The following is a 57,671-nucleotide window of genomic DNA, read 5'->3' on the forward strand; positions in this document are numbered from 1 at the left end:
AGCTCCTAATAATAATAGAACAATTCTAAATTAAAAGCTCATTCAATTAAGGCTTAAAAAATAAAATTCCCCTGAATAACATTTCTAAAGTAATGCTGGAATTAAAATCGCCTTAAAGAGTGCAGAACGCATAATTTACAATTATTTTCCCAGATGTAATTTAATTCAATAAAAATTAATTGAAATATTTGTAACCTTTTGCTTATCTCCAACGTATAATAGTATAGAAACTCTTTTTTGAGGAAAAAATAGATGAGACAATTAAAAATCACTAAGCAGGTAACCAATAGGGAAACTGCTTCATTAGACAAGTATTTGCAGGAAATTGGTAAGGTTGAATTGATTACTGCGGATGAAGAAGTAGAATTAGCACAAAGGATCCGTGCCGGTGACAGAGCCGCGTTGGAAAAATTAATCAAGGCTAACCTTCGTTTCGTAGTATCGGTGTCTAAACAATACCAAAATCAGGGTCTTTCTTTACCGGATTTGATCAATGAAGGTAACCTGGGACTTATGAAAGCGGCAAAAAGGTACGATGAGACTAGAGGTTTCAAATTTATCTCTTACGCAGTTTGGTGGATTCGTCAGTCGATCTTACAGGCTTTGGCAGAACAGTCGAGAATTGTAAGATTACCATTGAACAAAATCGGGTCTATCAATAAGATCAACAAAGCTTACGCTCACCTTGAACAGGAAAATGAAAGACCGCCTTCACCGGAGGAATTGGCAGAAGTTCTTGATATGAGTGAGGAAGATATTAAGGAATCAATGAAAAATTCCGGAAGGCATTTGTCTATGGATGCACCTTTGGTAGAAGGAGAAGATTCCAATCTTTACGATGTATTACGTTCAGGAGAATCACCGAGTCCGGATAAAGATCTGATGCTTGAATCGCTACAGATTGAGATCGAAAGAGCATTAAATACACTTACACCGAGAGAAGCAGACCTGGTAAGGCTGTATTTCGGACTGAACGGCAAACATCCGATGACCCTTGAAGAAATCGGTGAAACTTTTGATCTTACGAGAGAAAGGGTTCGCCAGATCAAAGAAAAAGCGATCAAGAGATTGAAACACAACACCAGAAGTAAGATTTTAAAATCTTATCTGGGTAAATAATTTTTAAGTTAAATACATGGCGGAGCTTGATTTTCAGGCTCCGTTTTTTATTCATAATTTTAAAGGTTTAATTCCATTAAATAACCATGATAAAAAAACTGATAAACGCAGCTTTTATATTTTTAATTGTTTCTTGCTCAGACGGAAAAACTGATGGAACTCAAATGGTAGAAAAAGCAGCAGAAAATATAGAATCCGACTTTCCCATCAAGAGATTAAGAAATACTCAGGATATCCTGGACGGTATTTATACTGAGTATATTAAAAATAATAAGGATATGCAGAGCTTGGATTCTAAAATAGCGGATATTCAAAATGATAAACATCAGATCATGAAAATTTACAATGATGTAATCGTTAATTCTGAAAATTATTACGAAATCGCAGAATACAGAGCTAAATCGATTCGGGATTCTGGTACTAAAAAAGAAATACTGAGTCTTCTAAAAAATAGTGAAGAAAGTTATTTTCTTAAAACAAAAAGACTTAATGAATTGAAAAGAAAAATCAATCAGAATTATTTCGAAATCTATACTTGGTATGATGTCTTTAAAATCAGAAAAACTTTAGGAGAAATAGAAAAATATCAAAATGCACATCCTTTAGAAACGGACAGTCTTGAAAACTTTATCAGAAAGCAAAATGACATTATCAATAAACTGAAAACTTTAAAATAATTAAAATATAGTAACGGAGCTTGATTTCAGGTTCCGATTTTTATTGTAAAAAAATTAAATAATACTCTCTTTTAATATTAAAGCTTTTTATAATTTAACTACATAACTGCCATTCGATTAATAAATTAATTCATTCACTTAATCACCGACTTCACATTCCCGCACGACAACATTGATTTCCCGTAATACGGATTGATAATCTTTGATTCATCACTCAGCCAGCTTCCTTCAGCCATCGGACAATATTGGACGTATACCGGATTTTGTGATACTTTAAATTCTTTTGCCAGTGCTATCATTTGATCAGATAATTGATAAAAAGATTTTCTCTGAACTGAAATATTTTTGGAAGCTGCAATAGTTTTAGCGTCTTCTCTAAGCGTATTTAATTCTTTTTCAGAAATTATTTTATTATTGACTTCTGAAGAGGATTTAATAAACTGGGATGCCACTTTTGATGCTTTTTCAGCGTCATCGGAAGCCAGGGCTGTTTTAATGGTAATATAGTTTTGATACAACACGGAAACCTGTGCATTCTTTTTAGATTGTGCTGAAGCCGAAATTATGGAAAATACAGTTAATACAACTGCAATGACATATTTTTTCATTCCTTAAATGATAAATTATTAATGAACAAATATAAAAATATATAGGGTATTGTTGTTATAAAATTTTGTAAGGTTGTTACACAATTCAGAAAAAAAGAACCTCTTACCAGAAGTTCTTTTATATTCATTATTTGATTCTAAATTCAAGTTTTACATTGAAAAACCTTCCGGTAAGGCGTACCGGAACCGGATACATAAAATTGGTATTGGCATCCGTAATCCATTGGTTGGCCACCGTATTTCTGATATTAAAGGCATTAAATACCTGAACACCTAAAGTAAGTTCTTCAAAATTCTCCCAGAATCCATAAGTATTTTTCTTTTCTTTAGGATCAATAAATGCATAAGAAAGTCCAAGATCTACCCTTTTGTAAGATGGCAATGTCTTCTGATACTGATAGGGATCAGTAAGTATCGGTGCTCCCGTAGGAAGGCCCATTGCGTAGACAAGAGTTAAGTTAACACGCATAGCAGGAAATCTCGGCATATAATCCTGATAAAACATCGCAAACCTGAATCGCTGGTCTGTCGGTCTGGGAATATCCCCTTTCCCGTCGATATTTTCATATACTCTTGCATAGCTTGCAGACAGCCATGAATCTACACCCGGAACAAATTCCCCAAAAAGCCTGGTATCAATTCCGTAGGAATATCCTGAAGCATTATTTTTTCCTGTATACCGTATTCTTACATTGTCCATATAATAAGGAATCAGGTCATTCATTTTTTTATAGTACAGTTCTGTTGTCAATTTGAACGGCCTGTCATACATATAAAATTCATAGTCGTTGGCTAAAATAGCCTGTATGGATCGCTGAGATTTTATAGAAGAATTGAAGTTGCCTTCAAGGTCTTTAATTTCCTTATAGAAAGGCGCCTGATAATAAATTCCTCCCGAAAGTCTGAACAACATATCCGTATCCCAATCCGGCTTAATGGCAAACTGAGCTCTTGGAGAAAATATGGTTTCATTATTAAAACTCCAGTGGGCAACTCTAGCTCCGGCATTTACAAATACTTTATTGCTGCCCCAGAAAAATTTCTGGGAATATTGTGCATACGCAGACATCCTTGTAGGCTGGATATGGTTTCTGCCTGCAATATTGTACATCAGATTTAAGTCGCCTGCATTTCTGGGATCGATAAATGCTTCGTGCGGAAGACTGTATCCTGCAGAATCTACAAGCCGCCATTCATTGGTAAAATCTTTAAGATTTTCTTTTTCATATTTGAATCCTACTTCAACATCCGTATTCACGTTTGGTGAGAAGCGCGTCCTGAACTGTGCACCGTATGTTTTTACAAAAAGGTCATTCCGTGCATGCTCAATCTGCCCCCCTGCATCGTATGACGTTACCGGATCTCCGGTTACCGGATCAAAAGTCTGCAGAACGTACGCCGAAGCAATACTGTAATATTCTCTTTCACGGTTTTGATAAGCAAATGCATCAAGGGTAAATCGCCATTTGTCCGTGGGCTTGAAATTCAATGATGCGGTTCCCATCATATTTTTATACTTATCATCTTCACGACCTCCATAAGCAACATTCAGCTTGAGAGGCTGCTGCAGGCTTCCGAAATCCACTTCCCTTTCTTTAGGAATCATTTCATAATCATTATTAGAGTAGAATCCTATGAAAGACAGTGTTAACTTCGGACTGAAATGATAATTCAGATACGTCTGAAAATCCATATACTTCGGATTGAAGTCCGTATCCTCCTTTAATGTGTTAAGAACAAGATTGGTATTCCTGTACCGGCCTGAGAACAAAGCCGTTAATTTCCTATTTCCTTCCTTATCCTTTCCTGCGGCAAAACCTGTGGTAAGTCTTCCGCCGATTAAGCTTCCTTCACCAGAAACCTCGAATTTTTCAGGTTCACGGTAATAAATATTTAGTGCCGAAGACATCTTGTCCCCATATCTGGGTTCAAAGCCGCCGGCAGAGAAGTTTACCGTAGAAACCATATCCGGATTGATAATACTAAGCCCCTCCTGCTGAGAATTTCTGATCAGGAAAGGTCTGTAAATTTCAATATCATTGATGTAGATAAGGTTTTCATCGTAGTTTCCGCCACGAACCATATACTGTGAAGAAAGCTCCGTATTGGAGTTTACGGAAGGTAATGTTTTGATAATTCCCTCAATACCTCCGGAAATACTCGCAACATTCTGAGCATCTTTGGCCGATATTTTCACCGTAGTAAGGTCATTGGTTTTTCCTGTCACTTTTTTCTGAAACACCACTTCTTCAATATTAGCGGTTTTCATCGTATCCTTCTTTTTTCTTACCTGAGAGAATACTAATGCAGGAACCATAAGGCTCAATGGTAAAACTAGTTTTTTCAAAAGAAATGTTTTAAAATTTCAAACGTGAATATATAAATTTTATTTTAACTTATTTACACTTTGTTAACATTTATTAAGATCGCTTTAAATGTTATTTCAGTAAGGTAAAAATGCCAATTAAAGTATTGCTTCTCTTACCCGCGTTAATTTTTGTAACAGATCTTCCAAAAGGTCAAGTCTCAGCATGTTCGCGCCATCAGACAGAGCGGTTTCCGGTGTAGGATGTGTTTCAATGAAAATTCCGTCTGCACCTACCGCAATTCCGGCTTTTGCCACTGTTTCGATAAGATCCGGCCGGCCTCCTGTAACACCTGAGCTTTGATTAGGCTGCTGCAAGGAATGCGTAACATCAAGAATCACCGGGGCGTAATTTCTCATCGTCGGAATTCCCCTGTAATCTACAATAAGATCGGTATATCCGAAAGAATTTCCTCTTTCAATAATCGCCACTTTCTGATTGTCGGAATCTGTTATTTTTTGAACTGCAAACTTCATGGATTCCGGGGAAAGAAACTGTCCTTTCTTCAGGGTCACACATTTCCCGGTTTGTGCCGCAGCAACCAGCAGATCAGTCTGACGAACCAAGAATGCAGGAATCTGCAGTACATCTACATATTGTGCAGCCAAAGCAGCATGTTCATTTTCGTGAATATCCGTTGTTGTCGGAATATTAAAAGTCTCCCCTACTTTTTTAAGAATTTCCAGCGATTTTTCTTCACCAATTGTCGTGAAAGAATCTACCCTGCTTCGGTTGGCTTTTTTAAAACTTCCTTTAAAAATGTACGGAATATTGTATTTATTCGTAAGTTCCACAACTTTTTCGGCAATCTTAAGCGCCATATCTTCGCCTTCAATAATACAAGGACCTGCGACGAGAAAAAAGTTTTTTGAATCTTTGTGATGAATATTATCTAAGTATTGAATCATTTTCTTTAAATTAAAAGTTCAGTAAAAATACTGAGAAAGTTTCAGAATCAGAAATAATTTATATCAAATACTGAACTTCTTCCTGTTTATAAAAAATGCCTGAATCTTTTTCGATTAAAAACCTTTCTTCCTTTTCTATAGTCTGAAATTATTCGTGAATAAATTAATGCTTTAAAGCTAAATAGTTTAATTTTCTATACAGAAAAAGAGATTATTACAAGTGCTGTATTGTTTATAATTTTTGAATCGAGACGTCACTATGGTCGGATTTTTGAATAGTAAACTGTAATTTTTATCAAATCACTAAAATATATAAAATTATGTCAACAGAAAATCTTACTCACCAGGACGCTATTAAAAAAATCAAGGATTTATCCGAAAGTGCAAAAATCTGTATGTTTTGTACGGAGCTGGAGACGCTCCCTATCAATTCAAGGCCAATGACTCTTCAGGAAACGGATGACGAAGGAAATCTATGGTTTATCAGTGGTGATACAAGCAACAAAAATTTTGAAATCAAAGATGATAAAAGAGTTCAGTTGTTCTTTATGAATAACGGTGACTATCAGTATCTTTCGGTTTTTGGGAATGCTACTATTTACAAAGACCGTTCAACCATTGAAGATAAGTGGTCACCAATGGCAAAAGCATGGTTTGAGGAAGGAAAAGATGATCCTAATGTTTCCATTATCCGTGTAGAACCTACAGAATCTTATTACTGGGATACTAAAGTAGGCAAACTCGTAAGTCTTGTTAATTTTGTAACCGCTGCTGTTACCGGAAATACAACGGATAACTCAGATGGTGTTGAAGGAAAGGCTCAGGTTTAAATAACCTTCATAAAAGTTAATAAATAAACCCGTTGTGCATTTGGAAGAATTTGATAGTAGCTTCTTCAGTTCGAGTTTTTTTTCGCAACAAAGTGGAGAAAAAATGTATCGAGAATGGATTTATCTTCAAAATTAAAACTTTTCGATACGATTTTTTTCAAAAATCTACTCAAAGTGACGAAATGAATCAAAATACAAAACGGATTAAATACAATAAAGGCTGCATTAAAATGATGCAGCCCTTTTTTAATTAGAATTGAGGAAACTAAGGTGTTTCATTATGCGGCATATCCACCGGTTTGGATTCCGGAGAACCTTTTTCCCGGAGCCATATAGAGAGAATCACCAGTGAGGCCACGGCGAGAAATTCGCTTTGCCAGTTCTGGAAAGATTCAAACCAAAAACGGGATTCGGTGATATATTCTGTTGCAGTAGTCGTAGGTTTTTCTTTTGAGATCTGCTCTTCATTATAATCTTTCAGGCTTCCGTAAAAATGAAGTGAAAAACTGATGATAAACAAGAGAGCAAAACCCAGGGATAAAGAATGTTTATAAATCTTCAGCCAGATTCCGCCTTTTTTAACGGGCCATGGAGCATTAGCGTGAGGAACAGGCTCTTTGTCTACATCTTCCTCTCCTTCCAGTGATTTTGATTCACTTGAGCCTTTCTGACGAAGTGAAACCGTTAAAACAACATACAGCATCATCTGTAAAAATTCACTTTCCCAGTTTTCAAAAGTAGCCTGGATAAAATGTCCGCTGTGAACATATTGTCCGATACTTAATGCAGCCTCTCCGTTTTCAGCCAATTCTTTATTTTCTGTTTTCCAGCCCGTAAAAAATTGTGCAGCAAGACAGGAAATCATAAAGATAATCAAAACAATACTCAAACTGTTTCGATATAAAAACCCTTTTTTAGACATAACCTTATTGTTAATTTTCTGAATCTGTATCTACTCTCGGAAGATCTTTCACCGTAGGTCCGGTAAGAAGTTTTCCGTTGACGTTAAACCTTGAACCGTGACACGGACAGTCCCAGCTGAGTTCCGCGCTGTTCCACCGTACTTCACATTTGGCATGAGGACAGGTGCTTTTTACCAAATGTACTTTTCCGTTAGTTTCTTTATATAAAGCATAGGATTCACCTTCATATTTCACAACTTTTGCTTCACCCTCTTTTACTTCTGCCAACGAATTAATCTTTTCTGCAAAAAGTTTGTCTTTAATAAAGTCATAAGCGACCACTGCATTTTCTTTGACAAAATCGGCAAAGCCTGCAATAGGTTTTATTCTGGACGGGCTGAAAGCATTTTCGTATTTACTGCTTCCCGTAACAATAAGATCTGATAAAATCTGTGAAGAAATGGTTCCGAATATCATCCCGTTTCCTCTGAATCCGGTTGCCGTAAAAATCTTTCCGCTGCTTCCCGGAAGTTTTCCTATATACGGAAATCCGTCTACCGGTTCATAGTACTGGCTGGACCAGCTGTAATAAGCTGTTTCCACATCAAAATATTTCCTTACATAATTTTCCAGGCGCGAAAAACATTCGCCCGTATCTTCTTCGTGGCCGGTTTTGTGGTCTTCACCTCCTGCGATAAGCAGCGTCTGTCCGTCAATTTCCTGGGTTCTGTAATAATGGTAAGGATCGATAAGATCATATCCCAGATCATCAGGATAATTGCCGCTTTTCAGGCTGAAGGCAATAGCATAGCTTCTGTAAGGTGCATTGGTAATGTGAAGGACACTGAGTCCGGGTGGAATGTGGGTAGCATACACCACATTTTTAGCTTTGATTTCTCCTTTGGATGTTTCTAAGGCAACATAATTTTCCTGTTCATCGTGGCTTTCACAACGGCAGTCTTCCTGAATAATCCCGCCTAAACTGATGAATGCTTCACAAAGTCCTTTAATATATTTTATCGGATGAAACTGTGCTTGGTCAGGAATAGTCACCGCTTTTTTAAATGGTATCGGAAAAGGAATTTCATCTACATAATTCATGGTATGGCCTACTTTTTCGGCACCTTCCACAATATCGGCAAGCTCTTTCTCCTGTTTTTCGTCTAAAGCGAAGAGATAAGCGATCTTTCTCTGGAAATCGCAGTCTATTTGATATTGCTGTATATTGTTTTCTATAATTCGAATGGCTTCCTGACCTGTATCTGCCAGCAATTGTGCATTCTCCTGTCCGAAATCACTGATGGCCTGATTAAAGGTAGTATCAAAAAAATCATTAAGGTGTGCGGTTGTTCCGCCGGTTGTTCCGAAACCGATATTGGCAGCTTCCAGAAGAATGCATCTCTTTCCGGCCTGCTGCAGCTTTAAGGCAGTAGAAATGCCGGTGATTCCTCCACCAACTACTGCGACATCGTAGAGTTGCTGAAGGTCGGCATCCGAGGAAAATTTCCTGATTTCTTCCTGCCATATACTTTTTCTTGCCCCGTCTCTGTACATGATTTAGAATTTTGGTTAAACTTACTTGATCTGCAGTGTATCTTTTTCAGATGTACTGCCATTGTTTTTGTTGGTGCCGGAATTGTTTCCGTCATATTTATTTTTAGGTTCGTCTTCGTCAAAATCACATTTGCATGATGACAGTGCGAAAAGACTTATAATCCCCAGCAATAAAGCAGTAGTTTTCATAATTATTAGGTTTTGATTATCCGTTAACGACAATACCACCGTTTGGATGAAGTACCTGTCCCGTAATCTGCGCGCCGTCTTCACTTGCAAGAAACAAGTAGCTTGTAGCCACTTCTTCCGGTGTTGCATTTCTTTCGAAAGGCGGCTTGTTCGGATCGTCTTCTTCTTCCCCGAAAGTTTCTTTGGTTAATGGCGTGGCTACCGGTCCCGGAGCTACAGCATTGACGCGAATGCCTTTCGGTTTCGACTGTAAAGCCAAAGAGCGTGTAAACGAAACAATCGCTCCTTTTGTAGCCGAGTAATCCAGGAGTTCTTCATGTCCCTGATAGGCTACCGCGGATGTTGTATTGATGACAGAACTTCCCTGTTTTAAATGAGGAAAGACAAGTTTTGTCAAGAGGATCATTCCTATAATATTGGAATTGAACGTGGTTCTGATATTCTCTTCCTCAAGATCAACAATATTGTCCGATGGAATCTGGGTTCCCGCATTATTGACAAGAATATCAATTCCTCCAAATTCGGAAACTATTTTTTGGGTGGTCTCTTCACAGAATTTATAATCATTAACATCTCCCTTATAAATAGAAGCTTTTCTCCCCAGGTTTTTAATTTCTGATTTTACTTGTTCTGCATCTTCATCATCAGAATAATAAATAATGGCAATATCTGCTCCTTCTTTTGCAAAAAGTAATGCTACTGCCTTACCGATTCCGCTGTCTGCTCCTGTGATGAGTGCTGTTTTATTTTCTAATTTTAAATTTGCCATAATAATCTATTTTTCATTGACCGGTTTTTGCATTTCTCCCATTCTGTGTGCGGCCATGCTGTCTGTTGCAATATTGGACATGGCTACGGTGAGTTTATTTTTTAATCCCGAAACAACTTTGTCATCACCATTCATTAAGGCATTAAAACCATCAATAGCTACTTCTTCCGGTGATGCAAGATTGTCTTTATCTTCCAGGATCTTACTTTCATTCATATCTGCTTTATTGAAGAAATCGGTATCCGTAGGCCCGGGTAATAAGGCTGTTACTGTAATTCCGGTATCTTTCAATTCTTCCCTGATGGCTTCCGACCAGGATAAAATAAATGCTTTGGTCCCATGATACACCGAATGCCACGGACCCGGAGCCTTACTTGCAATAGAAGCCAGATTCAGGATCTTTCCGGAACCTTTCGGTAAGCGGTCTTTCAAAAACATTTTGGTCAAAATAAGGACAGAAACGATATTCAGATTAACAATATCTACTTCACGGTGCAGATCCGTATCCTGAAATTTTCCATAAACGCCCTGCCCTGCATCGTTCACAAGGATTGAAGGACTGATACCGTTTAATTTTAATTCAGAATATAAAGAATAGGCGTCTTCTTCAATAAAAAGATTTTTAGCGATGGTAATTACATTAATGCCGAAACTTTTAAATTCATCGGCTCTTGTTTTCAGCTCATCATGATTGCGGGCAACCATCACAAGATCATATCCATTGCTTGCAAACTGTTTTGCAAGCTCATAGCCGATCCCGCTGGTTGCTCCCGTAACCAGCGCATATTCATTTTTTCTGTTCATAGACCTTACTTTAGAATTAATAACTGATTGATCTCACTTTTAAAACATCCTAAAATAAATTCAGTATAATACAACTGGGCATTTAAGGCCTGTGTCTTAGGATGAAGTTCGAGCTTTTTCGTTAAAATAATCTCTCCTTTGTAAGAAAATGAAAAGAAGGCAAAAATTTTGTATGAAGAATTGCGTATAGGGGTACAATATCCTGTTGTTGCAATCGACCAGTCGGATTCGAAAAGTTTTGCAACATTGAGGGCCATTGTTTCAGCTATATTTTCTGAAACACAGTCGCATTCTTCTGCTTCATGCGCATCAACTCCCAATAACCTTACTTTTTCCTGCAAGGTGTATGAAGTAAGGCCGCCTTTGTAAAACATTGAAGCGTTGGGCATCTGTGAGAAAGCAAGCTGTAAACATCCTGAGGTAACGCTTTCTGCAACTGAAATCGTTTCATCAGTGGTCATTAATGACTGGCTGATATACTCCAGAAGATTTTTTTGAAATTCCATAATTCTAATATTTAGTGTGTTAGTGTGTATTTTTTTTTAAGACGTGAAGTCTTACGGGGATCAAGGACCTCTTTTACATCCGTCTGCTTTTATCAAAGATTTCGTATCCTTTTGAAACCTCTTCAAGTGAAAGCTGATGGGGATAATATCATCCAGTTTTACTCTGCCGCTTTGCACATGATCCATCAATTCATCAATAATTGCATGAACGTTGCACTGGCCGGCCTTGATAGTAATACTTTATCAAAAATCTGTCCAAGTTTGAAATTATCATAATTTACCGGATAAACATCTAAAATTGGACGATACCTCCCCTTCTTACTGCCTTCCTAATTATTTTCTGGCATTTCTTTCTATTTCAAGATCCCAGACTCTGTGATTTGCAATTGCTGTAATAAATTTATCTGCAGGATTTTCATCTTCAGCGATAACGATAGCAGGATCGATATGATCTTTCATGCTTATATTACTGTTCATATATAATGGTTCGGTCCCTTCGCCAAAATAAATGGCTTTACAGTGTTTGTATGCTTCGTTGATATAATTCAGAGCAGGCTGCTTGTTTTCGGGAGTCAGTAATTCTTTGGTGGAATTTTCTCCTGCCGCAATGTAAAGAGCATCAAAGGAAACGCTGGAATTGCTTGTTAAAGAATGTTTCGGAATAAGTGATGAGCCGTCACTTACCTTTACGGGAGCCATACTTGTTCCGATGATCTCTACCACTGCATTTTCTGCTTCCAGCTGAGTTTTTAAATCATTAATTGCTGCTGCATCTGCCCCGTCTCCCATAATAAAGCCGATCTTTCTGCCCATAATGGTATCTTTAACGGTATTCTGCATGCTTAATGCTTCTGAAATTTTGGTTTCAGGTTCTCTTTCTTCGCTTTGTAACGTTGAAGGATCTGCGTCTGCAGGAATACTTTGATTCGGGAAGTTGAGTTCTTTTACTTCAACCCCTACTTTAGCCGCAACTTTTGAAGCAAGATCTTTATCAACAAAGGCAAGCTGGCTTACCATTCTCTCTCTGATTGCAGGGATGGTCACTTTTGAAAGCTCAAAAATCAGTGCATTCTGCAAGTGCATTTTTTCCGGCATCGACTGGCTATTGTAGAATAATTTGGCTTGTGAATAATGATCTACAAAGCTTTTGCTTCTTTCTCTTACTTTAGCTCCGGAAACTCTTGCTTCCTGGGAAACAAAACCTCCTTCTTTCATCATTGCCTGGAAAGGACATCCTCCGCCGATTGAATTCGGTTCATAGCTTACTTTTCCTTTTGCGATCTGTTGTCTCATATAACCATCTCTCTGGTTATTATGAACAACATTTACGGATCTGTTGATCGGGATTTCATGGAAATTAGGACCACCTAATCTGATAAGTTGTGTATCGGTATAAGAAAACAGTCTTCCCTGAAGGAGCGGATCATTAGTGAAATCAATTCCGGGAACCACATGTCCGGGATGGAAAGCAATCTGTTCCGTTTCAGCAAAAAAGTTTTCCGGATTTTTATTTAATGTTAATGTTCCGATAAGCTGAACCGGAACTTCTTCTTCGGGTACAATCTTAGTAGGATCAAGAAGGTCGAAATCATATTTGAATTCATCTTCTTCAGGAATCAGCTGTACTCCGAAATCCCATTCCGGGAACATCCCGTTTTCAATAGATTCCCAAAGGTCTCTTTTGTGGAAATCAGGATCAACTCCCGAGATTCTCTGAGCTTCATCCCACGCTACGGAATGTACTCCTAATTTCGGTTTAAAATGGAATTTCACAAAGTGTGCTTTTCCTTCATCATTAATTAATTTAAAGGTATGAACTCCAAATCCTTCCATTCTTGAAAAACTTCTCGGGATTGCCCGGTCACTCATCAGCCACATGATCATGTGCATGCTTTCGGGCATTAAAGAGATAAAATCCCAGAAGGTATCGTGTGCAGACTGCGCCTGCGGTATTTCGTTGTGAGGTTCCGGTTTTACGGCATGTACAAGATCCGGGAATTTAATAGCATCCTGAATGAAGAATACAGGCATATTATTGGCGACAAGATCATAATTTCCTTCATCAGTATAGAATTTTACGGCAAATCCTCTTACATCCCTTGCAAGATCAGTACTCCCCCTGCTTCCGGCAACCGTTGAAAATCTTACGAAAACAGGAGTTTCTTTTCCGACTTCGGATAAGAAATTGGCTCTTGTGAATTCTGCGAGGCTTTTGGTAAGTTTAAATACGCCGTGTGCTCCTGATCCACGTGCATGAACTACTCTTTCAGGAATTCTTTCATGATCAAAATGGGTAATTTTTTCTCTTAAAATAAAATCTTCAAGCAAAGTAGGACCTCTGTCTCCCGCTTTCAGGGAATCCTGATTGTTATTGATTTTCAGCCCCTGATTGGTCGTCAGCTTTTCATTTTCATTGGATGTCATGTGAGCTTCCAGCTGGTTCAGTTTTTCGTTGTTCGGTTTGTTGTCTTTCATAATTCTTTATATTTGGTGTGGTATTTTTTAGTTTAAATAAACTATTCAGAAATAATAGAATTTTATCATTAGCTATTTTTAGATTTAAGAAAAGCCATACAGAAAGCTCCATATGGCTGATATTATTGTATGATTAATCTTCCTGTTCCGCATCAAAATTGATGAAGGTTTCAGCGATTTCCGTCAGTTCATAATCGGTATCTTCTTCTTCCTGTAATGTTTTTTCAAGCAGGTCTGCCGCTTTATCATGCCCCATGGTAATAGCCAGCTGTGCCAGTCCGCCATAGGTTGCGATCTCATAGTGTTCAACTTTTTGTGCAGCGATAATTAAGGCAGCGTCCCGTGTCATGGAACCTTCTTCCGTGGATTTGATGATTTCTTCACCTTCTTCGATGATTCCTTTTATAGCCTTACATTCTTTTTTCTCAGGCGTTTCATTAATCAGTTTGAAAACTTTTTCAAGTCTGCTTACGTGTTTCCGGGTAAGCAGCTGGTGATCTTCAAAAGCTTCTTTCAGCTCGTCGGTGGTAGCTGCTTCCTGCATTGTTCCCAACGCTTCAATGATCGCGTTTTCTGCATAATACACATCTTTCAGTGCAGAAACGAAGAATTTGTGTAATGGAGAGTTTTGCATCTCATTTTGATCTACGGTAGCATTGTCTACCGAAGCTGTTTTTTTTGATGAACCTGTTGATCCAGTGGTGGTGGATGATGTCCCAGTACCGGTAGTACTGTTATCTTTATTATCTAATGTTTTTGTTGCCATAATGTGAATGTGGTGTTTGATTTTAAAAGATTACCCCTTTAAAAAATTAATAAAGAGGTAATCATGGAAAAAGAATTATGAATTATTACGTCTGCCTCCAAATCCGGATCTGCCCGAACCTGAAGATCTTCCGCCGCCGTGAGAGGCCTGTCCGCCCATGCGAGCGATTCTTGTACGTTCTGCCTTACTCATGGAAGCAAAACCTCTTCTTGATGATCCGTTACCAGAACCTGAATTGGAACCTCGACCTGAACCGCCATTATTTCCTGATCTTGAGCCGCCTCTGCCGCTACCTGATCCTGATCTGCCTGAACCGGAATTTGAGCCGGATCCCGATCCTGAAGATCTTCCACCTCCGTTCCTGCTTCCTCTTGGCCTGCCCGGATTATCATGTCTGTGATCATAGTTATCACTGTTTGAGTTTGATGAACCTGAAGATCTGCCTCTTCCTCCTGATCTTGATCCTCCGGAACCTCCTGAATTTCTTCCTCTTCCCGATGATCCTGATCCTGATCCAGAACCACGTCCTGATCCTCCACGAGAACCGCCTCTACCGCCTCCGGAAGTAAATCTTCCCTGGCTGTCTCTCTGCTGGTTTCCGTTTCCTGATCTTCCTCTGCCTCTTCCTCTATTATCGTCGTCATCGTCATCGTAGTCTTCATCGTCATAATCTTCATCATCGTAATCTTCATCATCATAGTCTTCATCGTCGTAATCTTCGTCTTCATCATCATCTTCGTCAAAGTAATCTTCATACTCTGAGAAATCATCATCATATTCTTCGTCCTGTGACGCATCGTTATAACCATGGTCATAACCTAACTGATAAATTTCTTCGAGATTGCTTGATGAACCGGAGTTTCCTCTACGATTTCTTGAATTTCTAGTGTTCATAACTGAATTTTTTATATTAATATTATAGTGATGGTATTGCCGGCCGTGACTAGTATTAGACAGCAATGAGTTTTTGGTTAATTTACATGAACATAAAAGCTAAAGAGCTTAAGATGTACCCAGTACGAGGCTTTAAGAATATGGATGAATTAATTAACTCAAATGTACGTTAGAATATATCACCATTTTATGACCCAAATCATGTTGAAAGATATTAATATAAAATTTTTCGGTCTTTTATGGTAAGTTTTCCCTGTTTTTCCATTTTTTTCAGGGTTCTGATTACGGTTTCCACCCTAAGCCCGGTAAGATTGGCAATCTGTTGTCTGGTGAGTTCTACAGGGAAACATTGCCCGCAATCTCCGTCGTGATAGCTTTTAAGGTAATTGAGTAATCCTTCCAGGCGGATAATGGGGTTTTGTGAAGACATGTTTTGCAACATAATGGCCTTGAAATATAATCTTTGCGATAAGCAGGCATTCATTTCAAGGGATACATCGGGATTGTTTTTAAGAAGATTAAGAAAGTTGCTTTTGGAAAGTCTTATGAGCTCTGCATCAGCGATGCAAACAGCATTCATTACATAGAAATTTTCAACAAAAATCATGGCATCCCCGAAGCTTTGCTTTTCACCGACAATATTATGGATGAATTCCTTTCCTTCTTCGTTACAGCTGTTTAGTTTTACCTTTCCTTTAACAACCTGATAGTAATAAGCCGCATGGTCACCTTCTCTGTATATCATCTCATTATGCCTGTACAATTTATTTTCGGCACCGTATGAGAAGAGGAGCTCAGGCTCGATATTCATGCAGCTGACTGTTTTCATTTTTTAAAGTTTTTAAGATCGTATTAAATTAAAAAAAATTAGATTTAATACAAAATTTTCCGGTCTTTAATCTTTACAATTTTATCTCTTTCCATGATTTTAATGGTTCTGATAGCTGTTTCTACACAAAGACCTGTAAGACTTGCCATCTGTTGTCTTGTAAGTGGGATCATGAAAGAGTATGGTGATTGATTTTCCTGAAAACTTTTCAGATAATCCATTAATACCGTAAGTTTTGCTGTTGGGTTCTGGGATGATAGATTCTGTGCCATAATCAGCTTGAAATAAAGCTTCTGAGAAAGTGTTTTATTCATTTCAAATGAAATCTCAGGATACAATTTAATCAAATCAAGAAAAACTGTTTTAGGCAGCCTTTTGACAGAACATTTTGTAATGGCAACAGCATTGACAGGATATACTTTGTCAATAAAAAGTAATGATTCTCCTATACTTTGACCTTCTTCCAAAAGAGTCTGTATGATCTCTTTACCATCGTCGCTGTAATTATTCAGTTTTGCCTGGCCTGTTATGATCTGATAATAATATTTTGGCACATCTCCTTCGTTAAAAATAATTTCTCCAGGCTGGTAATGCCTGATAATTGCGCCTACCGAATGCAGAACTTCTTCTTTAATAACCATGTTAGCTGTTTTTAAATGTTAAATAGTAAGCATTCCTAGTAAATAGTATTGGTTAGTTCATATTAATATGAATGCAAATTTTGAACCTTATTGCATTTTGTTTAATCAATTTAATTTATTAATGTTTATGTTTTAATTTTTAATATCTATTTTCAATATAAAAATTATTAATTGTCAACATCATTAACTATTTGACATTATTAAATTCAATAATGATTTTTTGATATGTACCTACAAAAAAGCCGTTTACTAATAAACGGTTAATTTTTTATCAGAATAGGTATATTTTTTATCAGCTGTTTAAATAACAGTTGGTAGAATGGCTAGTAGTGATTATTGTTAAAGTAATTTGCAATCTTCAGGATTCTGTCCGGAATCCGTTTGCAGTGATAAGCCGAATATGCTCTGGAATTTGTAAATTTCATAATATTATATTTTGGTGTGTCTTTCAAAGTTAAATATATTCTATTAGAAAAAACATGATTATGATCATAAAAAAAGACCGATAGCTAGCTATGGTCAATTTCAATATTTTAGTAATCTATTTGCTGTCCGGAACAAAATTCTTTCTTGCAAGTTCCTTTCGTACACGGCTCAGACTTTCGGGAGTAATTCCCAAGTAAGAAGCAATCATCCATTGTGGAACTCTCATCAGCAGGTCCGGATACATTTTTATAAATTTCATATAGCGTTCTTCAGCGGTTTCTCCTAATAAAGAATTGATTCTGTCCTGAAGGCTTTTTATATGTTTCTGGAGAAGAATATCGCTTTTTTCAAGACTGTTGGGGAACTCACCAATCAGCTTATTGATAAAATCAGGATGGAGGAGCAAAACTTCCGAATCTTCTACCGCTTCTATATAATAAATGGATTTTTCATTGAAATAAAGACTGCTACGGTCTGAAATAAGCCAGCTTTCCGGAGCAAACTGAATAATATGTTCTTTGCCGTTTTTATCAATAGAATACATTTTGAGCAATCCTTTTTCAACAAAATAAATGTATCTGCATATTTCGCCGTACTGCAAAAGAAACTGGTTTTTAGGTATTTTCTTTACTTCATAATGCAGACTACACAGATTCACTTTTTCTAAAGGAACGTCCAGAACTTTGGATAAATAATTATTGATATTCTTCATTATACGATTTGGTCTGCCGATATATGTTGATGCGAAGCATTGCTGATCACTGTTCCGTTTTCAATCACCAGTAACTGGGGACTTTCATGTCTTATACCAAGATCCGAAGCTATTTTATTGGATAAGTCCCTGTGGGCAAGCAGATCCAAAAAATACAAGTCCGGTTTTTGGTCTGAGTTTTCAATTTCTTTTTCAAAATTCCTTAAAACCGTTTTACTGATAAAACAGCTTGTGGAATGTTTGAAGATGGCAATCTTCCTGGTGAAGGAATGTTCGATTGCTTTTTTAAGATTCTCTTCAGATTCTATATATTTCCAGAGCTGATTCTTTTCAGAACCTTCTTCTTTTCCACCGAATATTTTGTCAAAAAAACTCATACCTTAAATTGTTTTAGATGATGATGAAGATGTTTATATTCCAGAAATCCCCAATCTTTTTCTTTCATTAAACCGAAAAGAACATGGCGTCCCGGGAGATTATTATTCTTGTAACATGTGCTGTATTCTTCAAGCGTTTGCAGAAGGTTTTCTTTTTCTTCTTCAAAATCACATTCAAAATTAATAATAAGTTTTTGAAAAGTAGGCATATTTCTGGGAATTCCGTTATTAAAAACCTGAATCTCCCACTTGGTGATCTTTCCAACCATTGCAAACAAACGGTTAATTTCCGGAAGTTTTATTTTCCCGAGCGGAACCTGAAGCACATGATTACAGTGTCTCATCATCTGGCAGACATTCATTTTGCCCCACAGCGCACGGGAATTTTTGTCCAGAAGATGAATTCTGTTTATGATTTCTTCAAAACATTCAGGGTTATGAAGGCTTTTTTTTACCACCCTTTTTCTTTCTTAAGATTTTCGATATGAGCAAAATGATGGTTGCAATGCCAGGCGTACAAGGCAAGGCAATGTCTTAAATCATAGTTTTTGTTATGTTCCGGATGATGAAAGGTTCTTTCAAACTGCTTGTTGGTCATACTTTTCAACAATGTTGTCCACCTTTGATGGGTCCCTCTGATGATTCTCATGGCAGGTTTTACAGGCATATTCAGGCTGTCCTGAAGTTCTGCCCATTTCGCTTCGTCATAAGGTTTTATTGTAGGATTTTCTTCTGTAAGCGCCAGTTTGAATCGGATGAAACTGTTGATATGGCTGTCTGCAATATGGTTTACCAGCTGTCGTACGGTCCAGCCTCCTGGTCTGTATTGGGTGTCAAGCTGATCATCGGAGAAGTCTTCAATCAGGTTTTTAAGTTTTCCGGGAAAATCTTTGATGACTTTTATATATTCGTCGAGTGTAATATCACAAATATTTTCAGGTACTTCAAAGGTACCTATCGGGAACTTTTTTTGTTCAATATCGTTCATTTTTTTATTGAGATTTAAATCGTTTTAATCACCGATTGTCCTGAAGTCCCGGAATGTAGAGAATTTCATAAATGTCTATTTGTCCGATAAATCTGATTTGGATGACTATTTGCTGTTTGTTTTTGTAAATTTATCAAAAATTCGAGAATTCTAAATATGAAAAAAGCGTTAATAATCGTAGATGTGCAGAATGATTTTTGTGAAGGCGGCGCACTGGCGGTTCCGGGAGCCAATGAGGTAATTCCGTACATCAATGCCCTGATGGAAGAAAATGAATACGATCAGATTGTTTTGACACAGGACTGGCATCCTGCTAATCATAAAAGTTTTGCCAGCAATAATGGCAGAAAAGTAGGAGAAAGTATTATTTTAAACGGTGTTCCGCAGTTCATGTGGCCGGACCACTGTATTCAGGGAACTTTTGGTGCAGAATTTCACAAAGACCTTAACAGAGATAAAGTTACCCACATTATCCAGAAAGGAAAAAATGTTGAGATTGACAGCTACAGCGGTTTTCAGGATAATAATCATTTCATGAAAACCGGACTTGATGATTTTTTGAAATATCATGATATTCAGCTTCTGGAGATTGTTGGCCTTGCTATGGATTACTGTGTAAAATATACATGTACTGATGCTGTAGACAACGGATATGTTACTTGTCTCCATTTTAACGGAACAAGAGCTGTGAATGTAAAGCCGGATAACGGCAGAGATGCAATCTATGATATGATTCAGAAGGGAGTAACTGTTCTCGGATAATTGAGCTCGTATTTAATCCCTGATTTAAACATAAAAAAACCGAAACAATGTTGTTTCGGTTTTTCTATTTATTTTGCCTGTTTGGCCTGAAGTTCAGCTTCTTTAGCTTTCATTTCATTAGCTTTAGCTGTATTTTTTGTTGTGTTGTAGACATCTTTCATAGTCTGAACAGCTGTAAGGTCATTCGGCATTGCCTGCAACCATTTTTCTCCGTATGGTAATGCTTTGCTGAATCTGTCCTTTCTTGCTTCAATAAGCTTTGTTGCTTCGTCTGGTTTTGTTTTTCTTAATGCATTGATTTCATTCACTGCTTTTTCATCATCACCAATTACGGCGTAAACAAGATTCTGGTAAGCATTTCCAAAGTCCGGCTTCAGTTCAATAGCTTTTTGTAATGAAGTAATAGCCTCATTTACCGTCGCTGGGTTTTTAGACTGAAGAACTCCTAAGTTATACCAGTTGGTAGCATCATTAGGATTTTTAGCCAATTGATCCTTAAGATTCTGCATAAACTGATCTGTCTTTCCGGATGCATACAATGCAGTTCCCTGATATTCTTTTAATTTAGCATTATTGGGAAACTTTGCCAAACCTTTCTCAATGATAGTCAGTGCTTCATCATTTTTCTTGGTATTCAGTAAAATCGTTGCTAAAGTTTCATAAAGATCAGATTCTACACTAGGCGATTGTTGAGTTTTGAAGTCAGAATAATCTTTGGAAGCTGTTTTCTTCAGTATTTCCCATGTTTTCTGATCATAACTTGACACCTGTCCTGTTTTATTATCTTTTGCAGTATAGGTTGTTTCAACGCCGGTATAGCCAGAGTTGATAAGATCGGTATATATTTTTGAAGCCTGCGGATAATCATTTGCCAAAGCATAATTAAGTCCTGCGTAATACATATATACTTTATTGTCCTGTCCATTCGATTTAAGTAAGTTGTAAACTTCCATAAACTTAGGAGCCGCTACAGCATAGTTTTTAGCATTATATGCATCCATTGCTGTTTTGTTAGCCTCTTGTAGCTGAGCGTTCACATCTCCTTTTTGTGCGAAAACAAAAGCTGATGCTACGATAGCCATCCCTAAAATTAGCTTTTTCATAATCACTATTTTATATTAATTATACAATTTTATTCTTCCGAATCAGAATTCTCACTGTCTTCTGCATTATGATCTGTCTGCGGAGCTTCTGTATCGTTTTCGTGGTTATCAGCTACTGTTCCTTCTATTTCTTCATTCTCTTCAGAATCTTCTACTTCTTTATCCATTGCTACTTTTGCAATAGCAGCAATTTCATCATTTTTCTTAAGGTTGATCAATCGTACACCCTGGGTATTTCTTCCCATTACTCTCATTTCATCCATTCCCATTCTAATGGCAACTCCGGATTTATTAATGATCATTAATCCGTCTTCATCCGTTACATTCTGGATGGCAATCAGATTTCCTGTTTTTTCAGTAATATTTAAAGTGATAACTCCTTTTCCCCCTCTATTGGTAATTCTGTAATCTTCTACGGCAGTTCTTTTTCCGTATCCTTTTTCAGATACTACCAGAACGGTTTCTTTTTCTACATCATTTACCACAATCATTCCGATTACTTCATCATCATCATCCATTGCAATTCCACGTACCCCGATAGATCCTCTTCCTACTTCTCTTACTTTTTCTTCCGGGAAACGGATACATTTACCATTTTTAGTAGCAATCATAATCTGTGATGTACCATTGGTAAGATAAGCCCCTAATAGCTGGTCATTATCACGGATTTCGATAGCATTAACCCCGTTTACTCTTGGTCTTGAATACGCTTCCAGTGATGTTTTCTTGATGGTCCCGTTTTTAGTAACCATTACTACACTCATTTGGTTTACATATTCAGAATCTTTAAGGTTATTGGTTCTGATGTAAGCTTTAATCTTATCATCCGGTTCGATGTTAATCAAATTCTGAACCGCTCTTCCTTTTGCCGTTTTGGAACCTTCAGGAATTTCGAATACTCTTAACCAGTAACATCTTCCTTTTTCTGTGAAGAACAGCATATACTGGTGATTGGTTGCAGATACGATATACTCAAGGAAATCAGAATCTCTTGTTGTTGCCGCTTTGTTTCCTACACCTCCCCTGCTTTGAATTTTGTATTCTGAAAGCGAAGTTCTCTTGATATATCCGGCATGCGAAATGGTAAGTACTACAGATTCATTAGGAATAATATCTTCGATAGACATTTCACCTCCCGAATAATCAATTTCGGTTCTTCTTTCGTCACCATATTTTTCCTTAACTTCAATTAATTCATCTTTGATGATCTGGAATCTTCTTGGTTCATTAGCCAGAATGTCCTCAAGATCAGCAATTTCTTTCATAATCGTATCGTACTCATCACGGATCTTATCAAGCTCCATTCCTGTAAGACGGGCAAGACGTAAATCAAGAATTGCCTGCGCCTGGATCTCAGAAAGCTCAAAGGCCTCTATTAATCCTTCTTTTGCAGCCTGCGGATTAGCAGAGTGACGAATGATAGAGATGGCTCTGTCTAGTGAATCCTGTGTTCCGATCACTTTCATGAAACCTTCCAAAATATGAGCTCTTTCTTTTGCTTTTCTAAGCTCAAATTGGGTTCTTCTTACGATTACTTCATGACGGTGCTCCACAAAATGGTGGATGATGTCTTTCAGATTCAGCTGCTCCGGTCTCCCATGTACCAGCGCAATATTATTAACACTGAAAGAAGTCTGAAGTGAAGTATATTTATATAATAAGTTTAAGACAACATTCGGAATTGCATCATTTTTTAATTCATAAACAATACGAAGTCCTCTTCTGTCTGATTCATCTCTGATTTCGTAGATTCCCGGGATTTTTTCTTCCTTCACCAGTTCTGCCGTTCTGGCAATCATTTCGGCTTTATTTACCTGATAAGGAACTTCATTTACAATGATTGCATTTCTGTTTCCTATCTCTTCAAAAGCAACTTTAGCACGAAGGACTACTCTTCCTCTCCCGGTGTGGAATGCATCCCTTACGCCGTCGTATCCGTAAATGATACCTCCTGTAGGGAAATCCGGAGCAATAATATGCTGCATCAGTTCATCAATAGTGATCTCCCTGTTATCGATGTAAGCACATATAGCATCCACCGATTCCGATAAATTGTGTGGTGCCATATTGGTGGCCATCCCTACCGCAATACCGGAAGTTCCGTTTACTAAAAGATTGGGGATTTTAGAAGGTAAAACCGTTGGCTCCTGCAAGCTGTCGTCAAAGTTATTCTGAAAATCAACCGTTTCTTTGTCTAAGTCTGAAAGTACTTCATCAGAAATCTTTTTTAATCTTGCTTCGGTATAACGCATTGCTGCCGGCGGATCACCATCCATTGAACCGAAGTTACCCTGCCCGTCTACCTGAGGATAACGAAGGCTCCAGTCCTGAGCCATCCTTACCATTGCATCGTATACAGAAGAATCTCCGTGAGGGTGATATTTACCTAAAACGTCTCCAACAATTCTAGCAGATTTTAAATATTTTCTATTAGAAAAAACCCCTAATCCATACATACCGTAAAGTACTCTTCTATGAACGGGTTTCAAGCCGTCTCTCACGTCAGGTAACGCCCTTGAAACGATAACAGACATCGAATAATCGATATAAGACGACTTCATTTCATCAACAATATTGATGGGAATCAGTCTTTCTCCTTCTTTTTGCATAAACAAATTTTATTATAATGACAGTCAGACCCTTAGCTGTATGTCTGAAAATTATTTTTTTTGAATTTTTATTAACGGGCTAATTTACGAAAAATTTGCCGATTTTTGCCGTAGAATTTTACTCAAAATATTAAAAAAATCATAAAATATGAGCGTATTAAGCATAACTTTCCACTGTACGAAAAACAATCTGGAAGAATGGGAAAATTATATCGATGAAACATTGATTCTGATGGCAGAAAATTTACTGGATGTCAATAAATATATCCTGTCTGAGGTGCATAGTGATTATATTGATGAAGGGAAAAATTATAATCTCTTGCTGGTTTTTGATAATGATGATCTAAGGGAAGACTTTGTACAAAGCGAACTTAAGAATATTGCAGAACGTGTAGAAGCCAGGTTCGGAACGGAAGTAATGATTTTTAATACTTTTTTGAATCCAAGAAAGACAAGATTTTAAATATAAATAAAAGCCCGGAAAATTTCCGGGCTTGTTTTTTTATCGTCTGTGCGGTGGTTCTGGCGGCCTTGGCGGAGCCGGTGGTCTTGGAAGACATGAAGAAAGCGCGGCAAACAGCGCCAGCGCCAATAACATTTTGGATAAATTTTTCATAAAAACAGTTTTTGTGATTGATATATAGGTATCAAGCGGAATGCCAAATTATAAAGCAACTGAAACACAACTAAACGACAAAGCACCGGATAATCCGATGCTTTTTATTTTTTTTCATTTTCACCTGTGACGTCCATGTCCTCTGTGATGCCCGTGGCCAGGACCATGTCCTCTTTTCTCGTAGATATACACTTTCTTTGCATGTCCCGGGGGCATCCCTCTTCTACCATGATGTTCATGAACAATACATGAAGTCATCATCATCATCACTGTTGTCACTCCAACAATTTTAATCAATCCTTTCATTTTTTCACTTTTCAAATTCAGGTTAAGGCAACAATGTTAATGCCAAAAAAAAATGATTTTATGTTAAAAAATGATAAAAACCTTTGTTAAACAGTCTTTACAGGCAATATTACCTGAAAACAAAAAATAGAATTAATGATATTTTCGCTTATATTTTCTTTTAATTCTTGAATAGTGTGTTTGTTTGCTATGCTCATCCTCGGAGATTACACTAATATTCCCATCAACTTCAAGAACAGATAGTTTTACATTCTCAATGCCGTCTACTCCATGTTCCCTCACCGCTTCATCTAGTTCGCTTCTGCTAATTTTCACCCTATTTAAAGCTTGTTCATCCACTTTACCATCTTTTACAAGAATTACCGGATCATCTTCCAGGAAACTCTCGAATTTCCTGTTGGAAAACATAAAACGCTTAACAATAAAATTCGCAATAAAAAGAACAAGTGCAGCTATAAGTCCTCCCTGTAGCGAGGTGTTTTCCCCCACCATTGCGTTTTGTACTGCGTTGGAAATAAGCAGCAGCAGGACAACATCGCCGGCATTAAGCTGTGAAAGCTGATTTTTACCAAAAAGACGGATTGCGATTACCATGAAAAGATAAACACAAAGTGAGCGTAGAACGACATCTAAAATGGGATTCACTACAATTTAATTATACAATAAATGTAACAATTTTTGCGTATAATTTGAAAAAATGAATAAAAGTAAAGATTAGAATGGTCTATAGAAAATAAAAAAACCGCTTAAAGCGGCTGTAAGTATTAAGGACATTGTGAAATTTGAGCTTCACTGCAGACAAGCTTATTTAATCTTTCGCAGTACACACAATATTGTTTTGGCTGCCCTCCGTACACGGATTTAAGTTCCGTCTTTGTTAGTTTCTTTAAATTTTTCATATCGTTTTAATTTTGTTGGTTCAATATAGAACGAAATTTATTCTAGATTATTACAGATTTTCATTTTATTTTTTCATGATTTTCATTTAGTAAATAAAATTTTTAAATCATTTTTGAAAGTGCATTCTTTTAAATTTTTCAAAATCGGAATAATCATAATCCGGACATGCTCCGGCTTTAGAAGTAATAAATGCACCGAGTGCCACTGCATTTCTGATAATTTCTTCCGGATCTTCATTGGTAATTCTTTTTGAAATGAATCCTGAAAGAAAAGCGTCGCCGCTTCCAACGGTATCTGCAACCGTAATCGGTACAGCCGGAAGTGTGTAGCTTTTATCATGCACAAAATAGCTCGCTCCTCTACTTCCTTTGGTTAAAACGATTTCATCAACAGCAAAACTTCGTTGAATAGCTTTCACCGCTTCTTCGTCCGTCTGAAATTCTTCCCCTATCAGCTCAATGATCTGCTCCAGCTCGGATTGGTTTATCTTAACAATATCCGCTTTATGTAAAAGTGTTTTTATTAATTCTTTATCAATAAACGGAGGTCTGAAATTAACATCAAAAATCCTGAGCTTTGCTTTGTCGAGAAGTTTTAATAACGTATTTCTTGTTTCATCGTTTCTTGAAGAAAGACTTCCGAAGACAAAAGCTTCAGCATTGAACAGCCAATTATCATACTCAGGAAAATATTCGATATGATCCCAGGCTACGTTATTGGTGATTTCATAGGTTGCTTCATTATGCTCATCAATTTTTGCGATGACGGTACTGGTAGGATAATTTTGATCAACCTGTATCAGTTCAGTAGAAATCCCCCAGCTAATGATTTGCTGTCTTAATTTTTCACCCAGATTGTCGTTTCCGGTTCTGCTGATCACCTTTACATCAATACCCATTTTATGCACATTATATGCTACATTAAAGGGCGCTCCGCCTGCTCTGGAACCTTCAGGAAATAGATCCCATAAAACTTCGCCGAAACATACTATATAAGATTGTTTATCTGTCATTAAATCAATAAATTTTTATTATTCTACAGAATTTCGTTCTACAAATTCTGCCTGCAATGTCGCTCTTTTACCGTGTTGTATATAGCTGTTGATCTGGCTGTCCAGAAGCTTTACGGATTCGCGGGCCATTTCTTCCAAAGGCTGGCGAACAAAACTTACTTCGGTTGGAAAAAGGTAATAAGCTTCCGTCTCATCAAACGCAACCAATGAAACACTTTCGGGAACTTTAATATTATTATCGATAAGATAGCGTAATCCTGCGATTCCGAGCTTGTTGCTTGAAAAGTAAATAGCCGTTTTTTTAGAAAGATCAAGATTATTTTGAAGCTGCAGATGAACTTCTTCGGTGATATTATGAATTCCCGTTAAAATCCGTTTGATGGTAACATCAGAATTTTCGGCTCTTGTTTCAAAACCGTGTTGCCGGTCGAGCAAATGTGGCAGTTCTGTGTCATAGCCTACATAAATAAGCTCATCAAAATCTTTCATGAGTAAATAGTCACAAATCTGTTCCGAGATTTCAAAATTATTGATCATCACTCCCGGAAGATCTATATTCTTCAGGTATCTGTCGATGGTCACAATAGGATATTCTTCGCGTACAAGCCTGTTAATAGCATCATCAGATCCAGTTACAGGAGCAAGAATCATCCCGTCAACCTGCTGTTCAGAAAACAATTCGGTAAGTTTTCCGAATTTTTCAGGATTTTCGTCACAGCTGCCAATCAGAAGCGTATATCCCATTTTCATGGCTTCATCTTCAATACTTCTGGCAATATTTGAGTAAAAATCGTTGGAAATATCAGCTACGATAAGACCTATCAATTTACTTTTACTCATCTTAAGGCTTTTGGCGATTTTATTGGGTGTATAATTGATTTCCTGTGCAACTTTCAGAATTTTATCCCGGGTTGCTTCGCTAATCCGGCTTCCTTCTTTTTTGTTAAGAACATAAGATACTGTTGCTACTGAAACTCCTGCAATTCTTGCTATATCTTTTATTGAAGCTCGCTTCATAATTGTTGGCTTTATCGCAAAAATATTCTATTATAGATATAAAAAACAATAGAATTATTTTTTGGATGTTTGAAAAATAATTGTAGTTTCGCGGATTTATTAAAGGGTGACGGTGATACAAATAAGTTTTTGATTTACAATTATTTAATCTTTTATTTTAATTACACTTTTTTGTTTATTTGATGCAAAAAATTAAAATAATAACATTTACGGATTATTTTGGTTAAACGTTTATACTTAAATATAATCAAAAATAAACGTAATTCAAATCAGAAGAGAAAATTTATGCTGAATGGAAACTTTATTTTTTATCTTATAAATGATTTTCGTTTTGTCTCCTCCTTCATAATTCTTACTTTAGCTATACAAATTATTATGTATGATAGATAAGATAAACGTTAGGGTTTATGCCTGTGCGGTGAAGGATAATAAAGTTCTGACTTTGTTTGAGGAGTATGCAGGTGAACCTTTAATGAAGTTTCCAGGAGGCGGGCTTGAATTTGGGGAAGGGCTGATAGAATGCCTGCACCGCGAGTTTGACGAGGAATTGAATGTTAAAATAGAGATCCTGGAACATTTTTACACCCAGGAAAATTTTATGGTTTCGCGTTTTAGGGAGAATGAACAACTGCTTACTGTTTATTACCTCGTGAATATCATTAATGAAGAAGATTTCCTTATTCTTGACCCTTGCATTGAAAAAACAGAATGGATTGATATTGACAGAGCAGACAATCCTTTTGTTCTTCCCATCGATAAAGTTGTTTTCGATAAGCTGAAAGAAAAATTCCTGTAAAAATATTACAGGAATTTTTCTTTATATTGATTTATTATTTGTAGACTCTGAAATTTGCCGCTCCGGGGTATGGTTGCAAATAGCCTGAGTTCCAGTTAGACTGAAGCAGTGATTCAAGATATTCATCCGTTCTGTCTACATGCGGATCATATTTATCCTTAAGGTCTATATCTGCCATTTTACCTTTTACATTCCACCAGAAGGCACTCCATCCTCCTCTTAATTCTTTTATGATTTCATAGACATTTTTGCCGGTAGCTCTGTTCATTAGTTTTGCAAAGATCTGTCCTTCGGTTGTTGTAAGATCTCTCAGCTGTTTCTCATACTGGTCGGCAAGCATATTCTGCCGGTCTTTAATGTATTTTCTTTTCGCTTTGCTGTCCAGATTATTCATCTCACCCTGAATATCCCTGTATTGTTGCAGGGCAGTTAAAAACAAAGGATAAACCCTGTAGAGTTTTTTATTAAGAAAATAGTAATAGTTTCTGTCGAGCTGGTTATTAAACCTTGGTTTATTCAGCAAGACAAGTTCATCCATTACCACTACCGTTTCACCATTGATCTCGTAAATTTTGGCCTTCTGTCTTTCATCATAAAAATATTTATTTCCGAATTCGTCTACCTTTAAAAGTTCCTGAGGATATTGGCTTAAAGGTTTTGCGATCACAGAGTCTCTCTGCCCGAAAACACTCACCCCAAAAAAGAAAAGATAAAGACAAATAATCTTGCTAAATTTCATTATTTTTACACCTATTAGAAAGAAAATAGAACGCAAAAATCATTCCTTTTTATGAAATTTGATAAGAAATCCCTTAAGTTTTTAGAAAAATATTTAAATACCTCTTCGCCTACCGGTTATGAGCATGAAGGACAGAAAGTCTGGATGGATTACATCAAGCCTTATGTTGACAAAATCGAGGTAGATCATTATGGTACATGTTACGGAATTATCAATCCTGAAGCAGAATTTAAAGTTGTCATTGAAGCGCATGCCGATGAAATTTCCTGGTATGTAAATTATATTACTGATGACGGGCTTATTTATGTGATCCGTAACGGAGGTTCTGATCAGACAATCGCACCTTCCAAGATCGTACACATCCATGGTGAAAACGGAATTGTAAAAGGAGTGTTTGGCTGGCCTGCGATCCATACAAGAACCAATCAGAATGAACCGACCCCTAAAATTGAAAATATATTCATTGATTGCGGTGCAACATCTAAAAAAGAAGTTGAAGATATGGGAATTTATGTTGGCTGTATGATTACATATCCCGACGAATTCTTTGAAATGAATGATCGTTATTTTGTGTGCAGGGCTTTAGACAACAGAATCGGCGGATTTATGATCGCCGAAGTTGCGCGTCTTTTGAAGGAAAATAAAAAAATGCTTCCTTTCGGTTTGTACATTACCAATTCCGTTCAGGAAGAGGTCGGTTTGTATGGTGCAGATATGATTGCAGACACCATAAAACCTAACATTGCTATCGTTACTGACGTCACACACGATACCACGACTCCAATGATCGAAAAGAAAAAGGAAGGCGATCAGAAATGTGGTGCCGGTCCGGTAGTATTTTTTGCACCAAGTGTTCATCATACCATCCGGGAACTGATCATTGAAACGGCTAAAACAAAGGAAATTCCTTATCAACGGGCTGCGGCCAGCAGAATGACCGGTACGGATACTGATGCTTTTGCGCATTCTAACGGTGGCGTTCCCAGTGCATTGATTTCACTTCCTCTTCGTTATATGCACACGACTGTAGAAATGGTTTCTAAAGAAGATGTTGGAAATGTGATTAAACTGATTTACGAAACGCTGTTAAAAATCCAGCCGGAAATGAAGCTGAAATATCATTAATATGAAGCGCTTTTTTAATCATCTTATCAGAAAGCCGACATTTATATCTGTTATGACAGCATTATATTTCGGATATATTATTTTTGGTATTGTATATAAATGGTTTGATCCTCCCAAAATTGGTTCTTCGTACAAGATGGTCCTCGAAACGCTTCTCATCTTCAGTATAGTCCCTTTGGGATTATTTATAATTGACAGATTGTTGGTACTCAAAATTAACAATATTAAATTAGCAATTATTGAGACCATTATTTTTGGCAGCTTTTTCCTGTATTTGTATTAAAACTTTTGCAGATAAGAAATAAAAACAAAGTAAAGTATAAAAGTAAAATGAAAACGAAGCTTATTGCCCCTTCCCTTCTCGCTGCAGATTTCGGAAATTTACAGAGAGATATTGAAATGGTAAACAACTCCCAGGCCGACTGGTTCCATGTAGATGTAATGGACGGAAGATTTGTCCCGAATATTTCATTCGGGTTTCCTGTGATGAAAACCGTTCAGCAACATGCAAAAAAATTTGTAGACGTGCATCTTATGATTGTAGAGCCTGAAAAATATGTTGAAGAATTTATCGATCATGGAGCAGATCTTGTTTCAGTACATTATGAAGCGTGTACACATCTTCACAGAACCATTCATCACATTCAGAGTCTGGGTGCAAAAGCTGGTGTGGTCCTGAATCCTTCCACTCCTGTGCTCATGCTGGAAGACATTATTGCTGATGTTGACCTTGTATTACTGATGAGTGTAAATCCGGGTTTTGGCGGGCAAAAATTTATTGAAAACACTTATAAGAAAATTGCTGAGACAAAAGATCTGATTCTTAGCAACAATTCTACCGCACTTATTGAAATTGACGGTGGTGTAAACGTGGACAATGCTGCGAAACTTTTTGAAGCAGGAGCAGATGTTCTGGTAGCAGGCAATGCTGTCTTTTCGGCAGAGAGTCCGGAAAGAACCATTGAACTATTAAAAATTTAAATTTTTTTAAAGTTAGATATGACAAAAAGGCAGCTCAAGAGGCTGCCTTTTCTTCTTTGCTAAAAATCAGAGTCCTTATGGTTATTAGTTAAGACTTTTTTTACTATGTAATTCTCTTCTGAATTATGATGTAAAATTGATGAAATTTTATATAAAAACCATCCGTACAAATACGTAATTTGCCGTTAGGTATTTATACGGATTTCCTTTTGTTCATAAAGGTTTGAAGCTGATTTTCAGGCTTCTTATTTCAAACAATAAAAAATCCGGTGAATAACATTCACCGGATCTGTATTTTTAAGCAATTTTCTAACTAGAAAATCTCTCTTCCTGAAAAGTGAAATCTTGCTTCAATAAGAGCATTTTCGTCAGAATCTGAACCGTGTACGGCGTTTTCACCGATACTTCTTGCAAACATTTTTCTGATAGTGCCTTCTGCAGCTTCTGCAGGATTTGTAGCACCGATTAATGTTCTGAAATCTTCTACAGCATTATCTTTTTCAAGTACTGCAGCAACGATTGGTCCAGAACTCATGAATTCAACCAATTCTCCATAAAATGGTCTTTCAGCATGCACTTCATAGAATTTTTTAGCATCAGCTACAGTAAGCTGTGTAAGTTTTAATGCTTTAATTTTGAAACCTCCTTCTGCGATTTTACCTAATATAGCACCGATATGTCCGTCTGCAACTGCATCAGGCTTAATCATGGTGAATGTAATGTTAGACATATATGTATATTTTTTTAATGGCGCAAAAATACAAAAAAAAACGATTAGTTAGATTTTAAACAAATTTTAACATTAAAATAACATTTGTTAACAAATCACTCACAAAAGTTTGGCATAATAATTGTTTCTTATATTCCGATTCTCATGTTTAATTTGAGTTTTCATGGTTATTAGTTTTTACCCAGCTTAGGCTGGGTTTTTTATTTATAGTACTTTCAGCGATTTCTTATCATTAAAAAAGAGACATTAAACGTAACAGCAATAGAACCAGCTATTTATTGCTTCATTTTAAATCAATGAACAGTAATGTGAATTATTTTTAAAGAAAATTGAGTTATTTTTGAGCTGCTTCCTCGGCTTCTTCCATCAGCTTGATATAAGTAGAATATCTTGAATGCTGAATCTCTCCTGATTCCAGGCCGGCAATAACAGCGCATTTTGGTTCGTTGATGTGCAGGCAGTTGTGAAATTTACATTCTTCTCTTTTTTTGAAGATTTCAGGAAAATAATGCTGCACTTCTTCTTTTTCAATATCAATCATAGCAAATTCGCGTACACCGGGTGTATCAATTACATTACCGCCAAAACTCCAGAAATGCATTTGCGCAAAAGTGGTTGTATGTTTTCCTTTAAGATGGGTATCTGAAATTTCCGATGTTTTCAAATTGAGATCGGGTTGCAAAGCATTTACCAAAGTAGATTTACCGCATCCTGAATGACCGAAAAATACAGAGGTTTTATCCTTTAAAAGTTCTTGGAGCTGATCGAGATTTAATCTGGAATAAGATGAAATTTCAAGTGTCTCGTATCCGATTTCATTATAAAGGAATTCTACATCTTTTACAATCTCAATCTCTTCTTCATGAAGAACATCAATTTTATTGAATAAAATAAGCGGAGTAATATTGTAAGCTTCACAACAGGCCAGGAATCTGTCCAGAAATCCGAGGGATGTTTCCGGATGTTTTAAAGTAAAGATAAAACATGCAAGGTCAATATTGGAAGCAATAATATGGGCTTCTTTCGAAAGGTTTACGGATTTCCTGATCAGGTAATTTCTGCGGGGTTCTATTTTCGTGATCCAGGCAATATCATCTTGTTCCAGCTGAAATTCTACAAAATCACCAACAGCAAGCGGATTGGTAAGCCTAGTTTTTATAAGCTTGAATTTACCACGGATTCTTGCTTCAAAGATTCTCCCGGTTTCCATTTCCAAAACCTGATACCAGCTTCCTGTAGATTTAATGATTTTTCCTTTCATATATTAACTTGTTGCAAATATAAGAAAATAGGGCTAAGAATTCAGGCTAATGTTTATACCATCCCCTGAGTTCTCAGCCCCGAATTACTAAATATTATCAGTATATGATTATCTGTCGATCATAATATTATTCTGAACTTCTATTGATTCTTCGTGAATTGTTTTAAATACCTTTTCAATAAATTCTTTAGACATGCCGGTTTCCACTGCTTTTTGCGTTGCATATTCCGTGATCACCTTCCATCGTTCCGGCTGGAATATAGCGATATCATTTTCTTTTTTAAGTTTTCCTATCTTTTCGGAGATTTTCATTCTTTGGGATAACAGTTCAATCAGCTGGAAGTCAATATCGGAAATTAATGTCCTGTGTCTTCCCATGTCTCCTTCAAAACCTGCAAGATCAGTACTTCTTACTTTAAGGTTGCTTATAAGTTCTGCCAGAACTTCCGGTGTAATCTGTTGGGCCGCATCACTCCATGCTTCATCCGGATTAGCATGCGTTTCAATAATAGCTCCCTGGTATCCAACGTTTAGCGCTTCCTGGGTAATATCTGCCAGGCCGGTTCTGTTTCCGCAGATGTGTGACGGATCAATCAGCATAGGAATATTTGGAAACTGGCTTTTAAAATCCAAAGCAATCTGCCAGTTTGGGTTATTTCTGTATTTTGTTTTCTGGTAGGTTGAAAATCCCCTGTGAATAACACCCAGATTTTGGATGTCCTGACCTAAAAGTCTCTCCAAAGCACCGATCCAAAGGGCAAGATCTGGATTTACCGGATTTTTAACAAGTACGGTCTTTTTTGTTCCTCTGAGTGCTACTGCAATTTCCTGTACGGTAAAAGGATTTACAGTAGAACGCGCCCCAATCCATAAAATATCTACATCAGCTTCAAGCGCAGCAAACACATGGTGTGCATTGGCAACTTCGGTAGCGGTTCTGAAGCCGTACTCTTCTTTTACTTTTTTAAGCCAGTTGAGCCCTATTACTCCTACCCCTTCAAATCCGTTTGGTTTTGTACGCGGCTTCCATATTCCTGCACGGAAAATAGGCACTTGCGCTTGTGTTTCTTTTATTCTCCTCGCTGTTTCCAGCATCTGGGTTTCACTTTCTGCACTGCATGGCCCTGCAATCATCATCGGTTGAGGGAAAGCATCAATCCAGTCGTTCTTCAATTCTTTTAAATTCATTATTCTTATTTATTTTTGTTGATATACAGCCACAGCAATTGCATCATAAAGTTACTTTATAATTCTTTCTAAAAAATGCCGTTAAAAATATTAATGGAATCAGGAATCAGGCTGTTGTTCTCCTGTTATTTTTTGGAAAGAAATTCAGTTAGCAATACCAATAATAAAATCGATACTTCTTTTCTGAACTTCTGTAATACACTGTAGAAAAGCTAAAATAACCGCTAAAAAAAGTAGCGGGTCTAAAAACAGATAGAAATGGTTTTACTAGATTTTCCAATTGCTGATCGTTTGTTGTAAGCTTTTGTTACATTTTATTTTGCCGAAAATGCATTTTCAGGACAAATATTCAGCAAATATATAAAATTTATTTAAAGTAGAATATCCTGAATTATAAAATTTAAGTAAGGTCAAATCGCATCAGATCGTCAAGGTCTTTAAGGAGCGGATTTTTCTCAGCGAATTTTTCGAAGATTTTTCTTTTGGTCATCACTTCAATCTTAAGATTTTCAACATCACGCTGGTATATAATCTCAATAGAAAAATTGTGAACTTTTGTTTTAAAGTGATTAAAAAACTCTCGGCCTACTTTATCAAACTCCACCTTTGCAGAATCAGAAGGGAAGAAAACGGTAATCTGGTTTTCGGCTGATTTAACGAGTTTGAATGATTTGATAGCATTGAAAACGAATGTATCTTTCTTTTGCAACTGTTTCAGCAATAGATTCCATTCTGCCTGCAGATCTGTTTCCGTAAAATGATTCTGAGGAAGAGCTTCTGTTTTGACTACAACAGTTTCTTCCTCTTCAGCTTTATCTTCCTTATTTAAAAGGGCATTAATGCTGAATTCTGAAGAAATTACCCTTTTGGTTAAAGGTTTTGTAGTTTTCTTAATTTCTTCCTGAGGCTTAGTAATATCCTGTGTCTGAGGCTGAACCAACTCCTCTTTTTTTTCAATAATCTGTGCAGGTATTTTTATTTCCTGTTTTTCATTGAGAAAAGGAGCTAATATTATAAACTTTTTTTTTTTGAAATGTCTGCACCTGCAGTAAGTGAGGATAGCTGCATCAATGCAATTTCTACCGTAAGTCTTGGATTCTTGGAATTTTTATAGTTAATGTCAGCGTGATTACATATTTCTATTGCATCAATCAACTGTTGTGCATTCCAATTTTGTGCCTGCTGAACGAATTTAACTTTTGTCTGCTCTCCCACTTCAATCAGGTCAATCGTAGAAGCATTCTGAGCCATCATAAGGTCTCTGAAATGATTTCCAAGTCCTGCAATAAAGATATGAGGATCAAATCCTTTTTTTACGATCTCATTAAATGCAGCAAGTACATCTGGAATTTTACCTTCTTTGGCAAGATCAACAATTTTAAGATACTGATCATAGTCAAGAATATTTAAAACTTCAGCGGCTTTTGCCAAAGTAATGTTCTTTTGTGAAAATGTAGAGAGTCTGTCGAAAATGGATAGTGCATCCCTTAGTGCGCCATCTGCTTTCTGGGCGATTAGATAAAGGGCGTCATCTTCATATTGAATATTCTCTTTCTGAGCAATACTTCTAAGATGTCCCTGAATATCTTCGATAGTGATTCTTTTGAAATCGTAAATCTGACAACGTGACAAGATGGTAGGAATAATCTTGTGTTTTTCGGTTGTTGCCAGTATAAAGATCGCATGGGCAGGCGGTTCTTCGAGAGTTTTAAGAAAAGCGTTGAAAGCTGCTGAAGACAACATATGCACCTCGTCGATGATGTATACTTTGTACTTACCCACCTGAGGGGCAAAACGTACCTGGTCTATCAGTTCGCGGATGTCATCTACAGAGTTATTGGAGGCCGCATCCAGCTCATAAATATTGTATGCAAAACCGTCTTCTGAAACGGAGCCGTCTTTTTCATTGATCTTTCTGGCCAGGATTCTGGCGCAGGTAGTTTTTCCTACACCTCTGGGACCGCAGAACAATAAAGCCTGAGCCAGCTGATTTTCTCCAATCGCATGTTCTAAAGTATCCGTAATATGTGATTGCCCTACAACAGTATCAAATTGTTGTGGGCGATACTTACGTGCAGATACGATAAAATTTTCCATTGGCCAAAAGTAAGAAATATAGTTGTAATTTGAAAATTTTCAATTTCAAGTTATCCACAAAAACTTAGCATTGGTCAATAGGAAAATTTTTTCTCATCATTATTTCTGATCATAAGCGAAATCAATGATTTCAGTGATTGCTTTTTCGATTTCTTTTCTACCTTCTTCGGATTTCAGATCAATACCGCAAAACATACTGGCATTGTGCGCTGTATAGAGGTTAAGATAATATGCTCCCGATACAAGAACAGCGGCAATGGCACGGTATCTTGTTGATTTTTCCTGAAAATAAGGGTCTACAATATTTTTAAAGAGCATTTCTCCCATCTCTTCCCTTTCGTCTGCTATTTTTTTAAGAATCGGTTTGCTTTCCGAAAGTCCCCAAAGGATAATTTTCTGGAGTTCTTTATTTTTTTTAATATGTTCGTACTGATTAAGGATGGCCATTTTAGATAATTCCCTTCCACCATCTGATATATCCACTTCAATATTATCCTGATTCATTTTGCTCCAATAATCCTGAGTTCTGATATACTCGTCAATCAGTTTTTCGGTGCTTCCAAAATACTCATAAATCAGTTTTTTATCAAAACCTGCCACAGCTGCTATTTTACTTACTTTCAGACCTGAGTAACCTTTTGTTCTTAAGATCTTTCCAACCGCGCCCAGCAGCTTTTGCTTGGTCTTTTCTTTATCCCTAATAGGGCCTTGTACAACTTTTCTAGCCATTTGTTATTTATTTTTTCGCAATATGCAATTTTTTATTGATATCTTCAAATGCATTGAGTGTTTTATCGATATGATCTCGCTCATGTGTTGCCGTCATGCTCATTCTTATTCTTGCATCTTTTCTTGCTACTGCAGGATAAATTATAGGGTTTGTATAAATCCCGCGATCCAGCAACATTTTGCCTACATCTCCTGTAATATGAGGATCTCCTATTTTTACAGGAATAACCGCAGAGCAGGTAGTCCCGGTGTCAAGCCCCAGGTCATCAAGTCCTTTTTTAAAATAATTGATATTTTCCCAAAGCTTTGTGCGCCAGTGCGGTTCTTCATCTATCAATTCTATTGCCTTTATGATACCTGTTGCAGTGGAAGGAGGTGTGGTGGCAGAAAAAATCTGCTGACGTGACTGGAATCTTATAAAATTGGCCAGTGTCTTATTTGCAATAACATATCCTCCAAGATTACCGAATGTTTTGCTGAATGTTCCGGTAATGATATCTATTTTGTCCAACAATCCTGTGTTTTCAATTGTTCCTCTTCCTGTTTTTCCTAAAATCCCTACTCCATGCACGTCATCAATCATCAGATAGGCATTGTATTTTTTTACTAATTTATAAATTTCTTCAATAGGAGCAATGTCCCCATCCTGAGAATAGACACCATCAATAACTACGAGTTTTGTACGGAACTGGTTTTCAGATTTTTTTAAAATCTGCTCCAGTGCGTCAAGATTATTATGAGGAAATGTTTTTCTGTTGGTAAGGATACATCCTTCATAAACACTGGCATGTACCGCCATATCTAAAATGGCAATATCTTCTTTCTGAAGAAGAATCTGTAATGTTGCGCTGTTGGTAGTATATCCCGTTGTAAAAATTACGGCTTCATCCTGTGTTCTGCCAAAAAAAGAAGATATTTTTGCTTCCAGATCTTTATGATATGAATAGTACCCCCCGATAAGAGGTGTGGCAGCTGTTCCCGTACCGTATTTTTCTATCCCTTCTATAGCGGCCTGTTTTACTTTTGGATGCTGGGTAAATCCCAGGTAATCACTTGTTACAAAACTTACGAACTCTTTCGTTATTTCTTCCGTACCGACTCTCATTACAGAGCTGCATCCTGTATTATTCTGTAATCTGTATCTGTGGCCGTTCTTTTTCATATACTCCAGAAAGTCGTAGTAAATGTCTGCTCGTTCCATCATATTCATTCCCGGGATATTTTCAAAATCTTTGAAAGTTGCTGTTGAAAAATTAATGTTCATCCTTTTTATGTTAATTGTTATTATAACAAATATAACATTAATTTAAAAAACAAATCTCTATTTCACTAGTATTTTTCAATAAGGCTGTAAAATTTCTATTAAAAAATCATAATACCTGTTTATATTTTCAAAAGATACAATGAAAAAACAATAAAAAGACAATAAACGTTTAGGGATTATAAAAAGATAAAGATATTATTTTCAAATATTTACAATTTATCAAGATTATAGTTTAAACTTTCGCTAAAAGCACTTACAGAATTTTTCACCTTTAATTTTTCAAGGATATTCTGCCTGTGCCTGTTTACTGTATTGATGCTAATTGAAAGAATTCCTGCGATTTCCTTACTGGTACACCCTTGACCAATATATTTCAGGATTTCTAATTCGCGTTTAGAAAGAATAGTGGTATAATTAAGTTTATCTTCTATAACCACTTCTGCTTTTACCGAGTTGATAATCGAAAAAGATGGCTGTGAAAGTTTAGACTGATCAAAATCCAGATTATACAGACAGAGCGCAAATCGTAATTTTGTGTTGTATGGTGAGAAAAAGTAAAACATCCTGTGTACAACAAATTTATAGATTCCTTCTTTATTTTTTATTCTTATTCTTGAAAGCACGCTGAATTCTGAACGTTTTTCAGGTTCCGTTTCTAATGAAAATTCAAAAAATCTGAGCTCATGAACATATTTCTTAAGCTTATCATCAGGATGCATTTTTTTTAGGATTTCTTCTTCCCATATAGAATCTATCACTGTAGGACGATCTTGGAAATTAAGACCAAGCTCCAAGGCTATTCCCGAACTGAATACATAACTCCTGTTATTCTGCATATCACTGAGCACGGCTATTGAATGCTCCGTTTTTGTATACATATCTGCAATATTCTTGTACACTTCCGTGTCCATCATGCATTTTCTGTTATCATATTGTTCCTGAAGAAGAACCTGATTAAGTTTTTTTACGATCTCCATAAATGGTTATTTTTCAGTATTGAGTACAATGTCTTTAAATGATATTTTTGCTAAATTAATAATATTAAAGCTATTGGAAATATCGTATAAAGAATGAAGAGAATATTTTTAAGTTTTTTTGCACTATGTATAATTAATAAAGCTATGGCACAGACACTGGAAAAAATGATGTGGTTTAACGAGCCTGAAAAATGGGAAATTAAAAACAACACCCTGAATATGTTTGTAACACCTCAAAGCGATTACTGGCGGATTTCTCATTACGGCTTTACTGTTGATGATGCTCCGTTCTTATACACCATGTACGGAGGAGAATTTGAAGCTAAGGTGAAAATAAGAGGAAATTACAAAACCAGATTCGACCAGTCCGGGCTCATGTTAAGGATTGATAAGGAAAATTACATCAAAGCTGGAATTGAATTTGTAGACGGCAAGTATAATCTGAGTACGGTAGTAACCCACACTACCAGCGACTGGAGTGTTATCACACTTGATAAAACGCCCTCGGAGGTTTGGATAAAAGCCGTAAGGAGACTTGACGCCGTAGAAATTTTCTACTCTTTTGATGATAAAAACTATACGATGATGCGCAATGCCTATCTTCAGGATAATTCACCTGTAATGGTTGGTCTTATGGCAGCATGTCCGGACGGGAACGGTTTTAATGCCGTGTTTGAAAATTTCAGTGTTAAACATTTACCAGATCTTCGCCGTCTGAAATGGCTGGAAAGCAATAAATAGATTGAGAATACTCAATACATAGTCAATTTTATTACAGCCTCTCCTGATCAGAGAGGTTTTTCATTTAATAATTATTCGGAAGATACCACGTTTTTGCATTTTTATTGTTAATTATTTCAATTTTAAGAGGATTTATTACAAATATTTAATAATTTTAAAATAATTACTTTTTTTGGTTAGATATTTGAATATGAAATTTTAAACAATAAGTCTTTATTTTTTTTACACACCAACATTAAAATTAATAGTATGTCAACTCACTTTATTATTCAGAAAGACTGCCTTATTAAGGTATTTTGGAAGTCTTTTTCCATACCCGTCAATTGATTTTCATAATCAACCATAAGTGTTTTGAAACCATTTTAAACAATTAATACTTTTTACGATCATGATTTTTGAAGATGAACATTCTGTAATGCAGGATAATCACAACCTTTCTTTTGTGAAAAATGTTGTAAACTTCCACGGTGACAAATCTTTTATTCTTAATTCTCTGCAGAAGATAAAGAACAATACCTTATGCAAAATGAAAAGAAAGACGATCAACAAACTTATTAAAGACTACACCCGCCACCTTAACTATATTGAGAATGAAGATATCAATTCCAAACCGGATAATTACGAGCTATCACCGGTATATGCAAGGCAATCGTACAATAAAGTTCTGAAAGAAGATGAATATCTGCAGAAGGTTATGATGTTCCTAATGAACCAGTAATATCCTTTCTTCCTCCAGATCAATTTTCATGAGGTGCTTTCTGATAAGATCTTCATCAAAATATTGCTTTTCATCATGATTCTGCTCAATAAGCCATGCTCTTTGTGCATCAAGAAGATGGAGATAGGCATTTTTGGTTTCGGAGGAAAGTTTAATATCAGATTCTTCTTCAATTTTACCTTTCCATTTTTCATGAATCTGCTGCAGAAAAACACTTTTACCGAGAAGCTCGCTGTGATTTTCTTTTAAATGCTGAACCGTCAGTTTAGCAAGCTCACGACGAATCATGTCTTCCGCTTCTTCGTCCGGCAGATGATCGTCATATTCAGGAAGATCAACTTTTCTGATGATAAGCGGCAGCGTAAGTCCCTGAACAACCAGCGTAGTGAGAATAACAATGAATGTAATAAAAAGAATGAGATTTCGCTGAGGAAAATCCGGTCCTCCCGGATATAATTTTACGGGAATCGATAAGGCGGCGGCTAAAGAAACTACTCCTCTCATACCCGTCCATCCCAGAATAGCCGGCACTTTAAACCCAGGATTCCTGCTGTCTGCAACCGCAATAAAATTTCGGGCAATCAGCGTTACAACAACGGCTCCGTACGCAGAAAGGATTCTTACCAATACCAAAACAGCCGTAATCAATAAACCATAACCGACAGCCGATGAAATACTCACCCCTTCCAGTCCGGATGTAATTTCCGGGAGTTCAAGACCTATTAAAATAAAAACAATTCCGTTTAAAGCAAATGCGAGACTTTCCCAAACGTTAATTCCCCGAAGACGAGATGAGGTACTGAGGAAATTATGACGGTTATTCGAAAGTAATAATCCACCGCTTACCACCGCCAAAACGCCGGAACTGTGAACTTCTTCCGCTGCAATATACATCAGATACGGCGCTACAATGGTAAGAATAGTATCCATATTGGCGTCCGTAGGAAGAATTTTCTGACCTTTCATAAACAGCCAGCCGACAAGTACACCTATGCCGATTCCTCCGATGAGCATCCATGAAAAGCTTAATGCAGCTTCATGCCAAATAAACTGACCCGTTGCAACGGCAATCATGGCAAAACGGAAAATAATCAAAGAAGAAGCATCATTCAAAAGGCTTTCGCCTTCCAGAATGGAAGACATTCTTTTCGGCACTTTCACAAATTTAAGAATAGCGCCTGCGCTTACAGCATCAGGTGGTGAAACAATTCCTCCCAATAAAAATCCCAGCGCAAGAGAAAATCCCGGAATAAAATGATTGGCCACGAATGCAACTGTTGTAGCAGTAAGAAATACCACAATAAAGGCAAAACTCCCTACAATCCGCCTCCACTTCCAAAGTTCTTTCCATGAAATTGCCCATGCAGCCTCATATAATAAAGGCGGCAGAAAGATGATAAAGATTAGTTCAGGGTCTATTTTTACTACAGGAATATTGGGTATCGAACTGATAATCAAACCTGCAACAACCAATAAAACAGGATACGCAACCTTAATTTTATTAGCCAGCATAATAAGAAGGACAATAATAATAATCAGTATTAAATAGAAAGGAAAGTTTTGTATCATCCGGTGATTTTTCAACATTAAATGTAATAATTTTCTGCAATAAATCTTCTTTAAGAAAAAAAGAAAAGTAAGATAACTTTATATATCGTAAATTTTTATATCACTTAAATTTGATAAATTTTAAAAACGTTAAAATTTTACCTACCACACGAGTACCACATTTTTAACTTTACCAACTCCTGTTTCTAATTGTTAATCTGCGTATTGGAAAGGGTTATACAGTTGTTTGCAGGATAAATAAAATAAAAATTAATCGTTAAATAAGATATTATTCAAAACATAAGGCATAGTATTTGTAAACATTACTATCAACACATTCACCCAACTTTGAATAATAACTCAAACACACAAAATATCATGAACGTTGCAGATTTAAAAATCAATAATTTAGTAGAATACAAAAATCAGATTTATAATATCACTGAAATTTTTCAGGATAATGAAAAAGATTATTTTGTGAAAATTGAAAACGACATTCACAGTTTTTCTGTTCCGGCAGCATCAATAAAGCCGATACACATTACTGAAGAATGGCTGGAAAAATTCGGTTTTTCAAGAACATACAGTTCTGAACAACGTATCAGATACGAAAGACCGGAAGCATTTATTAAATACGATATTGACCTAAGCTCAAGAAAAATCGTAGAGGGATTGAAAATCTATGGAAATTCGATCAGATGTAAGTATATTCATGAGTTTCAGAATATTTTCTCATGTCTGTTCGGAAAAGAGCCGGCAACCATGAGCTACCGATTAGTAGGCACCGAATCTTAAATTATAATATATTTTCTAATTCAGAAAAGAAGCTGTTTCAAATGTTGAAACAGCTTCTTTTTTTAGTTCTTATCCAGATAATTCTTTATGATCTTTAAAACTCCGAAATTATCATTGGAGCATGCTTCAAAACTTGCAGCTTCCTTTACGGAAGGATGTGCATTTTTCATCGCATAAGAATATTTGGAATTCTTCAGCATTTCAATATCATTCATATAATCTCCGAAAGCCATCGTCTGCTGTGGAGAGATATCCAGGGCATTCTGGAGTTTTTCCAAAGCATTTCCTTTATTGATGTTCTTATTCATGATATCAAGCCAGTATTTCCCGGAAACCACAACTTCCAGATTATATTTTTCAAAATCTTTTACAAAAGGATAAACGTTTAATTCAGATCCTTCAGGATGATATACTGCAATTTTAAATACACTGTCGTCTTTTTTTGAAGTTAAATCATCTACAATTTCATTATCAGTATAAAATTGGGAAATATATTTGATAAAAGCAGCTTCATCGGTTTCAACATACGCTTTTTTCTTACCCGACAGAACCGCAATTGCACCAGGAATTTTTCTGATAGATTTTATGATTTCAACGATGTGCTCCTGTTCCATTTTATCGGCAAAGAGTTCCTGATTTCTGTAGATTACATAACCTCCGTTTTCTGCAATAAATGCCATTTCGTTTTCCAGATCCCCAAAATATTTGGTAATGCCGAGCATCTGTCTTCCACTGGCCGGAACAAATAAGATATTTCTTTTTTTAAGCTCTTCATATACTTCCGGAAATTCGGGGCTTACCTCATGCTCAGAATTGAGAAAAGTACCATCCATATCCGTTACAATCATCCTGATATCATCCATAAAAATATTTTTCAGTGTCAAAATTTAAACAAATATATTATTTAAAATTTTAATAGAATTTTACTATTCACGTTGCTATATTAATTAATAATACAACAAATACTTTCCAATTATATTTATATTATCTTAAAATATGAATTAAATATTAATTTTATTCTTAAATTTACCCAAAATTCATAATCTAAAGTTTTTATTTCCCAGTAATGAAAAACGTCCGGCTGACATTATTATTATTTTTATGTGTCTGTATTACAGCGTACTCACAATTAAGAACAAGCCGCGAAGAATTTAAACTTAAAGTAAAAGCAAATTCCAAACTTTTCACATCGGATATCAATAAGGCTTATCCTGAAATCAACGGTCTCATTAAAACTTCCAGAATATTAAAAGATTCTATATCCGAAATGCAGCTTCTGGAGAAAAAGTGCAGATATTTTTACAATAAAAACCTTGTAGACAGCCTTATTCTTTCTTCATATCAGCTTCAGAATGCTTCAGAACGATATGAAGATGTATATTATCAGGCCATGGCCAATGTTTATATGGCTGAAAGCTTTTCCATTAATAAGTTTTATGACAAGGCCATTGTTCATCTGAATAAAGCCTATTCCTTTCTTCAAAAGGACCAGTCGAACAGTAAGAAAATATTTTATGCAAAAGCTAATCTTCTCAGCAGCTTTGCCAATCTTTATTTAGACAAAGGCGAACCGAGAAAGGCCGCTCAAAAGATCATGGAAGAAATAAAAAGCGGTAAAGAAATTCAGGACAAGAATGAATATGCCGATTTTCAATATCTTAATTACTCTAATCTCGCAAGCATTTATGCTGAATATGATATTGATTCCGCATTTTTCTTTGCTCAAAAATCGATCAGCATAAAACCCATGGTCACGGCAGAAGAGAAATCCATGGCCAGTAACTTTATGGTACTCGGAAAGTATTATAAAAAGAAAAAAGAGTATGAAAAATCTGTGGAAAATTTTCATAAAGCGCTCAAAATAATCCACAGAACCGGTGTTGAACTTAATCTCAACGATTCATACCTTGCACTTCAGGAAATTTATACGGAAACCGGTAAAAAAGACAGTGCCGCTTATTATGAGAATAAGATCAAGCAAAAAGATCTGCAGATCCTTCAGAGTAAATACAATTCGCTGCAGGAAGTTATCCATAAAGATGAAGAAGAACACAATAAAAACAGGCTCAGAAGTTTTTTAATCTGGATTTTTTCAGTTATTGCTGTTTTGGCTGCATCTGTATTTTTTTATATGAGACTTAAAAAGAAAAAGACTATTGAAAACAATCACAACCTTCATGAACTTTATAATCATCTCATCACACTGATCCAAAATAATGATCCCGGTTTTATGTTTGCTTTTGAAAATGCATTCCCGGAATTTTCCGACAAATTGTTAAAGATCAACCCGGAACTCCAGCAGTCGGAAATAGAATTTTGTGCACTTTTAAAATTAAAGCTTACCACGAAAGAAATCGCCAGATATACTTTTATTGAAACACGGACGGTTCAAAACAAAAAATACAGATTACGGAAAAAACTAGAAATTCCTCAATCGGTAGATATCTATAACTGGATTGATACTATTTAAATTGCCATTGTCGAAAATCATAAGAATCAGGCTTTGAAATAAATTTCAAAGCCTGATTCTTTATCTTGTACATCGATCTAAAAAAAATAATAATATTATTAAAAGTTTAAAAATAAACACTAAACACCCTTAAAAGTATCAAATGAGTATCTGTATACTTATTAATTCATTAAAAAAATACATGAATAATTAAATCCAATATATAAATTTGTCCGACTGAATCACACCAATATCATCAAATATTCCCTTTCCGTAATTTAATTTTTTAACATTTATTCAAATACATTATTATGGTAAAAAACGCTTCTTTTAGTTTAAGAAAAGCTGTCATTCTTTTTGGATTGGGACTTACTGGTTTTGTACACAGCCAGTCATGGGACAATGTGGGCTCATCCTCAGTTATTTCAGCAGGGAATTCAAGTTATAACAATCTGGCAGTTGATGCCTTGGGTAATTATTATGTTTCCTATTATGATGTATCTGTTGCCCAGGGATCTGTACAAAAATTCGACGGAACCTCTATGTCTTATCTTGGCGGATCTCCCGGTATTACTCAGGGAACAGCCACTTATAACGCTTTGGTTGCAGATAATCAGGGAAATATTTATTACAGTAATCAGTCATTTTCCCCGACTACCGGAATGGCGGTAAGAAAATTCAGTGCAGGATCATGGAGTGTGCTTACGCAAGCTACCAATTCTATCGTAAACTATCAGGCACTTGCGGTATCATCTAACAACACGCTTTTTGCTTATGGATCAGACGGATCCGGAACCGTAAGGAGATATAACAGCAACGGAAGCTGGGAACAACTTGGAAATGCAGGCTTTGCGGGAGGTGCCACTTTTGCTGAAATGGCAGTGGGTTCTGATAATAATGTTTATGCGTGTCAGGTGACAGGTGGTACTGTAAATGTTTACAGAATCAGCGCCAATGCTTCATCATCAAATTCCTGGAGTCTGGTTGGCGGTACTCCGGCAGGAAATGCTTACAGCTCGGATAATTCTTATTCCGATATTGCGATGTATAATGATACTCCTTTTGTAGTATATGTTTCCAGTACTGCGGAAGGAAGAAAACTCAATGTAAAAAAATTCAACGGTACGTCCTGGGTACAGGTAGGTAGTGCTAACTTTTCCGATACTGTTGTAAATAACACGGCTATTGCTGTATCATCAAACGGAACGCCATATGTTATTGCTGCTGTCTGGGACAGTTCCAGCTCCGATAACGGAAGAAATTTTGTGTATCGCTTTGATGCTTCTACCGGAACCTGGATAAAAGTGGGAGGAAATTTTATTTCATCCGGAGTTTCTACTTTTAATGATATTGCCGTAGATCCTGTGAATAATTACCTGGTTGTAGCGTATTCAGAGAACGGAACAAATTTAAAAAGAATTTCATTAAATGCGCTGTCCGTAAATGATGTTAAAAATAACGACTCATTTTCAGTATATCCAAATCCTACCCACGGAACGGTTACAATTAAAAGCGGTTCTAAAATAAGATCCGCGGAAATAATAAGCGCCTGCGGGCAGACTGTTAATGCAAAGATTACAGATAATCAGGTTGATTTTTCCAGTACTGCTAAAGGATTTTATCTCCTGAAAGTAACATTGGAAAATGGTGCCACATCCGTGAAAAAGATCATTAAAGAATAATAAAAAGTAAAGATTCGGTAAATTAGGATGGCCTGGGGATTTCATATTTGAAGTTCTCAGGTTTTTTTATAAAATTATGGCTGCAGTTTTATCCAGACGCTTACTGAACAGCCATTCACTGAAAATACTGCTTTACCGGCTTCATCTGTTGTTATTACCTCTGTTCTGTGACCAAGAAAATCTTTAAATTTTGAATTCGCATTTTCCTGTCCAAGATCTATTTCCTTGAAACCTTCATCACCGTTGGAGATAATCGTTACACAGCCGAATTTTTCATCGGTACCTTTTCTTACCCAGGCAATACAATCAGGATGATCAAAATATCTGATCTGTTCCCCTATTGCAAACTTTTGTCTGGCGATCAGCAGTTTTGGCAACGCTTCAATTTTAGGCATGGTAACATTTATCTCTTTTCCGTCTACAAGATCGGTATATTCCGCTCCGAAAAGATCCGGATAAAATATACAGGGATAAGCATCTTCGGAAAGCAAAATAATGGCATAGGCAATAGGTTTAAACCAGTCACGTACCGTAGATTCCAAAGCCTGAAGCTTCTGTGTATCGTGATTTTCAACAAATGAAACCGAAAAAACAGGCTTTTCTTCCAGCAAGCTTCCTTCCAGAATACGGCTAAGATCGTACGCTTTTCCTTCTTCCGATGCTTTAAAAAAATTATAATGCAAAGGAGCATCAAAACAGGAAATCAGATCATTCATTTTATCGGAAAAAGCCGTTATTTTTTTAACATCATCTTTCCAGAACTCCCCTAAAATATAGCAATCAGGATTCAGCTCTGTTTTTATGTAAGTAATCCATTCCTTCAGAAAATCGGAAGATAGATGTTTCAGCGCATCCAATCGCAATCCGTCTGCCTTGGTGGTTTCGAGATACCATTTGATCCAGTTTTTCATTTCCTGAACAACATGAGGATTCCGGTATTCTACATCAGCTCCCATCAGGTAATCGTAATTTCCTAATTGATGACTTACGTCGTCAGTCCATTCTGTACCGTATTCATTATGAATTTTAAAAATTCCGGTCTGTTCTTCGCCATCTTTATAAACAATGTCAATCCCGCTAAAACATTGGTAATCCCATATAAAATCCGAATATTTTCCTTGTCTTCCTGGAAAAGTAAATTTGGTGTGTGCAGTTACTTCAAAGGGTTCTGAAATAATCTTGTTACGGTCTTCCTCGTCCACTTGGTGAACTTTTATTTTTTCAGCTTCATCGGCGCCCATTCTGTGGTTAAGCACAATATCGGCATATACTGCAATTCCGTGATGATGCGCTTTTTCAATGGCATTTACATATTCTTCTTTTGTTCCGTAACGGGTAGCAATTCCTCCTTTCTGATCAAACTCTCCCAGATCATAAAGATCATAAATATCGTATCCCCTTCCTTCGAGACCCAGATTGCATTTTGTAGCCGGCGGAAGCCATGCAGCGCTTATTCCAAGGCTTTTTAAATATTCTGCATTTTCTGCAAATTCATTCCAAAGTTTACCCTTGTAATACCAATGGAAATATTGTATAATTACTCCGTTCATAATCTATACTACTCTACGCTTATTCATTTGATTTAAACGAATATCTTAAATAAATTTATTAAAAATTATGATTGCACTCAATTCGAAATAGATGATTGTGACTTTGCTCATAATTAGTTCATAATATTGATACTATCTTTGTTAAACACCTATAAACATAATTGTATGAAAGCAAAACACATTCCCGGAGTCCCCAAGCAGAAAAGCGGAGGATTTCATGATACCGAAAGTACAAAGCCATATAAAGATATTGAAATAGATGCCCAATTTGAAATCCTTAAAAAACGTTTTTTTTCTATTAATGAATGGAAAAAGTATTGCGGAAAGGCATCTTCAGAATTTAAACATTTTAGTGAATCCGGGCAGCCGGTTACGAGAATTCCTCAAAGAGGAGATTTCATAAGAATCGGCATTCCTGGCCCGGGTACGGAAGAAGCCGGAGGATACGACTGGGTAGAAATTGTAAATATTGCCCACCGGGAAACAGATCATTACGAATCTTTTCTTATTTCGTGCAGACCGTCAAGGGATCCTCATCAGCCAAAAGGACGTATTGCTCATTTCTACAATCGTTCGGCAACATCAAATATTATGATTGCTAAAGAAGGCAATATCCTGAAAGTCGGTGTTTATGGCAGGAATGAGAAACCTAATTTTAATGCCGGATTTATGGATAAAGTCAGGAATTTCATGATTGCAGCCGGAGGAATGATCGGTATCGCCAAGATACAGTGGAAACTTCTTACCCAAGGTCTTCTTAATTTTTAAAAATTAAATTTATATCATTCCCGCAGTGCCCGCTTCTGCATATGCCCAGTTTTGTATGTCTTGAGTAAATAATTGCAGAAGATATATTATTATTTCAGAGGCACTATAAATAGGTTTATCTTACAAATTTTTAGTCCAGCTTGCTTTCTTGATCATTTCGTTGTGATCCATGCATTAATATATTCTCTGTTCATCCTTGCGATATTGTCCAGCGAAATATTTTTCGGACATTCCACTTCGCATGCTCCTATCACAGAACAGTTTCCGAAACCTTCTTCATCCATTGCTTTTACCATATTCAGAACTCTTCTTCTGGCTTCTACCCTTCCCTGCGGAAGCAGTGCAAAATGAGAAACTTTAGCTCCCACAAACAGCATCGCGGCACCGTTTGGACAACAGGCAACACAGGCACCACAACTGATACAGGCTGCAGCATCCATCGCTTTATCGGCATTTTCTTTCGGAACAGCAATCGCATTGGCATCGAGTGTATTCCCTGAAGTGTTGACGGAAATAAACCCTCCCGCTGCCATAATCCTGTCAAAAGCACTGCGGTCTGTAATAAGATCTTTAATTACAGGAAAGGCAACACTTCTCCAGGGTTCAACAACAATTGTTTCACCATCCGTAAACATTCTCATATGAAGCTGACAGGTAGTAATTCCGGTATCCGGACCATGTGCCCTTCCGTTGATATATAAAGAACATGTACCGCAGATTCCTTCACGACAGTCGTGGTCAAAAGCGATTGGCTCTTTATCTTCACGAATCAGTTGTTCGTTCAGAATATCAAGCATTTCCAGAAAAGATGAATCAACAGAAACTTCAGAAACTTTATATATTTCAAATTGTCCTTTTGTTTTGCTGTTTTTTTGTCTCCAGATCTTCAAGGTAAGATTCAGTGTTTTTTTAGCAGTCATATAATTATTCTTTTGATTGGGTAATTTTTAAATATACACTTAAAATCATTGCTGCTTTTATGAGCATCCTCATATTCAGCTAAATATTTAGATACCACATATGCGAATTTTGTACAAAGATGGTCTTATAGTTGCAGATTCATCACCAATCAATAATCACTAAATATAATTTATTATGGAAACTAAAACACCAGCTAAAAAAACGGCTGCAAAAACAACAACAACTTCTAAATCTTCTTCTAAAACATCATCTAAATCAACAGCAAAAACTCCTGCTAAAAAAAGCGCAGCGAAAGAGCTGAAAGATCTTTTTGAAGATTCATTAAAAGATATCTATTGGGCAGAAAAAGCACTGGTAAAAGCATTGCCTACAATGATGAAAAATGCTACGGATGAAAAGCTGAAAACCTCTATTGAAAACCACCTTGCCGAAACAGAAAATCAGGTAGTACGACTTGAAGAATGCTTTAAAGCTTTGGGTAAAAAGGCACAGGCAAAAAAATGTGATGCCATGCAGGGACTTCTTGATGAGGCAAAAAGCATTATTGAAGAAACCGAGCCGGGAACTGTAAGAGATGCCGGAATTATTGCAGCAGCCCAGAAAGTTGAACATTACGAAATTGCAACCTACGGAACACTTGCCGCATTTGCAAAAGTCTTAAAAGAAGAAGACTGCCTAAAATATCTTCTTGAAACACTGAATGAAGAAAAAAAATGTGATGAACTGTTGACTAAGGTAGCCGATACCAATCTTAACAGTAAAGCTATGTAAACGCAAATTTTAGCATATTAATAAGAGATCTTTTTCAAAAGGTCTCTTTTTTTTGGTTAAATATTTAAAATATTATAGAAATCGTATAAATGTGGTATTTTTTTTAATAATATCCCTACCACATGGTTTATTATTTGATTTTATTTAAAAGTAATTCAACTAAAATTCATTGTTGGACGATAAAATTTAATATATGATAATTAGTGAAGATTTATTACTAAAATATGGGGCATTTTATGAAAATTATGAACCCGGTGAAACGATCTTTTATGAAGGAAATATGCCTAAATTTTATTTTCAGATTTCCAGCGGTATTGTAGAGCTTAATAACTATCATGAGGACGGTAAGGAATTTACTCAGAATATTTTAAGACATGGCCAGAGTTTAGGAGAATCTTTTTTGTTTGACGACAAATTGTATCCTACCAACGCAACGGCTAAAACCGAATGCAAGATTCTTAAACTTCCTAAAAATGATTTTATCAATCTTCTGAAGAATAATCCTGAAGTTTCTTCAAAAATGTTCCGGTGTCTTGCTGATATTTTATACAATAAATATATTATGCTTTTTAATATTTCTTCTTCGGATCCAATATCGAAAATAAAAACAGTAATGGATTGTCTTAAGGGGAACAACAATAAAAACCAGTACTCATACGAAGTTCCGCTTACGAGACAGCAGCTTGCAAATCTTACAGGTCTCCGTGTGGAAACAGTAATAAGAACCATCAAGAAAATGCACAACAGCAACCTCGTGAAAATAGAAAACAGAAAAATTTATTATTAGAGATAGAATTACTTTTTATATGATTTGATTAAGAGATTTCAGGTTCCTGAAATCTCTTATGTTGTATATCTGATTTTTAAATGACGAATGTTATTATAGCTGTTTAAATTGTCAGTCCATGGGTGTTCTTTACCTGGGCCATGACAAAAGTACTGTGTGTACTTCCGATGGAAGGAACTGCTCCCAATATATTGAAAACAAAGTTTTGATACTGCTTCATATCCCGTACATACACTTTCAGAAGAAAATCAAAATCACCGGAAATACTGTAACATTCTGCTACCTCTTCAATTTCAAGGATTTCCCGTTCAAATTCCACGGCGAGATAGCTGTCGTTGCTCTTTAGCTTTAGCTGACAGTATACCGTGAAACCAAGATTCAGTTTTTCGGCATCCAGAATAGCGGCATATTTTTTAATATATCCTTCCTGCTCCAATCTTTTAACCCGCTCGAAGACAGGTGATGGTGAAAGGTTTACTTCTTTTGCAAGTTCTTTCACCGTCAGTTTTGAATCGTTTTGTAGTAATCTTAGCAGCTGTAAATCTTTGTCGTCCAAATTGTCCATAGAATAATATTCTTTAAATATTGATACAGGACCAAATATAAAGAATTTTATTCTTTAATATTTATTAAAAAAAGTATTTTTTGCTTAATAAATTCCAATTGTATAATATATTATTCTTTATCCCTATTTTTACTAAAGACAATAACTCATTAAGCGTACTCCGCTGAATGGTTTCAATAAAAAGTAAAGGGAATATTTTATGTGAGAGACGCTCCTTTTCTGGAGTGCTCTCTTTTTTAGAAAGAACAAATATAATATAGTTAAAAATTACAATTAGTAAATTAATCTTAGGGGAGGCAGTTTTACATTTTTTGTATAACTGCTTTTTTATTTTGGTAATTCAGGGATTGTAATTCTTTCTGCTTTAGAAGACAAGGTTTTCAGAAAAGCTTCAAGCTGGGCAATTTCTCTATCAGACAGTTCAAGCATTCGTACCATTCCGGATTTTTCCGATTTTAAAGTAATGCCTTCATGAATGGTAGTCCGTTTTTGGGAATACTCGGGATTTCCTCTGCTATAAAACGCTATTACTTCCTGTAAAGTAGCCATAGATCCGTTGTGAAAATAAGGTCCCGTACGGGAAACTTCTCTTAATCCGGGAACCCTGAACTTTCCGGCATCATCTACATTTTTTGTTACAAGATATCTTCCCAGATCCTCTCCCTGCTCCCCTAGTAACGATGTCCCGATATTTTCAAATGTATTGTTGGAAAAATATCCTGAATTATGGCAATTGATACACTGAGCTTTTGCTCTGAAAAGATGAAGTCCCATTAATTCGTCATCGGTATACACATCAGCTTTGCCGTCAATAAAATAATCAAATTTACTTGGGGAACTTCTAACCGTTCTCTCAAAGGTTGCAATCGCTTTTGAAATACGTTCTTTAGTAACGGATTTATCGCCAAATGCTTTTTCGAATAAAACCTGATAACCTTTTATAGCAGCAATCTTACCGGCTGCCATATCCATATGCCCGCTCATTTCCCGTTGGTCTTCAATGGGTTTTTGTGACTGTTCTTCCAGGGAATTGACACGGCCGTCCCAGAAAGGATTTTTAGCATATGCTGTATTGATGATACTCATGGCATTTCGCACTCCAAGCTGGCGGTCGTGGCCAAAAGAAAAAGTTCTGTTGTCACACCATCCCAACTCAGGATCGTGACACGATGCACAGGCTATCTGTTCCGATTTTGAAAGACGCGGATCAAAGAAAAGTGTTTTTCCCAACAATTCTTTTTCGGAAGAATATTGATTATCAGACGGAAAAGAAATTTCCGGTAAATGTCCTATTTCAGAGAAGGTTGAGATAGATTCGGGATCAAGAACAGGTTTAGGCCATTTGGAAGGATCACCGGAAGAATACAAATTTCTCAGTTTATCCATAAAAGCAGCCTTTTCCCTGATTTCCTTTTTAACGGAAGTATTCAGGCAATTGTTTAAGACTGATACAAGAATAAATAAAACGAGAATCCAGCTGATCGCATTCTTCATGGCATTCAATTTCAGCAAAAATAGATATTTTTAAGGATAATTTATATTTAGCAAAAACTGAAAAATTCACTTTCAAAAAAAACATTGCAGGTAATTCGCGGCTGTTTTCATTTTATTGAGCATTATTAAGAAAATTTAATTCATAATTTTTTTTATTTATAATTGCCTGATATTTTTTTCTGCCCCTCTCTATTTATTTTCCATAACAGCACTATAATGAACTGCTTATAAAAAACACACGGATATTTGCTGAGAAATAAACCAATAAAAGAATTTAAAAAAAATAAAATAAATGAAAAATATGTGGTAGAATTAATTCTAGCGATGTAACAATAACCCACACAAAGGTGTCTTATATCTAAAACTTAGTTTTAATGAAAACCATTTTAATACCTATCGCCCTATTGGCCGGCATACTTACCTTTGCACAAACAGAAAAGGACACGATAAAAACGCAGGAGAAAGAGATTGAAGCTGTAACGGTAACCGCAAGAAAGCCGACTGTAGAGTCTAAAGTAGACCGCACTGTTTTCAATGTTGCCAACAGCTCAATCCTTGCAGGAAATACAACATGGGATGTTCTGAGAATGACACCGCTGGTAAGTATTGATAATAATGATGCGATAAAGGCGGAGGGAGAATCTGTAACGGTTTATATCAATGACAGGAAATCCGTATTTACAGGAAAAGAGCTTAAGGAATATTTAAAAACCATTCCGGCGGACAATCTTATGAAAATAGAAGTGATTACAAGCCCTTCTTCCCGCTATGAAGCTACAGGAACCGTTATCAATATTGTTCTTAAAAAACGGGATGATGAAGGACTAAAAGGCAGTGTTACGCTTAACAACAGACAGAATACAAAAAATTCCCAGTATACCAACTTTAACCTGAATTATCACAGGAAAAATTTTACACAAACGCTTATCGGAAGCTATAGTGACAATACTTATGTTCAGAGAAATTCGAGCTTTTATACATGGTATCAGGATAATTCTACCAACCAGATCGATAGCTATATTATTGGAAGAAGCAAAAGTCCGTCGGTTTCATCAACATCGGAATTTGAAATTAACAATAAAAATACGGTAGGCATAATTCTGGAATACTACCAGAGCAATTCTACCTCCAATTCTGAAGCCGACAGAAAAGATTTCATTAATAACGATTTCACAAGTTCTTACGAGCAAAACCAGAATTCAAAAGGGCTTAACCGTAATTTGGGAACCAATATCTTCTACAAATGGTATGATAAAGAAAAAAATAAAATTCTGGATATAAATCTGGGAACCAATTATTATGGGCAATCCGATGACAGCTATTTTATCAATAATATCTTCTCAGTGGCAGACGGATCATCCACAAGAGACCTGGGCGTAATCACAGATACGGAAAACAGAAATTATTATGCTAAGATTGATTATACACAACCAATCGGAAAAGAGGGTGCGAATTTTGAAGTAGGCGGTAAAATAAACTTCAACAACAACGTGATCCCCAATAATTTATACGGAAATATGCTGAGCGGACTAAGTGCTAATGACATTTTTCATTATGAAGATCAGATTACATCGTTATATGCCAACTACAGCAGAACATTCTTCAAAAAGCTGGAAACAAGAATCGGGCTTCGTTATGAATATATTGATTACAGGATCCGTCAGGATGTAGGAAGTGCTTACCGAAAAGACGGCTACGGCAGTTTTCTTCCTAATATTTTGCTGAAATATACATTTTCCGATAAATATGAGCTGAGTTTAACTTACAACAGAAATATCTGGAGACCCTGGTACGCAGAATTTAATCCGTTTATGACCCCGAATACCGACGGAATTTACAGCCGCGGGAATATAGAACTCAATCCCAATCCAAGTGACAGGCTGTATATGAAGCTTGGAATCCTGAAAAAATATTTTATCTCTGCAAGGTATATGTTTACCGATCAGGATTACTGGACGGATTATGTTAAAGAAGAAATTGATGTGAATGGTAAAAAAGAAACTATTAATATTACCCAGCCTTCTAACTTCGCCGGGAAAGTTCACAAATATTATCTTTATGCAAACACCAACCAGACTTTCTTTAAGAATAAATTTACTGTGAATCTCGGGCTTGGATGGTATTACATCGACAATAGTGATTTTAATGCGAAAAATGGTATTAAAAGCAATGCCTACATCAGTTACCTGAGTGCTTCCACCAATTTGTCTTACACCAACCTTTTTAATAAAAATATTAACCTGAGTGCCTGGGTAGAAGTTTCTAATCAGAATAATGGAAATTCCACCACCAACAGAGCCAATGTATTCCATAATATTTCTGCAACCAAAATATTCCCTAAAACACAGATGGAAGTCAGCCTTCAGCTGATGAATATTTTCCAGAGACCGAACTATGATGCCACAACGTACAACCAGCAGGGATTTGTAAGGAGTTCTTCAAAATGGGATTGGTACGGTGCTTCCATATCATTTGTAAAACGTTTCGGAAACCAGAAAGTGAAAGAAAACACCAAGACCGATGTTGAGAAAAACGGCGGTGGAGGTAAGTAAATTATTCATCCTTATTTTAGAGCACGGATGTTGAAGCTTTATTGCTCATCATCCGTCTTTTAAGCTTTCATTAAACAATCATAAAAAATTGCCAAATGTCTTATTTTTATGGATTATGGCACGGATATTTTATAGATATTAAAAAATACTTAAGATGACACCAAGCTCTGAAATAAGAAGGATGATTAAAAAATATTTAACGATATCTGTTAAATCACAATTTGATCTTGACATAAATCTTGAAAAAGAATATGCTCTAACGGAAAATTTAGTTTCTAAAAAAACAATTGTTGCTCCTACTTTCACGAAAAATATATTATCGAGACCGGGACTGAAATTGTTTTTGACATCACTGATTACCGAAATTAACAATGAAAAATGCAGTATGGAATTCATTATGGAAAAGATTAAATCTTTGCGCGGAAATGATTCTCAGCATATGCAGATGATATAAAAAGAATATCCCGGTACGAATACCGGGATTATTTATGTGTAAATAGCTTGTAAATTTCTTGTCATTTTTTACTGTAAAAAATTGGCGACCTTTTCTTCGAGATCTTCAAGATTGAATGGCTTTGCAACATAATCGTCTGCCTGAGCCTGTTTGGCGAGAGCCACGATGTCGTTATTAGCCGTTACATAAATGACCGGAATGTGTTTAAATTCCTCATGATTTTTCAGAAGTCTTGTAGCTTCCACCCCGCCGATTTTCGGAATCCAGTTATCCATAAGAATAACGTCCGGCTTATATTGCGCCACTCTTTCCAGAATATCGTGC

The 57,671-nt window shown here is 36.4% G+C and carries 59 protein-coding genes (1 of these 59 running past the window's edge); 18 read left to right on the top strand and 41 right to left on the bottom strand.

Annotation, left to right across the window (positions count from 1 at the left end):
- Positions 1-252: 252 nt before the first annotated feature.
- Both U9K52_RS06190 and U9K52_RS06195 read left to right on the top strand, forming a co-directional pair.
- Positions 253-1,119 (top strand): sigma-70 family RNA polymerase sigma factor, encoded by an 867-nt coding sequence (locus U9K52_RS06190; RefSeq protein ID WP_002979276.1) that lies wholly within the window; start codon positions 253-255, stop codon positions 1,117-1,119.
- An 86-nt stretch (positions 1,120-1,205) separates the two neighbouring features.
- Positions 1,206-1,796, top strand: a complete 591-nt coding sequence (locus tag U9K52_RS06195) for a hypothetical protein (RefSeq protein ID WP_322925665.1) — start codon at positions 1,206-1,208, stop codon at positions 1,794-1,796.
- A 134-nt stretch (positions 1,797-1,930) separates the two neighbouring features.
- Here the strand turns inward: U9K52_RS06195 and U9K52_RS06200 are convergent, their stop codons facing one another.
- The 3 genes from U9K52_RS06200 to kdsA form a co-directional block, all read right to left on the bottom strand.
- On the bottom strand, positions 1,931-2,404 hold the full coding sequence (locus U9K52_RS06200; RefSeq protein ID WP_322925666.1) for a DUF3347 domain-containing protein: 474 nt from the start codon (positions 2,402-2,404) through the stop codon (positions 1,931-1,933).
- Between the two features lie 127 nt (positions 2,405-2,531).
- The gene (locus U9K52_RS06205) at positions 2,532-4,751 is read right to left on the bottom strand and encodes a TonB-dependent receptor plug domain-containing protein (protein WP_312174102.1); all 2,220 of its coding nucleotides are present in this window, start codon (positions 4,749-4,751) and stop codon (positions 2,532-2,534) included.
- A 117-nt stretch (positions 4,752-4,868) separates the two neighbouring features.
- A complete protein-coding gene (gene kdsA, locus U9K52_RS06210; protein WP_322925667.1) occupies positions 4,869-5,678 on the bottom strand; it encodes a 3-deoxy-8-phosphooctulonate synthase in 810 nt (269 codons plus the stop codon).
- Positions 5,679-5,998: 320 nt separating this feature from the next.
- On the opposite strand from kdsA, the gene U9K52_RS06215 reads away from it, so the two are divergent.
- A complete protein-coding gene (locus U9K52_RS06215) occupies positions 5,999-6,508 on the top strand; it encodes a pyridoxamine 5'-phosphate oxidase family protein (protein WP_263603135.1) in 510 nt (169 codons plus the stop codon).
- Between the two features lie 265 nt (positions 6,509-6,773).
- Here the strand turns inward: U9K52_RS06215 and U9K52_RS06220 are convergent, their stop codons facing one another.
- The 15 genes from U9K52_RS06220 to U9K52_RS06290 form a co-directional block, all read right to left on the bottom strand.
- Positions 6,774-7,430, bottom strand: coding sequence for a DUF6766 family protein (locus U9K52_RS06220; RefSeq protein WP_322925668.1), 657 nt, complete (start codon positions 7,428-7,430; stop codon positions 6,774-6,776).
- Between the two features lie 10 nt (positions 7,431-7,440).
- Positions 7,441-8,964 carry an FAD-dependent oxidoreductase gene (locus U9K52_RS06225; protein WP_322925669.1) on the bottom strand — a complete coding sequence of 508 codons (1,524 nt, stop codon included), beginning with the start codon at positions 8,962-8,964 and terminating at the stop codon, positions 7,441-7,443.
- A 21-nt stretch (positions 8,965-8,985) separates the two neighbouring features.
- Positions 8,986-9,153, bottom strand: coding sequence for a hypothetical protein (locus tag U9K52_RS06230; RefSeq protein ID WP_248393413.1), 168 nt, complete (start codon positions 9,151-9,153; stop codon positions 8,986-8,988).
- A gap of 16 nt (positions 9,154-9,169) precedes the next feature.
- Entirely contained in the window at positions 9,170-9,922 is a 753-nt protein-coding gene (locus U9K52_RS06235) for an SDR family oxidoreductase (RefSeq protein WP_322925670.1), read from the bottom strand.
- Positions 9,923-9,928: 6 nt separating this feature from the next.
- Positions 9,929-10,726, bottom strand: a complete 798-nt coding sequence (locus tag U9K52_RS06240; protein WP_263603140.1) for an SDR family NAD(P)-dependent oxidoreductase — start codon at positions 10,724-10,726, stop codon at positions 9,929-9,931.
- A gap of 5 nt (positions 10,727-10,731) precedes the next feature.
- Entirely contained in the window at positions 10,732-11,232 is a 501-nt protein-coding gene (locus tag U9K52_RS06245; protein ID WP_248393402.1) for a CinA family protein, read from the bottom strand.
- 333 nt (positions 11,233-11,565) lie between these two features.
- Positions 11,566-13,707 carry a catalase gene (locus U9K52_RS06250; protein WP_312174108.1) on the bottom strand — a complete coding sequence of 714 codons (2,142 nt, stop codon included), beginning with the start codon at positions 13,705-13,707 and terminating at the stop codon, positions 11,566-11,568.
- Positions 13,708-13,840: 133 nt separating this feature from the next.
- Positions 13,841-14,473 carry a ferritin-like domain-containing protein gene (locus U9K52_RS06255; RefSeq protein ID WP_322925671.1) on the bottom strand — a complete coding sequence of 211 codons (633 nt, stop codon included), beginning with the start codon at positions 14,471-14,473 and terminating at the stop codon, positions 13,841-13,843.
- 75 nt (positions 14,474-14,548) lie between these two features.
- Positions 14,549-15,367 carry a KGG domain-containing protein gene (locus tag U9K52_RS06260; protein ID WP_322925672.1) on the bottom strand — a complete coding sequence of 273 codons (819 nt, stop codon included), beginning with the start codon at positions 15,365-15,367 and terminating at the stop codon, positions 14,549-14,551.
- A gap of 214 nt (positions 15,368-15,581) precedes the next feature.
- Entirely contained in the window at positions 15,582-16,196 is a 615-nt protein-coding gene (locus U9K52_RS06265; RefSeq protein WP_322925673.1) for a Crp/Fnr family transcriptional regulator, read from the bottom strand.
- 44 nt (positions 16,197-16,240) lie between these two features.
- Positions 16,241-16,837 carry a Crp/Fnr family transcriptional regulator gene (locus U9K52_RS06270; RefSeq protein ID WP_322925674.1) on the bottom strand — a complete coding sequence of 199 codons (597 nt, stop codon included), beginning with the start codon at positions 16,835-16,837 and terminating at the stop codon, positions 16,241-16,243.
- Between the two features lie 541 nt (positions 16,838-17,378).
- Positions 17,379-17,975 carry a Crp/Fnr family transcriptional regulator gene (locus U9K52_RS06275; RefSeq protein ID WP_248393388.1) on the bottom strand — a complete coding sequence of 199 codons (597 nt, stop codon included), beginning with the start codon at positions 17,973-17,975 and terminating at the stop codon, positions 17,379-17,381.
- Complete coding sequence (ytxJ, locus tag U9K52_RS06280; protein WP_263603147.1) at positions 17,975-18,352, bottom strand: bacillithiol system redox-active protein YtxJ; 378 nt, start codon at positions 18,350-18,352, stop codon at positions 17,975-17,977. Before ytxJ ends, U9K52_RS06275 begins: the two co-directional genes overlap by 1 nt.
- Positions 18,349-18,810 carry a DUF1569 domain-containing protein gene (locus U9K52_RS06285; protein WP_312174115.1) on the bottom strand — a complete coding sequence of 154 codons (462 nt, stop codon included), beginning with the start codon at positions 18,808-18,810 and terminating at the stop codon, positions 18,349-18,351. The genes ytxJ and U9K52_RS06285 overlap by 4 nt, the downstream gene beginning before the upstream one ends.
- The gene (locus tag U9K52_RS06290; protein ID WP_322925675.1) at positions 18,804-19,340 is read right to left on the bottom strand and encodes a YfiT family bacillithiol transferase; all 537 of its coding nucleotides are present in this window, start codon (positions 19,338-19,340) and stop codon (positions 18,804-18,806) included. Before U9K52_RS06290 ends, U9K52_RS06285 begins: the two co-directional genes overlap by 7 nt.
- Before the next feature lie 156 nt (positions 19,341-19,496).
- On the opposite strand from U9K52_RS06290, the gene pncA reads away from it, so the two are divergent.
- Positions 19,497-20,102, top strand: coding sequence for a bifunctional nicotinamidase/pyrazinamidase (pncA, locus tag U9K52_RS06295; RefSeq protein ID WP_072882881.1), 606 nt, complete (start codon positions 19,497-19,499; stop codon positions 20,100-20,102).
- A 68-nt stretch (positions 20,103-20,170) separates the two neighbouring features.
- On the opposite strand, the gene U9K52_RS06300 is transcribed toward pncA, so the two are convergent.
- Complete coding sequence (locus tag U9K52_RS06300) at positions 20,171-21,205, bottom strand: tetratricopeptide repeat protein (protein ID WP_248393380.1); 1,035 nt, start codon at positions 21,203-21,205, stop codon at positions 20,171-20,173.
- A gap of 29 nt (positions 21,206-21,234) precedes the next feature.
- Positions 21,235-23,814 carry a DNA gyrase subunit A gene (gene gyrA / locus U9K52_RS06305; protein ID WP_248393377.1) on the bottom strand — a complete coding sequence of 860 codons (2,580 nt, stop codon included), beginning with the start codon at positions 23,812-23,814 and terminating at the stop codon, positions 21,235-21,237.
- Between the two features lie 148 nt (positions 23,815-23,962).
- Between gyrA and U9K52_RS06310 the strand changes: the two genes are divergently transcribed.
- Positions 23,963-24,277, top strand: coding sequence for a DUF4286 family protein (locus U9K52_RS06310; protein ID WP_248393375.1), 315 nt, complete (start codon positions 23,963-23,965; stop codon positions 24,275-24,277).
- Positions 24,278-24,550: 273 nt separating this feature from the next.
- On the opposite strand, the gene U9K52_RS06315 is transcribed toward U9K52_RS06310, so the two are convergent.
- The 5 genes from U9K52_RS06315 to U9K52_RS06335 form a co-directional block, all read right to left on the bottom strand.
- Positions 24,551-24,736, bottom strand: coding sequence for a hypothetical protein (locus U9K52_RS06315; RefSeq protein WP_248393373.1), 186 nt, complete (start codon positions 24,734-24,736; stop codon positions 24,551-24,553).
- 132 nt (positions 24,737-24,868) lie between these two features.
- A complete protein-coding gene (locus tag U9K52_RS06320; protein ID WP_263603150.1) occupies positions 24,869-25,381 on the bottom strand; it encodes a DUF421 domain-containing protein in 513 nt (170 codons plus the stop codon).
- Between the two features lie 119 nt (positions 25,382-25,500).
- Positions 25,501-25,635 (bottom strand): bacteriocin-like protein, encoded by a 135-nt coding sequence (locus U9K52_RS06325; RefSeq protein ID WP_072882896.1) that lies wholly within the window; start codon positions 25,633-25,635, stop codon positions 25,501-25,503.
- Positions 25,636-25,742: 107 nt separating this feature from the next.
- Positions 25,743-26,648 carry a carbohydrate kinase gene (locus tag U9K52_RS06330; RefSeq protein WP_322925676.1) on the bottom strand — a complete coding sequence of 302 codons (906 nt, stop codon included), beginning with the start codon at positions 26,646-26,648 and terminating at the stop codon, positions 25,743-25,745.
- A gap of 18 nt (positions 26,649-26,666) precedes the next feature.
- Entirely contained in the window at positions 26,667-27,665 is a 999-nt protein-coding gene (locus tag U9K52_RS06335) for a LacI family DNA-binding transcriptional regulator (protein ID WP_322925677.1), read from the bottom strand.
- Positions 27,666-28,044: 379 nt separating this feature from the next.
- Between U9K52_RS06335 and U9K52_RS06340 the strand changes: the two genes are divergently transcribed.
- A complete protein-coding gene (locus U9K52_RS06340; RefSeq protein ID WP_248393364.1) occupies positions 28,045-28,461 on the top strand; it encodes an NUDIX domain-containing protein in 417 nt (138 codons plus the stop codon).
- Between the two features lie 34 nt (positions 28,462-28,495).
- Here the strand turns inward: U9K52_RS06340 and U9K52_RS06345 are convergent, their stop codons facing one another.
- Positions 28,496-29,200 (bottom strand): DUF4294 domain-containing protein, encoded by a 705-nt coding sequence (locus tag U9K52_RS06345; RefSeq protein ID WP_322925678.1) that lies wholly within the window; start codon positions 29,198-29,200, stop codon positions 28,496-28,498.
- Between the two features lie 51 nt (positions 29,201-29,251).
- Here U9K52_RS06345 and U9K52_RS06350 point away from each other — a divergent pair, with 51 nt between their 5' ends.
- Both U9K52_RS06350 and rpe read left to right on the top strand, forming a co-directional pair.
- Entirely contained in the window at positions 29,252-30,325 is a 1,074-nt protein-coding gene (locus U9K52_RS06350) for a M42 family metallopeptidase (RefSeq protein WP_263603153.1), read from the top strand.
- Positions 30,326-30,655: 330 nt separating this feature from the next.
- Positions 30,656-31,306: a ribulose-phosphate 3-epimerase gene (rpe, locus tag U9K52_RS06355; RefSeq protein WP_248393350.1), complete on the top strand. Its 651-nt coding sequence runs from the start codon at positions 30,656-30,658 to the stop codon at positions 31,304-31,306.
- Between the two features lie 313 nt (positions 31,307-31,619).
- Here the strand turns inward: rpe and U9K52_RS06360 are convergent, their stop codons facing one another.
- The 8 genes from U9K52_RS06360 to U9K52_RS06395 form a co-directional block, all read right to left on the bottom strand.
- Complete coding sequence (locus U9K52_RS06360) at positions 31,620-32,036, bottom strand: nucleoside-diphosphate kinase (protein WP_029293064.1); 417 nt, start codon at positions 32,034-32,036, stop codon at positions 31,620-31,622.
- A gap of 334 nt (positions 32,037-32,370) precedes the next feature.
- A complete protein-coding gene (gene rsgA / locus U9K52_RS06365) occupies positions 32,371-33,297 on the bottom strand; it encodes a ribosome small subunit-dependent GTPase A (protein WP_263603155.1) in 927 nt (308 codons plus the stop codon).
- Positions 33,298-33,405: 108 nt separating this feature from the next.
- The gene (locus tag U9K52_RS06370) at positions 33,406-34,485 is read right to left on the bottom strand and encodes a bifunctional 3-deoxy-7-phosphoheptulonate synthase/chorismate mutase type II (protein WP_263603156.1); all 1,080 of its coding nucleotides are present in this window, start codon (positions 34,483-34,485) and stop codon (positions 33,406-33,408) included.
- 400 nt (positions 34,486-34,885) lie between these two features.
- Positions 34,886-35,425: a hypothetical protein gene (locus tag U9K52_RS06375; protein WP_322925679.1), complete on the bottom strand. Its 540-nt coding sequence runs from the start codon at positions 35,423-35,425 to the stop codon at positions 34,886-34,888.
- A 71-nt stretch (positions 35,426-35,496) separates the two neighbouring features.
- Positions 35,497-36,582, bottom strand: a complete 1,086-nt coding sequence (gene dnaX, locus U9K52_RS06380; protein ID WP_263603158.1) for a DNA polymerase III subunit gamma/tau — start codon at positions 36,580-36,582, stop codon at positions 35,497-35,499.
- Between the two features lie 99 nt (positions 36,583-36,681).
- Complete coding sequence (locus U9K52_RS06385; RefSeq protein WP_066439332.1) at positions 36,682-37,311, bottom strand: TetR/AcrR family transcriptional regulator; 630 nt, start codon at positions 37,309-37,311, stop codon at positions 36,682-36,684.
- A gap of 7 nt (positions 37,312-37,318) precedes the next feature.
- Positions 37,319-38,575 carry an aminotransferase class I/II-fold pyridoxal phosphate-dependent enzyme gene (locus U9K52_RS06390; RefSeq protein ID WP_248393326.1) on the bottom strand — a complete coding sequence of 419 codons (1,257 nt, stop codon included), beginning with the start codon at positions 38,573-38,575 and terminating at the stop codon, positions 37,319-37,321.
- A 209-nt stretch (positions 38,576-38,784) separates the two neighbouring features.
- Complete coding sequence (locus tag U9K52_RS06395) at positions 38,785-39,552, bottom strand: helix-turn-helix transcriptional regulator (protein WP_322925680.1); 768 nt, start codon at positions 39,550-39,552, stop codon at positions 38,785-38,787.
- A gap of 93 nt (positions 39,553-39,645) precedes the next feature.
- Here U9K52_RS06395 and U9K52_RS06400 point away from each other — a divergent pair, with 93 nt between their 5' ends.
- Together U9K52_RS06400 and U9K52_RS06405 are read left to right on the top strand one after the other, a co-directional pair.
- Positions 39,646-40,293, top strand: coding sequence for a DUF1349 domain-containing protein (locus U9K52_RS06400; protein ID WP_263603161.1), 648 nt, complete (start codon positions 39,646-39,648; stop codon positions 40,291-40,293).
- 388 nt (positions 40,294-40,681) lie between these two features.
- Positions 40,682-41,011, top strand: coding sequence for a hypothetical protein (locus U9K52_RS06405; protein WP_248393315.1), 330 nt, complete (start codon positions 40,682-40,684; stop codon positions 41,009-41,011).
- Here U9K52_RS06405 and U9K52_RS06410 read toward each other — a convergent pair.
- Positions 40,997-42,580 carry a Na+/H+ antiporter gene (locus U9K52_RS06410; protein ID WP_322925682.1) on the bottom strand — a complete coding sequence of 528 codons (1,584 nt, stop codon included), beginning with the start codon at positions 42,578-42,580 and terminating at the stop codon, positions 40,997-40,999. The two genes, U9K52_RS06405 and U9K52_RS06410, sit on opposite strands and share 15 nt — an antisense overlap.
- 357 nt (positions 42,581-42,937) lie before the next feature.
- On the opposite strand from U9K52_RS06410, the gene U9K52_RS06415 reads away from it, so the two are divergent.
- On the top strand, positions 42,938-43,354 hold the full coding sequence (locus tag U9K52_RS06415) for a hypothetical protein (RefSeq protein ID WP_248393309.1): 417 nt from the start codon (positions 42,938-42,940) through the stop codon (positions 43,352-43,354).
- A gap of 62 nt (positions 43,355-43,416) precedes the next feature.
- Here the strand turns inward: U9K52_RS06415 and U9K52_RS06420 are convergent, their stop codons facing one another.
- Positions 43,417-44,217 carry an HAD family hydrolase gene (locus U9K52_RS06420; RefSeq protein WP_322925683.1) on the bottom strand — a complete coding sequence of 267 codons (801 nt, stop codon included), beginning with the start codon at positions 44,215-44,217 and terminating at the stop codon, positions 43,417-43,419.
- Between the two features lie 203 nt (positions 44,218-44,420).
- On the opposite strand from U9K52_RS06420, the gene U9K52_RS06425 reads away from it, so the two are divergent.
- A complete protein-coding gene (locus U9K52_RS06425; protein WP_322925684.1) occupies positions 44,421-45,824 on the top strand; it encodes a hypothetical protein in 1,404 nt (467 codons plus the stop codon).
- A gap of 290 nt (positions 45,825-46,114) precedes the next feature.
- The gene (locus tag U9K52_RS06430) at positions 46,115-47,485 is read left to right on the top strand and encodes a T9SS type A sorting domain-containing protein (RefSeq protein ID WP_322925685.1); all 1,371 of its coding nucleotides are present in this window, start codon (positions 46,115-46,117) and stop codon (positions 47,483-47,485) included.
- A gap of 74 nt (positions 47,486-47,559) precedes the next feature.
- Here U9K52_RS06430 and amyA read toward each other — a convergent pair whose 3' ends face one another.
- Positions 47,560-49,035 (bottom strand): alpha-amylase, encoded by a 1,476-nt coding sequence (gene amyA / locus U9K52_RS06435; protein WP_322925686.1) that lies wholly within the window; start codon positions 49,033-49,035, stop codon positions 47,560-47,562.
- A 165-nt stretch (positions 49,036-49,200) separates the two neighbouring features.
- Here amyA and U9K52_RS06440 point away from each other — a divergent pair, with 165 nt between their 5' ends.
- Positions 49,201-49,803 (top strand): hypothetical protein, encoded by a 603-nt coding sequence (locus U9K52_RS06440; protein WP_322925687.1) that lies wholly within the window; start codon positions 49,201-49,203, stop codon positions 49,801-49,803.
- Between the two features lie 152 nt (positions 49,804-49,955).
- Here U9K52_RS06440 and U9K52_RS06445 read toward each other — a convergent pair whose 3' ends face one another.
- The gene (locus U9K52_RS06445; RefSeq protein ID WP_322925688.1) at positions 49,956-50,723 is read right to left on the bottom strand and encodes a succinate dehydrogenase/fumarate reductase iron-sulfur subunit; all 768 of its coding nucleotides are present in this window, start codon (positions 50,721-50,723) and stop codon (positions 49,956-49,958) included.
- 175 nt (positions 50,724-50,898) lie between these two features.
- On the opposite strand from U9K52_RS06445, the gene U9K52_RS06450 reads away from it, so the two are divergent.
- Positions 50,899-51,495 carry a ferritin-like domain-containing protein gene (locus tag U9K52_RS06450; protein ID WP_263603168.1) on the top strand — a complete coding sequence of 199 codons (597 nt, stop codon included), beginning with the start codon at positions 50,899-50,901 and terminating at the stop codon, positions 51,493-51,495.
- Between the two features lie 193 nt (positions 51,496-51,688).
- Positions 51,689-52,282, top strand: coding sequence for a Crp/Fnr family transcriptional regulator (locus U9K52_RS06455; protein WP_322925689.1), 594 nt, complete (start codon positions 51,689-51,691; stop codon positions 52,280-52,282).
- A 103-nt stretch (positions 52,283-52,385) separates the two neighbouring features.
- Here U9K52_RS06455 and U9K52_RS06460 read toward each other — a convergent pair whose 3' ends face one another.
- Both U9K52_RS06460 and U9K52_RS06465 read right to left on the bottom strand, forming a co-directional pair.
- Positions 52,386-52,847, bottom strand: coding sequence for an Lrp/AsnC family transcriptional regulator (locus U9K52_RS06460; protein ID WP_248393285.1), 462 nt, complete (start codon positions 52,845-52,847; stop codon positions 52,386-52,388).
- 327 nt (positions 52,848-53,174) lie between these two features.
- Positions 53,175-54,341, bottom strand: a complete 1,167-nt coding sequence (locus U9K52_RS06465; protein ID WP_322925690.1) for a cytochrome-c peroxidase — start codon at positions 54,339-54,341, stop codon at positions 53,175-53,177.
- A 374-nt stretch (positions 54,342-54,715) separates the two neighbouring features.
- Between U9K52_RS06465 and U9K52_RS06470 the strand changes: the two genes are divergently transcribed.
- Positions 54,716-56,893: an outer membrane beta-barrel protein gene (locus tag U9K52_RS06470; RefSeq protein WP_322925691.1), complete on the top strand. Its 2,178-nt coding sequence runs from the start codon at positions 54,716-54,718 to the stop codon at positions 56,891-56,893.
- A 154-nt stretch (positions 56,894-57,047) separates the two neighbouring features.
- Positions 57,048-57,347 (top strand): hypothetical protein, encoded by a 300-nt coding sequence (locus U9K52_RS06475; RefSeq protein WP_322925692.1) that lies wholly within the window; start codon positions 57,048-57,050, stop codon positions 57,345-57,347.
- Between the two features lie 68 nt (positions 57,348-57,415).
- Here U9K52_RS06475 and U9K52_RS06480 read toward each other — a convergent pair whose 3' ends face one another.
- A protein-coding gene (locus tag U9K52_RS06480; protein WP_072882970.1) for a response regulator crosses the window boundary here: on the bottom strand, positions 57,416-57,671 show its 3' portion. 107 nt of this gene lie beyond the right edge of the window; only the last 256 of its 363 coding nucleotides appear in the window; its start codon lies off the right edge, out of view — the gene reads right to left on this strand; the stop codon is at positions 57,416-57,418.

The sequence above is a fragment of the Chryseobacterium sp. MHB01 genome, from assembly GCF_034651565.1.
In the GTDB taxonomy this organism is placed as follows: Bacteria; Bacteroidota; Bacteroidia; order Flavobacteriales; family Weeksellaceae; genus Chryseobacterium; species Chryseobacterium nepalense.

Bases quoted from the DNA above. Each gene is read 5' to 3' on its own strand.
- U9K52_RS06290 (WP_322925675.1), bottom strand. From the start codon at position 19,340: ATGAACGATATTGAACAAAAAAAGTTCCCGATAGGTACCTTTGAAGTA.
- U9K52_RS06250 (WP_312174108.1), bottom strand. From the start codon at position 13,707: ATGAAAGACAACAAACCGAACAACGAAAAACTGAACCAGCTGGAAGCT.
- U9K52_RS06370 (WP_263603156.1), bottom strand. From the start codon at position 34,485: ATGAATTTAAAAGAATTGAAGAACGACTGGATTGATGCTTTCCCTCAA.
- U9K52_RS06425 (WP_322925684.1), top strand. From the start codon at position 44,421: ATGAAAAACGTCCGGCTGACATTATTATTATTTTTATGTGTCTGTATT.
- U9K52_RS06190 (WP_002979276.1), top strand. From the start codon at position 253: ATGAGACAATTAAAAATCACTAAGCAGGTAACCAATAGGGAAACTGCT.
- U9K52_RS06410 (WP_322925682.1), bottom strand. From the start codon at position 42,580: ATGATACAAAACTTTCCTTTCTATTTAATACTGATTATTATTATTGTC.
- U9K52_RS06340 (WP_248393364.1), top strand. From the start codon at position 28,045: ATGATAGATAAGATAAACGTTAGGGTTTATGCCTGTGCGGTGAAGGAT.
- U9K52_RS06260 (WP_322925672.1), bottom strand. From the start codon at position 15,367: ATGAACACTAGAAATTCAAGAAATCGTAGAGGAAACTCCGGTTCATCA.
- U9K52_RS06195 (WP_322925665.1), top strand. From the start codon at position 1,206: ATGATAAAAAAACTGATAAACGCAGCTTTTATATTTTTAATTGTTTCT.
- U9K52_RS06265 (WP_322925673.1), bottom strand. From the start codon at position 16,196: ATGAAAACAGTCAGCTGCATGAATATCGAGCCTGAGCTCCTCTTCTCA.
- U9K52_RS06220 (WP_322925668.1), bottom strand. From the start codon at position 7,430: ATGTCTAAAAAAGGGTTTTTATATCGAAACAGTTTGAGTATTGTTTTG.
- U9K52_RS06385 (WP_066439332.1), bottom strand. From the start codon at position 37,311: ATGGCTAGAAAAGTTGTACAAGGCCCTATTAGGGATAAAGAAAAGACC.
- gyrA (WP_248393377.1), bottom strand. From the start codon at position 23,814: ATGCAAAAAGAAGGAGAAAGACTGATTCCCATCAATATTGTTGATGAA.
- U9K52_RS06350 (WP_263603153.1), top strand. From the start codon at position 29,252: ATGAAATTTGATAAGAAATCCCTTAAGTTTTTAGAAAAATATTTAAAT.
- U9K52_RS06325 (WP_072882896.1), bottom strand. From the start codon at position 25,635: ATGAAAAATTTAAAGAAACTAACAAAGACGGAACTTAAATCCGTGTAC.
- U9K52_RS06420 (WP_322925683.1), bottom strand. From the start codon at position 44,217: ATGGATGATATCAGGATGATTGTAACGGATATGGATGGTACTTTTCTC.
- U9K52_RS06445 (WP_322925688.1), bottom strand. From the start codon at position 50,723: ATGACTGCTAAAAAAACACTGAATCTTACCTTGAAGATCTGGAGACAA.
- kdsA (WP_322925667.1), bottom strand. From the start codon at position 5,678: ATGATTCAATACTTAGATAATATTCATCACAAAGATTCAAAAAACTTT.
- U9K52_RS06405 (WP_248393315.1), top strand. From the start codon at position 40,682: ATGATTTTTGAAGATGAACATTCTGTAATGCAGGATAATCACAACCTT.
- U9K52_RS06335 (WP_322925677.1), bottom strand. From the start codon at position 27,665: ATGAAGCGAGCTTCAATAAAAGATATAGCAAGAATTGCAGGAGTTTCA.
- U9K52_RS06470 (WP_322925691.1), top strand. From the start codon at position 54,716: ATGAAAACCATTTTAATACCTATCGCCCTATTGGCCGGCATACTTACC.
- U9K52_RS06400 (WP_263603161.1), top strand. From the start codon at position 39,646: ATGAAGAGAATATTTTTAAGTTTTTTTGCACTATGTATAATTAATAAA.
- U9K52_RS06315 (WP_248393373.1), bottom strand. From the start codon at position 24,736: ATGAAAGGATTGATTAAAATTGTTGGAGTGACAACAGTGATGATGATG.
- U9K52_RS06440 (WP_322925687.1), top strand. From the start codon at position 49,201: ATGAAAGCAAAACACATTCCCGGAGTCCCCAAGCAGAAAAGCGGAGGA.
- U9K52_RS06390 (WP_248393326.1), bottom strand. From the start codon at position 38,575: ATGAACATTAATTTTTCAACAGCAACTTTCAAAGATTTTGAAAATATC.
- dnaX (WP_263603158.1), bottom strand. From the start codon at position 36,582: ATGGAAAATTTTATCGTATCTGCACGTAAGTATCGCCCACAACAATTT.
- U9K52_RS06475 (WP_322925692.1), top strand. From the start codon at position 57,048: ATGACACCAAGCTCTGAAATAAGAAGGATGATTAAAAAATATTTAACG.
- U9K52_RS06245 (WP_248393402.1), bottom strand. From the start codon at position 11,232: ATGGAATTTCAAAAAAATCTTCTGGAGTATATCAGCCAGTCATTAATG.
- U9K52_RS06360 (WP_029293064.1), bottom strand. From the start codon at position 32,036: ATGTCTAACATTACATTCACCATGATTAAGCCTGATGCAGTTGCAGAC.
- U9K52_RS06240 (WP_263603140.1), bottom strand. From the start codon at position 10,726: ATGAACAGAAAAAATGAATATGCGCTGGTTACGGGAGCAACCAGCGGG.
- U9K52_RS06255 (WP_322925671.1), bottom strand. From the start codon at position 14,473: ATGGCAACAAAAACATTAGATAATAAAGATAACAGTACTACCGGTACT.
- U9K52_RS06310 (WP_248393375.1), top strand. From the start codon at position 23,963: ATGAGCGTATTAAGCATAACTTTCCACTGTACGAAAAACAATCTGGAA.
- rpe (WP_248393350.1), top strand. From the start codon at position 30,656: ATGAAAACGAAGCTTATTGCCCCTTCCCTTCTCGCTGCAGATTTCGGA.
- U9K52_RS06225 (WP_322925669.1), bottom strand. From the start codon at position 8,964: ATGTACAGAGACGGGGCAAGAAAAAGTATATGGCAGGAAGAAATCAGG.
- U9K52_RS06345 (WP_322925678.1), bottom strand. From the start codon at position 29,200: ATGAAATTTAGCAAGATTATTTGTCTTTATCTTTTCTTTTTTGGGGTG.
- U9K52_RS06275 (WP_248393388.1), bottom strand. From the start codon at position 17,975: ATGAAGAATATCAATAATTATTTATCCAAAGTTCTGGACGTTCCTTTA.
- amyA (WP_322925686.1), bottom strand. From the start codon at position 49,035: ATGAACGGAGTAATTATACAATATTTCCATTGGTATTACAAGGGTAAA.
- U9K52_RS06200 (WP_322925666.1), bottom strand. From the start codon at position 2,404: ATGAAAAAATATGTCATTGCAGTTGTATTAACTGTATTTTCCATAATT.
- U9K52_RS06330 (WP_322925676.1), bottom strand. From the start codon at position 26,648: ATGACAGATAAACAATCTTATATAGTATGTTTCGGCGAAGTTTTATGG.
- U9K52_RS06460 (WP_248393285.1), bottom strand. From the start codon at position 52,847: ATGGACAATTTGGACGACAAAGATTTACAGCTGCTAAGATTACTACAA.
- U9K52_RS06235 (WP_322925670.1), bottom strand. From the start codon at position 9,922: ATGGCAAATTTAAAATTAGAAAATAAAACAGCACTCATCACAGGAGCA.
- ytxJ (WP_263603147.1), bottom strand. From the start codon at position 18,352: ATGAGTTTTTTTGACAAAATATTCGGTGGAAAAGAAGAAGGTTCTGAA.
- U9K52_RS06465 (WP_322925690.1), bottom strand. From the start codon at position 54,341: ATGAAGAATGCGATCAGCTGGATTCTCGTTTTATTTATTCTTGTATCA.
- U9K52_RS06230 (WP_248393413.1), bottom strand. From the start codon at position 9,153: ATGAAAACTACTGCTTTATTGCTGGGGATTATAAGTCTTTTCGCACTG.
- pncA (WP_072882881.1), top strand. From the start codon at position 19,497: ATGAAAAAAGCGTTAATAATCGTAGATGTGCAGAATGATTTTTGTGAA.
- U9K52_RS06300 (WP_248393380.1), bottom strand. From the start codon at position 21,205: ATGAAAAAGCTAATTTTAGGGATGGCTATCGTAGCATCAGCTTTTGTT.
- U9K52_RS06415 (WP_248393309.1), top strand. From the start codon at position 42,938: ATGAACGTTGCAGATTTAAAAATCAATAATTTAGTAGAATACAAAAAT.
- U9K52_RS06455 (WP_322925689.1), top strand. From the start codon at position 51,689: ATGATAATTAGTGAAGATTTATTACTAAAATATGGGGCATTTTATGAA.
- rsgA (WP_263603155.1), bottom strand. From the start codon at position 33,297: ATGAAAGGAAAAATCATTAAATCTACAGGAAGCTGGTATCAGGTTTTG.
- U9K52_RS06270 (WP_322925674.1), bottom strand. From the start codon at position 16,837: ATGGTTATTAAAGAAGAAGTTCTGCATTCGGTAGGCGCAATTATCAGG.
- U9K52_RS06395 (WP_322925680.1), bottom strand. From the start codon at position 39,552: ATGGAGATCGTAAAAAAACTTAATCAGGTTCTTCTTCAGGAACAATAT.
- U9K52_RS06430 (WP_322925685.1), top strand. From the start codon at position 46,115: ATGGTAAAAAACGCTTCTTTTAGTTTAAGAAAAGCTGTCATTCTTTTT.
- U9K52_RS06215 (WP_263603135.1), top strand. From the start codon at position 5,999: ATGTCAACAGAAAATCTTACTCACCAGGACGCTATTAAAAAAATCAAG.
- U9K52_RS06450 (WP_263603168.1), top strand. From the start codon at position 50,899: ATGGAAACTAAAACACCAGCTAAAAAAACGGCTGCAAAAACAACAACA.